A 57,138-nucleotide genomic window follows, 5' to 3' on the forward strand; every position below is an offset into this window, starting at 1 on the left:
GTTCGACCCGAACGGGCTGCCGCTCACCCTGCTGCGGGACGCCGCCGGGGTCCCGGTGCGTGTCACCATCGGCCTTCCGCAGGGGCGCGATCTGCACGCCCAGGTGTGGCTGGCGCAGGTCGGGCGGGTCCCGCAGCTCCTGCTCGACTCCGATGTCGAGGACAACGACCAGGCCGCCCGGGACGTCACCGACCGGCTGTACGGCGGCGGCGGCGATCACCGGCTCCTCCAGGAGATGCTGCTGGGCATCGGCGGGGTCCGCGCCATCCGCGCGTACTGCCGCATCAGCGGGCATCCGGCGCCCGAGGTGTTCCACACGAACGAGGGCCACGCGGGCTTCCTCGGGCTGGAACGCATCCGGGAGCTGGTGTCGGAGTCCGGGCTGACCTTCGACGAGGCCCTCGAAGCGGCGCGCGCGGGCACCGTGTTCACCACGCACACGCCGGTGCCGGCGGGCATCGACCGGTTCCCGCGAGAACTGATCCACAAGTACTTCGGCGGGGTGAACGAGGAACCCGACGTGCCCGTCGACCGCGTGCTCGCGCTGGGGGCGGAGGACTACGCCGACGGTGACCGCACCGTGTTCAACATGGCCGTGATGGGGATGCGGCTGGCCCAGCGCGTCAACGGGGTCAGCCGGCTGCACGGCGAGGTCAGCCGCGAGATGTTCGGCGGCCTGTGGGGCGGTTTCGACACCGCGGAGGTGCCGGTCGGGTCGATCACCAACGGCGTGCACGCCGGCACGTGGGTGGCCCGTGAGGTCCTCGACCTGGCCGCGCGCGAGGTGCCGGACGTGGTGGAGTCCTCGCGCGGCTGGGAGCGCGTCCGGAACGTCCCGGAGAACGAGATGTGGCGGGTGCGCCGGACGCTGCGCGAACGCCTCGTCCGGGACGCGCGGCGGCGGCTGCGCGAGTCGTGGCGGCAGCGCGGGGCGAGCGGCGCCGAGCTGTCGTGGGTCGCCGAGGCCCTCGATCCCGACGTGCTGACGATCGGGTTCGCGCGCCGCGTCCCCTCATACAAGCGGCTCACCCTGATGATGCGCGACCCCGAGCGGCTCCGCGCGCTGCTGCTGCACCCCGAACGGCCCGTCCAGATCGTGATCGCGGGCAAGGCGCACCCCGCCGACGAGGGCGGCAAGCGCCTGATCCAGGACATCGTGCGCTTCGCCGACCAGGAGGACGTGCGGCACAGGATCGTCTTCCTGCCCGACTACGACATGGACCTCGGACGGTCCCTCACCCAGGGCTGCGACGTGTGGATGAACAACCCGCTCCGGCCGCTGGAGGCGTGCGGCACGTCCGGCATGAAGGCGGCGCTGAACGGCGGGCTGAACCTGTCGATCCGCGACGGCTGGTGGGACGAGTGGTTCGACGGCCAGAACGGCTGGGCCATCCCGTCCGCCGACGGGCTGGCCGCCCCCGACCGCCGCGACGAGATCGAGGCCGGGGCGCTGTACGAGCTGATCGAGGACCATGTCTCGGTGATGTTCTACGACCGCGACCCGGCCGGGCTGCCGCGCCGCTGGCTGGAGATGGTCAAGCACACCATCGTCACGCTGGGGCCGAAGGTGCTGGCGTCGCGGATGGTCCGCGACTACGTGCTCGACCTCTACGCCCCTGCCGCCACGTCCGGGCGGGCGATGGCCGCCGACGGGTACGCGGGCGCCCGGGCGCTGTCGGCGTGGAAGCAGAAGATCATCAAGGCCTGGCCGGGTGTCGCGGTCGAGCACGTCGAGACGAGCGGGGAGGAGAGCCCGCACGTCGGCTCGAACCTGCCGGTGCGGGTCGTGGCCGACCTGGGCGGGCTCGACCAGGGCGACGTCGCCGTCGAGATCGCCTACGGCCGTGTGGACGACTCCGACGCCCTGATCGATCCGGCCTACCTGGAGCTCACCGGCGGCGAGCCAGTGGAGAACGGCCTGCTCCGCTATGTCGGCGAGGTCCCGCTGGCCAGGAGCGGCGCGTTCGGCTACAGCGTGCGCGTCGTGCCCAGCCACCCGATGTTGTCCGGCCGCGCGGAGATGGGCCTGGTCGCCCTGCCACCGGCGCCGCACGGCATGACCAACGGAGACCTGCGCTAGGAGCACCGGAGTGCCGCCGCTAGGCGGTGTGGCCGGCGTTCGCGTTCGCCAGGTCCTCGTCGTCCTCGGCGGGCGGGTCCGGCATCTGCCAGGTCGCCACGACCTGCGGCAACAGCGCGTGGGTGACGAGGAGGGCAAAGAGGATCAGGAAGAGGGCGGCGGACGGGACGTGCAGGTCGTCGTCGCCGTCTGCGAACATCGTCGCGGCGGTGGCCAGGATGATCAACGTCGTCGTGCCCTTGTGCGCGGTGGAGAACGCGCGGAGCCGTGCGAGCTGCTGGCGCTCGTCGAGCTCGTGCTCGCGCTTGAAGATCATGCCCCGGGTGATCGCGATGAGCTGGCCCGCCACCGGGAACCCGAGCACCACGAGGACGCCGAGGATCACGAAGTTGGCGATCATCGCGGTGTCGGAGGGGGCCAGCGCCCATGAGATGGCGGCGTCCACCCAGAGCAGGCCCAGCAGGCCCGCGCCCATGCTCGCCACGATGCGGCGGTTGCGCTGCCGGGCATAGCGGGCGGGCAGGCGCCGCTCCAACTCGGCGTCCATCTTCTGAAGGCGCTCGGCTCGCCTGGCCTGCGACTTCCTGCGCTGCTCGCCCCACCTGCCGGAGCCTTCGTGCGTCTTGGCGTTCATCATGATGTGCTTCCAATCCGGGGGAACGGGGCGAGGGAGAAGACGACCTCGACGGGCACCTCGAAGTAGTCGGCGATGCGCAGCGCCAGGTGAAGGCTGGGGCTGTACTCGCCGCGTTCGAGATAGCCGATGGTCTGGTAGTGGACGCCGAGCGCGGCGGCCAGATCGCGGCGCGAGACGCCACGCTCGGCGCGGAGCATCGGGATCCGGTTGAAGACGTGCTCTTTGTCGTCCTTGCTCGGGGACATCGGCCGGGCAGCCCTCCTCTCTCCGTATGGTCATCACGACATAACTCTGTATGTCTGCGTCAAGTGATAGTAGTTATACTACATTCGTTCGCAGAACTGCAACAGACTGTTGATCGCGTATCCCTGGCAGGATTGACCCGTGAGCAGGAGAAGGCCCGCGAGCAGGGAAAGGCCACGAAACTGGCCGCTGCGCGGCCGGACCGCCGACCTCGTGCTGGCACTGGTCCTGTTCGCCGCCATCGCCACCGCGATGGCGGCCCGGATGGCGGACGACCACGAGCGCGGCCTGATGCCGGGTCTGGGCTGGCCGCTCGTGATCGTCGGTTGCGGCGCGCTGGTCTGGCGGCGCAGCCACCCCGTCGTGGTGGTGATCGTCACGGCGGCGGCGAGCGCGGTCTACTACCCGGTGACCGAGCCCGACGGGCCGATGATGATCGTGTTCGTCGTCGCGCTCTACACGGCCGCCGCCCAGGGCCATCTGATCGTCGCGTCGGTCATCGGCTCGGCCGCCATGGCGGCGGTCGCCTACGGCGAGATCCGCAGCGATGTCAACCACCTCGCCGACGCCGGGCTCTACCTCCTCGCGGGCTGGTTCGTCGCGGTCATCGCGATCGGCGCCGTGGTGCACAACCGCCACGCCTACCTGCGCGAGGCCGAGCTGCGCGCCGTGGCGGCCGAGCGGGGCCGCGAGCAGGAGGCGCTCCGGCGGACCACCGAGGAACGGCTGCGGATCGCCCGCGAGCTGCACGACGTGCTCGGCCACAACATCTCGCTGATCAACGTGCAGGCCAACGCCGCGTTGTACGGCAAGGATCCCGCCCGCGCCGCCGAGGCCCTCACCGCGATCAAGGAGACCAGCAAGGAGACGCTCCGCGAGCTGCGCACCACCCTGGGCGTGCTGCGCCAGGTGGACGAGGCGGCCCCCGTCGTCCCGCCGCCCGGGCTGGACCGGCTTGAGGAGCTGACCTCCCGTCCGGTCGGCCCGGCCGTCCGCACCGAGATCGAAGGCGACCCGCGCCCGCTCCCGCCCGAAGCCGACCTGGCCGCGTTCCGCATCGTCCAGGAGGCCCTCACCAACGTGACCAAGCACTCCGGCGCCACGACGGTGACCGTGCGGATCCGGTACACGGCCGCCGCCGTGCACGTCCAGATCGACGATGACGGCCGTGCCGAGCCGGACTCCCAGCCGGGCAACGGCATCCGCGGCATGACCGAACGCGCCGAGGCGCTCGGCGGGACCCTGACCGCGCATCCGCGGCCCGAGGGCGGTTTCCGGGTGGAGGCGAGGATTCCCCTCCCTGGCTGACCTACATCTCGCGATGTAGGAAAGCGGAGGCCCTGCACCAGACGCGGTAGGAAGATTGTCTTCTCACGCATGATCCGCGGCCCGCCACCGTCCGTACACAATCGGTTCGTCCCTTCCGCAAGCCAACGGAGAACGAACGATGAGAACGGTCGCAGCGGTCCTCCTGGGCCTGATCGCAGGCCTCTTCGCCGGATTCGCCCTGGAAGTCCTCATCGGCGCCGCCGGTCACTTCCTGCTGGACGGCCCCGGCTGGCTCAAGGTGGTCGCGATCTTCCCGCCCCTCCTGGCCGTCGCCGGAGCCGTCGCGGGCCCCTTCATCGACCGCCGGGTCCAGCGCGAACAGTGATCCAGCGCGAACAGCGATGCCCGTGCGGCCGTGGCACCATCGCACCATGAAGGTCTTCGTTTCGGTCGACATGGAGGGGATCTCGGGACTGACCGATCCCGAGGAGATGCGCGCCGGGGGCCCTGGCTACGAGCGTGGCTGCGAGCTGATGACGGGCGACGCGAACGCCGCGATCCGCGGCGCGTTCGACAGCGGCGCCACCACGGTCGTCGTCACCGATGCGCACAGTTCGGGCAAGAACCTTCGCGCCGACCTGATCGATGAGCGCTGCGCGCTGATCCGCGGCCCGTACAAGCCGATGCGCATGGGCGAGGGCCTCGACTCGACATTCGACGCCGCGCTCTACGTCGGCTACCACGCGCGCGCCGGGACGCCGGACGGCGTGCTCAACCACACGTGGATGGGATCGGAGATCCGCGACCTCTACCTCAACGGCGAGGTCGCCGGAGAGATCCGCCTGATGGCCGCGTACGCGGGCTCGCTGGGCGTCCCGGTGGTCATGGTCGCGGGCGACGCCGCCGCCTGCGCCGAGGCGCGCGAGGTCCTCGGCGACGTCACGACCGTCGCGGTGAAGAAGGGCTGCGGCCGGTACGCGGCGGAGCTGATCCCGCCGGCCCGCGCCCAGCAGATGATCTATGACGCGACGTGCCGGGCGCTGGCCGGGCTGGACCGTGCCAGCCCCTACACGGTGCCCGCGCCGTACACCCTCGGCGTCGACTGGATCTCGACCTCGATCGCCCACTCGTGCTCGATCGTCCCCGGCGTCAAGCTGGCCGGGCCGCGGATGACCGAGTTCACGACGGGCGACTACGGGGAGGTCGTCGGCCTTCTCGGCGTCTGGGCCACCATCGCCGGTGAGGTCGGCTGCGCCGGCCTCCACTACGGCTGATCGTCGGGCGCCAGCGCGTCGTAGGCGGGGGCGAGGACGTCGACCAGGTCACGGCGGCGGATCCGTACCGGCGGAGGCGTCGCCACCTGGAGGATGAAGCCGGGCGGCACCGGGGGAGCGGGCCGGCGATCACGCAGGCGGGCCAGGCCGGACGGCGGCGTCCAGAAGCCGGCGGCGGTCAGCGGCTCGTCCTCCTCGGCCTCGAACGGGTCGGGCTCGGTCGCGTTGCTCCGGCGCAGGGCGGCGAGCAGCTGGTCCTTGGTGCGCCCGTTCCACGCCAGGATGAGGAACGGATCGTCGTCGAACGCCTCGGCCAGGAGGTAGAGCACGGCGGCGGCGTGCTTGCACGGGTCGCCCCAGTCCGGGCAGCTGCACATCAGGTGCAGGTCGTCCGCCGACTCCGGGAAGAGGCAGAGTCCGAACTCGGCGAACACCCACTCGATCTCCGGCGGCATCTCACCTGCCAGCAACCGGGCCCGGAAGACCGCGCGCGAACCCAGCTCGGCCTCGATGGCCCGCCAGTCCGGGTCGTCGATGGCGTCGATGCCCAGCGCCACCTCGTACGGCTCCTCGCGCGAGCCCTGCACCCGCGCGGTCACCTCGTACGGCAGCACCTTCAGATCGATGACCTGGCCCTTCCGGGCATACGCGCGCCCCCGCTGCAACCGGCCGGTGTCGGCGAACGACTCGACCAGGTCGATGAACCGCCGCGACCACCATTCGGCACCGATCGAACCGCGCCGCGACCTGGCCTTGATGCCGTCCTCGACCGGGATCGGCGGGCCGTACTCGGAGAAGTCCATCAGAACCTTCTTGTGAGGGCACCCGCGCCTTGGGGTGTGGAAGGAATCGCTTCCCTGCTTCCGGCGCGGAGCACGGCTGGGCTGGTGTGCAGTTTGAGTGCGCACCGGGTGTCGGACGCGTTACTGTTCGTGTGTCTGTTCGAGTACGGGTCGTCACCTTCGGCCCTGCGGTCGTGAGGGGAGCAGGGCGAACTGTGCGCAGGTCGTTCAAGTTCCTGCTGCGTCCCACGGGCCGTCAGGCCGGGTCGTTGGCGGCGATGCTGGCAGACCACGGCACGCTGTACAACGCGGCGTTGCAGGAACGTCGGGGCGCCTACGCCCACTGCTCGCAGACACGTGTCCGGTACGGCGACCAGTCCGCGCAGCTCAAGGAGATCCGGGCGTTCGACCCCGACGGTCAGGGCCGGTGGTCGTTCTCCTCGCAGCAGGCCACCTTGCGGCGGCTGAACCGGGCGTTCGAGGCGTTCTTCCGCCGGGTCAAGGCCGGTGACAAGCCCGGCTATCCGCGTTTCCGGTCCCGGTCCCGGTTCGACACGGTCGAGTTCCCCAAGGACGGCGACGGCTGCCGTTGGGACTCGGTCCCGCATGACCGTGTCACCCGTGTGCGGTTGCAGGGTGTCGGGCATGTGCGGGTGCACCAGCACCGGCCGATCCAGGGCCGGGTGAAGACGATCAGTATCAAGCGGGAGGGATGCCGTTGGTACGTGATCGTGTCCTGCGACGACGTCCCCGCCCGGTCGCTGCCCGTCACCGGCCGTGACATCGGTATCGACCTGGGGGTCACCCGCTTCCTCACCGCCAGCGACGGCGAGCACGTCCCCAACCCGCGCCACCTGCGCACCGCCGAGGACGACCTGGCAGCCGCCCAGCGCGCCCTGGACGTCTTCCCCAGGCGGTGCCGGGCCCGCGACCGCTCCAAAACCCACCGGGCCGCCGTACGCCGGGTCGTGCGGCTGCACGCCAAGATCCGGCGGCAGCGCCTCGACCACGCCCACAAGACCGCCCTGCACCTGGTCCGGTCCGCCGACCGTATCGCCCACGAACAATTGGCGATCACCAACATGACCCGCAGACCCGCCCCCCGGCCCGACGGCCACGGCGGATACGAACCTAACGGCGCCGCCGCCAAGGCCGGGTTGAACCGAAGCATCCTGGACGCGGGTTGGGGGGTGTTCCTGGGAATCCTCACGCACAAGGCAGAATGCGCCGGTCGAGAGCTGATCCCCGTGATCCCCGCCAACACCTCCCGCACCTGCCCTTCCTGCGGGCATGTCGCCAAGGAGAACCGCGACCGCGAACGCTTCGCCTGCACAGCGTGCGGGCACACCGGCCACGCCGACCACGTGGCCGCGCTCAACATCGCCACCAGGGCCGGGCTGGCCCTCCGCGCCGCCGCCTAGCCGACGACACGGGAAACCCGCGCGTTCACGCGTGGGTGGAGTCACCAGTCGCTCACCGCCTCCGGGGACAGCCGCAGCACGTCGCGCAGCTCGGCGACCGACAGCTCGGTCAGCCAGTCTTCGCCGGTGCCCACGATCGACTCGGCGAGAGCCTTCTTGCGCTCGATCATCTCGTCGATGCGCTCCTCCATCGTGCCGACGCAGATGAACTTGCGGACCTGCACGTTCCTGGTCTGCCCGATCCGGAACGCGCGGTCGGTCGCCTGATCCTCGACGGCGGGATTCCACCAGCGGTCGACGTGCACGACATGGTTGGCCGCGGTCAGCGTCAGCCCCGTTCCGGCGGCCTTGAGCGACAGCAGGAAGATCGCGGGCTCCGGGTCATCCTGGAAATGCTGGACGAGCTCGTCGCGCTGCTGCTTGGACGTCCCGCCGTGCAGCCACAACACCGGCCGGTCGAGCCGCGACGCCAGATAGGGCTGCAACATCGACCCGAACTCCGCGTACTGCGTGAAGACCAGCGCCTTCTCGCCCTGCTCCAGCACCTCTTCGCAGATCTCTTCGAGCCGTTCCAGCTTGCCCGACCGCCCCTGCAGCCGCGAGCCGTCCTTGAGCAGGTGCGCCGGATGGTTGCAGACCTGCTTGAGCTTGGCCATCGTCGCCAGCACCAGCCCGCGCCGCTGCTTGTCGTCCGCCTCGGCGATCTGCGCGAGCATGTCGTCGACCGTCGCCTGGTAGAGCGAGGCCTGCTCGGTCGTCAGGTTGCAGTAGAGCTTGATCTCCTGCTTGTCCGGCAGATCCGAGATGATCGACTTGTCGGTCTTGAGCCTGCGCAGGATGAACGGCTGGGTCGCGCGCTTGAGGGCCAGCGCCGCCTGCTCGTCCCCGTCCCGTTCGACCGGCACCGCGAACCGCTCCCGGAAGGCCGCCCGCGGCCCGAGCAGACCGGGGTTGGCGAACTCCATGATCGACCACAGCTCGGTGAGGTGGTTCTCCACCGGCGTCCCGGTCAGCGCGATCCTGCTCCGCGCCGGAATGCTCCGCACCGCCCGGGCCTGCCGGGTGCCGCTGTTCTTGAGCGCCTGCGCCTCGTCGCAGACGACCCGCCCCCACTCGATCCCGGCGAGCATCTCCGCGTCGCGCGCCGCCGTGCCGTACGTGGTCAGCACGAGATCGGCCCGCCGCACCGCCTCGACGAGCTCCTCGTCGCGATGCCGCCCGGTGCCGTGATGCACGTAGACCCTCAGCTTGGGCGTGAACTTGGCCGCCTCGCGCTGCCAGTTGCCCACCAGCGACATCGGCAGGATCGCCAGCGTCGGCCCCGGTGCCGCGCCGTTCTCCCGCTCGTGCACGAGCAGCGACAGGATGGAGATCGTTTTGCCCAGCCCCATGTCGTCCGCGAGCAGCGCGCCCAGGCCCAGCTCGTCCATGAACGCCAGCCATGCCAGGCCGCGTTCCTGGTAGGGGCGCAGGCGCGCGTCCAGGTCTTCGGGGGTGGCGAGGGGGGTCAGGCGGCGGTCGGCCTCGCCTGAGAGGAGGTCGCCGAAGGTGCCGTCGGCGTCCACCTCGACCAGGGGGAGGTGCTCCTCACCCGCGTGGATGACGGCCTGCATCGCTTGGGCGGCCGTCATACGGCCCTGGCGGGGGTGGCGGAGGAAGTCGAGAGCGGCCTCAAGCTGCTCCTCGTCCAGCTCGACCCATTGGCCGCGCAGGCGGACGAGGGGGGTCTTGAGACGGGCGAGCTCGGCCAGCTCGTCCTCGTCAATGCTCTCGTCGCCGATGGCCAGGTCCCAGCGGAAGCTGACCATGCCGCGGAGGTCGAAGCCGGAGGAGGCGGCGGCGCCCGAGCCCTCGCCCTCCTCGGTGCGGGTGGTCAGCTTCATCCCGAGTTTGGCCTTGCCCGCCCACTGGGGGAGGAGGACGCCGAAGTCGGCGGCGGCGAGCAACGGGGCGGCGGTGCGCAGGAAGCGGAAAGCGCCCGCGGTGTCGAGGATCAGCTCGGCGGGCACCGGGGAGTCGAGTGCCGGGGCCAGGTCGGGGAAGAGGCGGAGGGCCCGGCCGAGACCGGCGAGCAAGGTCTCGTCGGCGTTCTCGACCAGGGTGGCCTCTCCTGCCCAGATGAGCGAGGCGGGAACGTAGAGGCTGGGGTCGTCCGTGCCCTGGAGGGCGAACTCCACTCGCCAGGCGTCTGGCTCTTCGGTTCGTTCGGGCTCTCCGGTGGTTTCGGGTGGCTCGAATTCCTTGGTGAACTCCTCGGCGCCGGGCTCGGCCAGGCGGAAGCAGACGCGGAGGGGACCGGACGGGCGGCGTGCGGCGGCCGCCCAGGCCTCCAGCTCGGCGATCAGCTCGTCGGCGTTGTCGCGGGGCTCGCGGGCAACGGTGGCGTCGGGGCCGGTGAGGGCCTGGAACCAGCGTTCGGCGAGGGGGATGCGGTCGGGGACCTTGCCTTTGCGCGGCGGCAGGAGGGGATGGGGGACCAGTCCGCGGACCGTGGTGTCGATGAGGCCGGACAGCGCCTCGCGCAGCACCTGGGCCGCGGGCCGCCCGCCGTCGGCGGCGCGGCAGGCGGCGGGCATCGCGCGGACCAGATCGCGGAAGCGCGCGGGGTCGTCGATGACCGGGCGCCAGCGCGCCACCAGGTCGCCGTCCTCGCGAAGCAGGGCGGGCAGGACGAGGCCGCGCCCGGTCAGGTGCACCGCCTCGTCGGCGAGCAGGCACAGGAAGCGCAGGTCGGTGCCGGGGACGACGTCTCCGGCGTGCTCGGCCGCCTGGAGCAGCGCCATCGCGGGGAACGGCTCCAGGACGAGGGCGGGCACGCGCCACTCGCGCAGCTCCGGCTCACCCTCGAACGGCTCGGGACCGAGCTCGGCGGAGGGCAGCGGGTGATCTCCGTGGGTGGGGAGCGCCATCCGCAGCTCGACCCGGGACGCGCCCTTGACGAGCGGCTCGTACGAGGTGCCGGTGAAATCGCGGGTGGCGAACGGATGCACCTCATGGTCGAGCTCGTGCGGACCGGTGCGTTCAGCCCACAGGCACAGGGCCCCACCGTGCCAGGTGGCGTGCGCGACGAGCATGGACGTTGTCCCCGGTAGAGATGTGACTGCCGGTCCCCGAAGGTACCAGCGTGGTCCGACAGCGCGACCGCGTTAGGCTCGGGGCCGTCTGGCTGGTGCGATGGCAGGAGGTCGTGGTGGGCGAGTTCGTACGGGTCGAGATCGAGGACGGGATCGGGACGATCCGGCTGGACCGGCCGAAGATGAACGCCCTCAACGCGCAGGTGCAGCGGGAGCTGATCGAGGCGGCCCGGCAGGTGACGGCGGACGAGACCGTGGCCGCAGTGATCCTTTACGGCGGCGAACGGGTGTTCGCGGCAGGGGCGGACATCAAGGAGATGGCCGAGCTCTCGTACGCCGGGATGTCGGGTGCCCCGTCGCGGCTGCTGCAGGAGTTCACCAAGGAGCTCGCGGCCATCCCGAAGCCGGTCATCGCCGCGATCACGGGATACGCGCTGGGCGGCGGCCTGGAGGTCGCGCTGACCGCCGACTTCCGGGTGGCGGGTGAGGGCGCCAAGCTCGGCCAGCCCGAGATCCAGCTCGGCATCATCCCCGGCGCGGGCGGAACGCAGCGGCTCACCCGGCTGGTCGGCCCCGCCAAGGCGAAGGACCTGATCTTCTCCGGCCGGCATGTGAAGGCGGACGAGGCGCTGGCGATCGGCCTGGTCGACCGGGTCGTGCCGGATGAGGACGTCCATGCCGCCGCCAGGAAGTGGGCGGCCACGTTCGTCGGCGGCCCCGCGCTGGCCCTGCGCGCCGCCAAGCAGGCCATCGACGCCGGGCTGGAGGTCGACTTGCAGACGGGCCTGGAGATCGAGCGTGTGCAGTTCTCGGCGCTGTGGGCCACCGACGATCAGCGCGACGGCATGACGAGCTTCATCGAGGAGGGGCCCGGCAAGGCCAAGTTCACCGGCCGCTGAGCTCCTGTGCGGCCAGGACCTCGTCGGCGTAGCGGGCGGACCAGCGTCCGAGGGCGCTGATCGGCTCCAGCAGGCCCCGGCCCGGGGCGGTCAGCTCGTACTCGACCCGGGGCGGGGCCTCGGCATAGCGGTGCCGGACGACCAGGCCGTTGGCCTCCAGCCTGCGAAGGGTCTCGGTGAGGACCTTCTGGCTGATCCCGCCGATCTCGTCGCGCAGCTCACCGGGGCGGCGCGGGCCCTCGCTCAGCGCGTACAGCACCACGCTCGTCCACGCCCCGGAGAGCAGGTCGAACCCGAGCCGCGCCTGGCAGTCGGCGAGATAGTGATCTTCTGTGCTCCGCATGGCCTCGGCCATCAGGATGCCCCTTCCGATGCGCACCTGGCGGTGCCTAACGGAACGCCTAACGTCCAGATCGAACGGTACGCCGGATCGAAGGCAATGGACCTTCGAAAGGTGATGGACTTCGAAGGTAATGGACTCGGAGGCGATGATGCGGATAGGCATTCTGGGCGCGGGCAACATGGCCGAGGCTCTCGGCGGCCAGTGGGTGCGCGCCGGGCACGAGGTCATGGTCGGGGCGCGTTCACCCGAGAAGGCCACCGCGCTGGCGGAACGGATCGGCGCGCGGAGCGGAACCCTTGAGGAAGCAGCCGGCTTCGGTGAAGTCGTGCTCCTGGCCGTCTGGTACGCGGGAGCGCTCGACGTGGTCCGGCAGGTCGATCTCGCTGGACGGGTCCTCATCGACTGCACCAACGTCTGGGGAGACTCGACGTTCGCGTTGATGACCGGCGACGGGCCATCGGGGGCGCAGCTCATCGCCGAGGCGTCGGGCGCGCGCGTGGTCAAGGCGTTCAACCTGTGCCACGAGAGCGTGTGGCGCATGACGCCGCCTGCCTTCGACGGCCACCCGCTCGGCGTGCCGATCTGTGGCGACGACGGCGAGGCCGTTGACTCCGTCGAACGGCTCGTCCGCGATCTGGGCTGCGAGCCGCTGCCGGGCGGTGGCCTTAGCCGTGCGGGACAGCTGGAGGCCACCGCGGCGTTCGTCGTCGGCCTGTACGCGTCGGGCGCGGATCCCGCCACGATGATCCCGCCGCTCGCCCACGCCGGCGGTGAGCCCGAACCCCTGAACGGTCAAGGTCTGAACGGTCAGGTCTGAACGGTTAGGCGAGATGTGGCTTGGTCAGGCGGGGCGTGGCTTGTGCGGGGTGGCCGGGCGCGCGGTGGACGGCGCCAGGTCGCGTTCGATCTCTTCGAGCGTGCGGTTGCGGGTCTCGGGGACCTTGGCGATGAAGAACACGATCCCGAGGACGGAGAGGCCCGCGTACAACCAGAAGGTCGAGGCGCGCCCGATGGCGTCGATGAGCTGGAGGAAGTAGTACGACACCAGGAAGTTGGCAGCCCAGTTGAAGAGGCTGCAGACGGCGATCGCGCGTCCGCGGACGGCCAGCGGGAAGATCTCGGAGATCATCAGCCAGAACACCGGGCCCAGCCCGATGGCGAACGCGGCGATGTAGACCAGCAGGGCCACCAGCGCCACCCAGGGTGCGCTGTCCTGCCAGCCGAGGCCGAAGAAGGCGGCGAGCAGGGCGAGCGCGACGGTGAGCCCGGCCGTACCGATGATCAGCAGGGTGCGGCGGCCCACCCGGTCGAGCAGGAGCACCGCCACCACCGTGAAGACGACGTTCGTGATCCCGACGGTCAGGGCCTGTGCGATCGCGTCGGACGCCTCCAGGCCGGTGTAGGTCAGGATCGTCGGTGAGAAGTAGACGACCGTGTTGACGCCGACGACCTGCTGGATGACCGCGAGGCCGATGCCGACCACCAGCATCGGCCTCAGGCCCGGCCGGAGCAGGTCGCGGAAGCCCGTGCGGTGCTCCTGCGCGACGACGCTCTCGATCTCGTCGAGCTCGGCGTCGACGTCCTCGCCGCGGCGGGTGCGGGCCAGGACGCGGCGCGCTTCGGCACGCCGCCCTCGTTGCATGAGCCAGCGCGGGCTGTAGGGCACGAACAGCATGCTGAACACCAGCACCACGCCGGGCGTCGCGCCGAGGCCGAGCATCCAGCGCCAGCCGCCGTCCACGTTCCGCAGCGCGAAGTTGACCAGGTACGCGACGAGGATGCCGATGGTGATCATCAGCTGGTTGTACGAGACCGTCCCGCCGCGGATGCGGGGCGGTGTGTGCTCGGCGATGTAGAGCGGCACCACGGCGGAGGCGGCGCCGACCGCCAGGCCCAGCACGACGCGCGCGGTGACCAGCTGGCCCGAGGTCTGGGCGAGCGCCGCGGCGAGCGCGCCGGCGACGTAGATGATCCCCGCGATCAGCAGCGTCCAGCGGCGGCTGATCAGGTCTGCCAGCCGGCCGCCCGCGAGCGCGCCGACGACGGCCCCGGCGAGGAGCCCGGCGACGATCCAGGACTGGGCGAGCGAGCCCGCGTCCAGGTCGTCCTTGATGTAGAGGAGCGCCCCGGAGATGACGCCGGTGTCGTATCCGAACAGCAGCCCGCCCAGTGCCGCGAGCATCGAGATCTTGAGTACGAACGGGTTACGAGACGCCTCTCGTACGTAGCCTGGCACGTCTCCTCCCTGAGATGAGTGCCGGGTCATTGAGATAAGTGCCGGGCTACCCGTGGCTTATCCGGTCAAACGGCGGCGCGGGTCGATACGATCTCGCGCCATGCGGCACGCATACCGAACGGCGCTGGTCACCGGCGCGTCCAGCGGCATCGGCGAGAGTTTCGCGCGCCTTCTCGCCGGTCGCGGCACCGACCTGGTGATCGTGGCGCGCCGGGCGGAGCTGCTGGACGGGCTGGCCCGGGATCTGGTCGAGCGGTACCGGGTGGGCGTGGAGGTGCTGGCCGCCGACCTGACCGACCCCGCCCAGCGCGGCGAGGTCGAGGAACGCCTGCGCGCCGATCCGGTCGAGCTGCTGATCAACAACGCCGGGTACGGTGCGTTCGGGCCGTTCGCCGAGCTGCCCATGGACGACCAGATCGCCGAGGTCGAGCTGAACGTGACGGCGCTGATGCGGCTCACGCACGCGGTGCTGCCCGGCATGATCGGGCGGCGCCGGGGCGGGGTGCTGAACGTGGCGTCGATGGCGGGGTTCGCGCCGTCCCCGGGGAGCGCGGTGTACGGCGCGACCAAGGCGTACGTCGCCTCGTTCTCCGAAAGCCTGCACGCCGAAGTGGCTGCCAAGGGCGTGCACGTGACGGCGCTCTGCCCGGGGTTCACGCGTACGACCGAAGAGGCCGAGGCGAACCTGCTTTGGCTGCGCCGGGAAGACGTGGCGCGAGCGGGGCTCGACGCGGTTTCGGCGGGCCGGGCCCTGTGCGTTCCAGGGCTCCAGTACAAGGCCGTGCTGCCCGCGTTGAAGCTCGTGCCGAGACCGTTGCTGAGGGCCGCCGCCAACCGCATGTGGCGACAGGCGGCTGACACGCAGTGACGAAGTTTGTTTTTGCGCGCTGATTCGCACGCTTTCTGTCGCTGGATGACAAGCGGTATGTCCGTATACCTACAACAATTCACCTGCGTTGGTTGTGACAGGGGTGACTTGACGGCGGTCATCCCTGAAGGCGAACATCGAACCTACGGTTTCGTAAGTTGTGCGCCCCTGCTGGGCTCCACCGTGCCTCTGACACGGCGCGTCGCACGGCATATCCACCACGTCGTCCAGCGAAGGAAGCAGGCATGCCCGCATCACCCGAGGAGAAGTTCCAGACCGGCCTGATGCTCGAACTCGAGGGTCTGGTCGAGAAGGAGGTCGACCGTCACCTGTCCATGGCCAAGGAGTGGTTCCCGCACCAGTACGTGCCGTGGGGCCAGGGCACGGACTTCGACGGGCCTCTCGGCGGTACGGGATGGACGCCCGAGGACTCCAAGCTGAGCACCGAGGCGCGCGAGTCGCTGATCGTCAACCTGCTCACCGAGGACAACCTGCCCGGTTACCACCGCGCGATCGCCGACGTGTTCGGCCGCGAGGGGGCGTGGGGCTACTGGGTCAACCGCTGGACCGCCGAGGAGAACCGGCACGGCATCGTCATCCGCGACTACCTCACGGTGACGCGCGCGGTCGACCCGATCGCGCTGGAGCGGGCCCGGATGAAGCACATGGAGGAGGGATACGAGGCCACGCACGGCAACGCGTTCCTTCACGGTGTGGCGTACGTCTCGTTCCAGGAGCTGGCCACCCGCGTCGCGCACCGCAACACCGGCAAGGCCTCCGGCGACCCCGTCTGCGAGCAGATGCTCACCCGGGTGGCGGCCGACGAGAACCTCCACATGATCTTCTACCGGAACCTGCTCGGCGGTGCCCTGGAGATCGCGCCGAACGAGACCATGCAGGCGATCACCGAGGTCGTCAAGGCGTTCCAGATGCCCGGGGCCGGCATTGAGGGCTTCCTGCGCAAGTCCGTGATCATCGCCAACGCGGGCATCTACGACCTGCGGCTCCACCACGACGACGTGCTGCGGCCGGTGCTGCGCAAGCTCGGCGTCTTCGAGCTGGAGGGGCTGTCCGACGAGGGCGAGAAGGCCCGCGAGGAGCTCGGCGAGTTCCTGGACGACCTCGACGCCGCGGCGACCAAGTTCGAGACCCGCCGTGAGGAGCGCCGCGCCCGCCAGGCGGCCAAGGCGGAAGCCGGGCGCTGACCGGCCGGGCCTGACCGGGGCCGCGGCCCGTTCGGCAAAGATCCATAACGGGCTGGTCTCGTTCGGAACGAGTACCCCGTTCTTGGCGTCATAGGGTGTATGGGGACACATCGGCGGCGGCTGGGCGGGTATCGGTTGCTGGACGAGATCGGCCGGGGGAGCACGGCCGTCGTCCATCTGGGCATCGACCCGGCCGGCCGCGAGGTGGCGATCAAGGAGCTGACCGACGACTTCGCGGGGGAGCCGGAGGCACGTGCCCGGCTGGCCCGCGAGATCGCGGCGCAGGGCAGGGTCGACAGCCCGTACGTGGCGCGCCTGCTGGACGCGGGCATCGCGGATGAGCGGCCGTACGTCGTGGTCCAGTACGTGCCGGGACTGCCGCTGGGCGATCTCATCGAGGCGTACGGGCCGCTGCGCGGCGCACGGCTGCTGCGGTTCGCGCGGACGCTGGCGCTCGGCGTGGCGGCGGTGCACGACGCGGGGGTCCTGCACCGGGACGTCTCGCCCGGGAACGTCATCGTGATGGGCGACCGGCCCACCCTGATCGACTTCGGGATCGCGCACGAGACGGGGGCGAGCCGGATCACCCAGCCCGGGATGGTCATCGGCACGCCCGCCTACCTCGCGCCCGAACTGATCGAGGGGCAGCGCGCCTCGACGGCCTCCGACGTCTTCTCGTGGGCGGCGACGGTGGCGTACGCGGCGACCGGGCGTCACCCGTTCGGCCGCGGCACGCTGCACGGCGTCTGCTTCCGCATCCTGCGCGGCAAGGCCGACCTCGACGGCGCGCCCGAGCCCATCGCGTCGCTGCTGCGCCTCGCGCTGCGGCGCGATCCGGCCGCGCGCCCGACGGCCCGCTGGTTCGCCGGAAGCCTCGCCCAGTGGAGCACGGGCACCTCCGCACGCGGCCCGGCGCGGGTCTTCGACAGGGTCGCGGCATGACGCCCCGCCAGATCCACTCGGCGGTAGGGTTTCGTAAACGATGAAGGGGGTTGTCACGTCCGGGGACAGGATCGGCCACTATCGCGTGCTCCAGACCTTGGGGGAAGGCGGCATGGGCGTCGTGTACCTCGGCGCCGACCCCGAGGGGCGCAACGTGGCCATCAAGGTGCTGCGACCGCAGGTCGCCGGTGACGCCACGGCCCGCCGGCGGCTGGCCCGCGAGGTCGACTCGATGCGGCGGGTGCACAGCCCGCACGTCGCGGAGATCCTCGACGCCGACGTCACGGCCGACCAGCCCTACATCGTGACCCAGTACGTCCCGGGCCGCACCCTGGAAGAGATCGTCGAGGAGAACGGCCCGATCTTCGGCCAGGCGCTCCAGCGCCTGGCGACGGGCCTGGCCGCGGCCCTGTCGGCCATCCACGGCGCCGGCATCGTGCACCGCGACCTCAAGCCCGGCAACGTCATGCTGGTCGACAGCGAGCCGGTCGTGATCGACTTCGGCATCGCGCAGGGCGCGGACGCCACCCGGCTGACCGCCACCGGCATGGTCATCGGCACCCCCGGCTACCTCGCGCCGGAGATCATCGAGGGTGAGGACGCCGGGCCCGCCTCCGACGTGCACGCCTGGGCGGGCACGCTGGCCTACGCCGCGACCGGCCGCCCCCCGTTCGGCTCCGGCACGTTCGAGTCGATCTTCTACAAGATCATGCAGGGCACACCGGACCTGGACGGCATGCCCGAGGCGCTCTACCCGGTCGTCCGGTCCGCGATGGCCCGCCACCCGGCCGAACGCCCCACCGCGGTCACCCTGGTCCAGCTGACCCGACGCATCCATCTCGAGGCGACGATCACCGACCAGACCCGGGTGGACGAGCATTACACGCGCCCGGACACCTCGCAGCCGGTGGAGCAGCCGACCGACCACGCGCGGCAGTTCGCCATGCCCGCGACGGGCCCCACCCCGGAGCCTGCGACGCCGCCCCCGGCACCTGCGCCGCCCCCCGCGCCGGTCCCGGCGCAGCAGCCCAAGGACTTCGTAGGCCAGCTGCCACCGGCCGCCCCACCACCCGTACCGCCCCCGGCCCCTGGCCCGTTCGAGCAGCCCAACGCCTACGCGCAACGCCCACGCCGCGGTGGCCTGCAGCCACGCCCCGAACAGCCACCCGCCCCTTACAACGGCGGTACACACCCACGCCCCGAACAGCCGCCCGCCCTCTACGACCGCGGCACACAACCGCGCGCCACTGAGCGGCCGCCCGAACGCCCGGCCGAACGCCCGCCCGCCGCAGAAAAGCGCAAGCCGTACGGCTGGTACCGCCTGCTCAGCCTCATCGTCCTGGTAGCCCTGCTGGGCTTCGCCCACATCGCGCCGCTCCTGGCCATGGCCGTCACCACCGTCGGCGTCCTCGTCCTACGCGCGGGCGACAAGGCCGCCAAGGGCATGGAAGGCAAGCGCACCCGGCGCGGTCCGCGTTCCGGCGACGTGCTCGCAGCAACACTCAAGTCGCCGCTGCACCTGCCAGGAGCCCTGATGGTCACCGCCCTCCTCGGGGGACTGGCGGCCCTCGCGGGGCTGATCGTTCTGGGCGTCCTGATGTTCGCGAACGACACCATGACGGCCTCACGGGCCATCGCCTACACGGCCATGCTCGTCATCGTTCTGCTCTGCCTCGCGCCCGGCAGCGGCGCGCCGCGGCGCCAGATGGCCCGCCTCTGGGGCGCCATCCTGCCCCGCACGGAAGCCGCCGTCGCCGGCGCCCTCATACTCGGGCTCTTCGCCGCGGTGCTGGTGATCCTGTCGCAGCAGGAGCAGCCCGACACCACGCCGCTGAACGGGATGAGCCAGAGCCTCGAAGACCTCCGCGCCGACGTCCGCGACCTTCTCAGCGGGCTGCCGTTCGTCTGACGCCGATAGGGTGGCGAGCCGATGAGTGAGCAAACCATCGGCCCCTACCGCCTCCTGTCCCGCCTGGGCGCCGACACCCACCGTGCCGCAGGGCCCACCGGCAAGGACGTGGCGATCCGCCTGCTCCCCGACGAGTCCCGCGACCGCCTCCGCTCCGACCTGGACCGCATGCGCGCCGTCCGCAGTCCCTACGTGGTCGACGTCCTGGACGGCGACCCCGAAGCCGCCCGCCCCTACATAGTCTCCCGCTTCGTCCCGGGCCGCCCCCTGGACAGATTCACAGCCGAGGAAGGCCCCCTGACCGGCCAAGCCCTCAACCGCCTGGCCCTGGACCTGGCCAAAGCCCTGGCCGCCATCCACGAGTCAGGCCTGACCCACCGAGCCCTCCGCCCCCAGGACGTCCTGGTGGTAGACGGCTCCCCAGTCATCATCGACTTCGCCCTGGCAGCCACTCCGACCAGCGACATTCAAGCCTGGGCCGCCCTGGTAAGCCACGCCGCAGCCGGCAACATCCCACCCCCATTCCAACCCCTGCTGGAAGCCGCCAAAGCCGAATCAATCCACCTAACCGCCCTAATAGAAGCCCTAACCTCCACGAGTCACGCAGCCACATCCACACCCAGCGCGCCCACCCCACCCAGCGCGTCCGCGCCAGGTGTGTCCACGCCGGGCGGTGCTGCCACTGCCACGCAAGGCAGTGCGGTCATGCCGAGTGGTACTGCCACGGCGGAGGGTGTGCTTTCGACGGATGTTGCAGCTCCGCACGGCGGTGCTGCGATGGCAACTCGTGAGGCTACGCCGGGCAGTGCACTCAAAGCCGGTCGTGTCGCTACGGTGGGTAGTGCTGCAGTGCCTGCTGGTGTATTTACACCGGATGTGACGGTTGGGGCCTGGGTCGTTCAGGCTTGGGCTCGGTTGTTGGCGGCGTTGGTGGTCGTTGCTGCGGCGGGGATTGCTGTGATGCTGCCGGTGGTGGGGGCTGTGGCGTCGGTGGCTGCGGTCGTGCTGCTGCGCGGGGTTGCCGGGCGGGGGTGGGCCATGGCGGTGGGCAGGACCGCTGCCACGCTGCCCTATGCCGGTGCGTTCGCGCTGGTGGTGACGTTGGGGCTGGCGTCGGTCTCGGCTGTGGGGATTGAGATCGACCCGCTCGGGGCGTGTGCCTTGGGAGTCGGGGCCGGGGTGGCGGGTCTGTGGGCGGCGCCCGGGGTCTCCGGGCCGCGGCGGGGGCTGGAGCGGCTGGTGGCCGGGATCGCCGGGACGCCGCGGGCCATCGCGGCGGGTGGTGTCTCCCTGGGGATCGTGGCGTTCCTCGCGGTGGTGGGCGCCATCTCGCTGACGCCGAGCTTCGCGCCGATGTACGGGTTGCAGAGCTCGCTGGAGAGTGCGGTCAGCCAGTTGCAGACCAGGATGTAGGTCAGTGCGGAATGTCTCAGGGCCGGGATTTGCCAGCAGGTTACTGCCCGGTAATATAAGGGGTGCACGGCTGAATCAGGGACCCGGAGCCGAAGCACGTTCGGGTGTTTGGCAGGCTGTGAGCATCAGCCCGCGTCGACCCGCCCTGGGCGGCGCCCCTCTGTCCGCTGCCCCAGCGGCCAACTGATAGCAGGGAGGTCGGCCACCGGCCATGAACATCGTCGTCCTGGTGAAGCAGGTTCCCGATACGGAGAGCCCGCGCAAGCTGAAGTCCGATGACAGCACGCTCGACCGTGCCGCCGCGGACGGTGTGATCAACGAACTTGACGAGTACGCCATCGAAGAGGCGCTGCGTATCAAGGAGGCCCAGGGTGGCGAGGTGACCGTCCTCACCATGGGCCCCGACAAGGCGACCGACTCGATCCGCAAGGCGCTGGCCATGGGTGCCGACAAGGCCGTGCACCTGGTCGACGAGGCGCTGGCGGGCTCCGACGCCCTGCAGACCTCGTACGCCATCCAGCAGGCGCTGGGACGCACCGGCTTCGACCTGGTCGTGCTGGGCTCCGAGTCGACCGACGCGCGGACCGGCGTGCTCGCCGCGATGCTCGCCGAGCGGCTGGGCGTGCCGCAGCTGTCGCTGGCCAACAAGGTCGAGATCGACGGCTCCGCCATCAAGATCCAGCGGCAGACCGACTACGGCTTCGACAAGGTCGAGGCGAGCCTGCCCGCGGTCGTCAGCGTGGTGGAGAAGATCAACGAGCCGCGCTACCCCTCGTTCAAGGGGATCATGGCGGCCAAGAAGAAGCCGGTCGACACGATCGGCATCGCCGACGCGGGTATCGACGCCGCGCAGGTCGGCCTGGCGAACGCCGCCACCGAGGTCGTCGACTTCGCCGAGGCCCCGCCCCGGGCCCAGGGGCAGATCGTCACCGACGAGGGCGACGGCGGCGCGAAGATCGCCGAGTTCCTCGCGTCGAAGAAGTTCGTCTGAGCGAGGAAGGGGATTACGAACAATGGCTGAGATTCTCGTCCTCGTCGACCACGTCGACGGCGAAGTCAAGAAGGTCACGCTCGAGCTGCTCACGGCCGCGCGACGGCTGGGCGAGCCCGCTGCGGTATGGATCGGTCCGGGTGCCGACGGCGCCAAGGACAAGCTGGCCGAGTACGGCGCGGCCAAGATCTACGTGGCCGCCGACGAGGAGCTGACCTCGTACGTGGTGGCTCCGAAGGCCGCCCTGCTGGCCCAGCTGGTCGCCGACAAGTCCCCGGCCGCGGTGCTCGTCTCCGCGACGGCCGAGGGCAAGGAGGTGGCCGGCCGCCTCGCGGTGAAGACCGGTTCCGGCGTGCTGACCGACGTGGTGGACGTCGCCGAGGGCGCCGTCGCCGAGCACTCGATCTTCGGTGGCGGCATCATCGCGCACGCCAAGGTCAAGACCGGTACGCCGATCGTGGCCGTCCGCCCCAACTCCATCGCTCCCGAGGCCGCCCCGGCCGCCGGCGCGGAGGAGGCGGTGTCGGTGACCCTGTCGGACGCCGACAAGGCCGCCAAGATCACTGAGAAGGTCGTCCAGGAGAAGGGCGAGCGCCCCGACCTCACCGAGGCGGCGATCGTCGTCTCCGGTGGGCGCGGTGTCGGCGGTGCGGAGAACTTCAAGATCATTGAGGATCTGGCCGACTCGCTCGGCGCGGCGGTGGGCGCGTCCCGCGCCGCGACCGACGCCGGCTGGTACCCGCACTCCTTCCAGGTCGGCCAGACCGGCAAGACGGTGTCGCCGCAGCTCTACATTGCGGTCGGCATCTCCGGGGCCATCCAGCACCGGGCCGGCATGCAGACCTCGAAGACGATCATCGCGATCAACAAGGACTCCGAGGCCCCGATCTTCGAGCTCGTGGACTACGGCGTCGTGGGCGACCTCTTCCAGGTCGCCCCGCAGCTCACCGAGGAGATCAACAAGCGCAGGTAGGCGCCGCGATCGACTCCGGACGCCCCGCCACCCGCACCCGCGGGCGGCGGGGCGTCCTGCTTCGGCCTCGGCGGGTCAGGAGCGGGTGGGGGCGGGGGCCGGTTTGTACGGGATGGCGGCCAGCACCTCGGGTTTGAGGAACGTGGTGAGCCTGTCGTACGGGATCTTGACCGAGTTCTGGCCGCAGGCCATTTCGCGGGCTGCGGTGGTGGCGGGGGCATCCACGATGACCTCGAGTTCCTTCGGCCACAGCGCGAAGATCACAGCCTCGTTCCGGAAGTCGGCGGGGCCGTAGCGCATGGACGACAGGCAGGTCCGGCTCGCGTCGGCCTTCATGACCAGATCCGAGAAGCCGGCGACGCCGGTGCCGGTGAGGCCCGCCGGCGTGACCATCTCCGCCGCGTTCTTGAACGTGGTCCCGGTCTTGAGGTCCACCGTGACGGTGCGGGCCCGGTTCCAGCTCGCGTGCGTGATCTCCTTGGAACGCAGCTCGAAGTCGTAGCGGACCGAGACGTAGCGGGGGCCGCTCAGCCGGATGGCCGCCTTGACGGACGCGGCCGACGCGGTGGCGTTGAACGTGGTCATGGCCCTGCGGTACTCGGCCTCGCGGCTGTTCACCGGCGCCAGCAGCGCGTCGTTGATCCGCTTGACGAGCGCCGCGTTCGAGCCGCCCTTGACCTGGACGATCTGGCCGGTGCCCTGGAGGGGTGGGTTGCCGAGGGACGTCCGGTGGGCCGCGAGCGCGAAGCTCAGCGACGGGGTCGGAGCCGGACGCGGCTTGTCGTCCCCGGTGGCCGCGTAGTACCCGGCGCCGCCTGCCACACCGGTGACGACGAGCGCTCCGGCGATGGCGGTCGCGCCCTTGGCCCCGACGACGCCAAGGACACCCTTGCCGCCCGCGGCGCCTGCGGCACCGACCGTGCCGCTGCCGGCTCCGGCGGTCCCGGCGGCTCCGCTCGCCCCTGCGGCTCCAGCGGTCCCGGCGGCTCCGGCCGCACCGGATCCGGCGGGGGCCATCCCGAGGGCGGCGAGCGGGAAGATCATGGCGAGCGCGGCGGCGGCTCCGGCGAGGGCGCGTACGCCGCGTCCCTCCCAGTCCAGCCCGTACGCGGCGGCCGCGGCGCTCTCCAGTTCGGACACGAACGCGGCGGCTCCCGCGGGCCGTCCCCACGGGTCCTTGGCCAGGCCGCTGGAGACCAGCGGGCGCAGCGGCTCGGGCACAGCCTCGACCGGGATCTCCCCGGTCAGGTGCAGGTTCATGAGCGCCCGCTGGTCCTCGGCGGTGAACGGCCGCCGCCCGGTCACGCACTCGAAGAAGACGCACGTCGCCGCGTAGACGTCGGTGGCGGGGGAGGCGGGCTCGGCACGCCACTGTTCCGGCGCCATGTAGACCGGGGTGCCCGAACGGCCGGCCTCGCCCGCGTCCACCGCGATGCCGAAGTCGATGAGCTTGCTCAGCCCGTCCCCGCGTACGATCACGTTCGCCGGCTTGTAGTCGCGGTGCACGACGCCCACCTCGTGCGCGGCCGCCAAGCCCAGCAGCGACCCCTTGAGGACCGTCAAGGACGCCTCGGGCGTCAGGGCTCCCTGCCGCGCGAGGACCTCCTTGAGCGACGCGCCGTCCACGGCCTCCATGACGATGGCCGCGCCTTCGGGTGCCTCCACCAGCCCCCACATCTGGGCGATGTACGGGTTGCGTACGCGGCGCAGCAGGTCGGCCTCACCCCGGAACCGCTCCCGGAACCGCGCGTCCTCACACAGCCGTTCCGACAGGTATTTGATCGCGGCGGGCGCGCCGGACGCGTCATGCCGTGCGAGCACGACGCGCCCCTGCGCGCCCTCCCCGAGGACCCGCACCTCGCTGTAGCCCGGAACCTGCCACGTGCCCATCCCGCACACCCCTCGCCGCCATAGCCCCACGTGGGGTTATACCGGAAGAAACGGTGGTCCGGTCAGGCCGCGACGGGTTCGCGGTCACCACCGGCAGGGGCGGCGGCGGTCTCGCCTACGGCGTCGAGCGCGTCGGCGGCGTGCACGGTGGTGCCACCGGCGACCGCGACGTCGCCCGGTCCGAGCGGAACGAAGCGGGCGCCGAACGCGATCAACAGGGCGAGCACGACCACGACGCCGACGCCGAGCCGGAGCGAGGTGGCGTCCGCGAGGAAGCCGACCACGACCGGGCCGAGCAGCAGGCCGCCGTACCCCATCGCCCCGACCTGGGCGACCGCGGCGGCGGACTGCCCGGGCGCGGCGGTGCCGGCCAGCGAGATCGTGGTCGGGACGACCGTGCAGACCACCAGCCCGGTGAGGAAGAACCCGGCGAGGGCGAACGGCGCGGACGGGGCCAGCACGACGACGGTCATGCCGAGCGCGGTGCCGACACCGGAGGCGATCAGCAGGCGCCGGGTGCCGAGGCGGGTCCGCAGCCGGTCGCCGGTCAGCCGGCCGATCAGCATGGCGAACTCGAACATCGGGTAGCCGAGCGCCGCCACCGCCTGCGTGGTGCCGAGCTCGTCGTGCAGCAGCAGGCCGCTCCAGTCGGCGATCGAGCCCTCGGCCATGAAGGCGATGAACGCGAGCACGCCGATCAGGTAGACCGCGACGGGCATCCGGGCGCGCCGGCGGCCGTTGGAGGGCACGGCCGCGGGCGGGTCGGCCAGGTACGTGCGGCCCAGCGCGAACGCGACCGGCAGCGCGACGATCGCGGCGACAAGGACGGTCGCCGTGAAGCCGAGCCCGGCGGCGGCGGTCGCGACACCGAAGAGCCCGCCGCTCATGGCGCCGACGCACCAGCCGGCGTGCATGCCGCTCATGATCGGGCGGCGGTGGGCCTGCTCGACGACGGTGCCCTGCGCGTTCATCGCGATGTCGGTGATGCCGAACGTCATGCCGAACAGCGCGACCGCCATCAGCAGCGCCCAGTAGGTGGGCGCGAGCGCGACGAAGACGTACGAGGCGGCGGTCAGCGGGAGGGCGATCCGCAGTACGGAGCGGCTGCCGGCCCGCGCGATGACGGTGCGCAGTCCCTGCATCGCCACGATGGCGCCGAGCCCCCAGATGAGGACCACTATGCCGATCTCGCTCTCGCTGGTGCCGAACTTGGCTGCCAGAGCGGGCATTCGCGCCACCCACACGCCGGTGAGCAGCCCCGCCAGTGCGAACGTCAGGAACGTTCCAAGGCGAGCGCGGAACAGCATGGTTCACCTCTTTCATTTCTCGGTGGGGCACGTGCGCGCACAGCGCGGCCCCGAACGCAGTGCAGGAAGCCGTGCGCAGGGGCCGCGAAGGCGGCCGTGCGTGCACGGCACGGTCGATCAGAAGGGTCGATCAGGATGTGGCGTCATGAAGGGGACGGGCGTGGAGCCCGTCCCGGTCAGCGTTCGAGCAGGGCCAGCAGCCGCTCTCTCAGCGCTGCGAGCTCGGCCTCGCCGTAGAGCTCGGGACTGTGGCTCATCACTTCCCAGAGGCCCTCGGCCGCCAGCCGGACGATCATGCCCGCGACCGGGTCGCGATCCTCTGCCGGATCGCGGCGGTGCCAGCGCGCCATCGCCTCGTTGAGCGGGGCGGCCAGCTCCGGGTCGGTGGCGGCGGCCGTGATGGCCGACCATCGTCGGTAGGTCCGGGCGCCGTCGGTGAACACCTTGAACGTCGCCTCGACGTAGGCCCGGCTGTACGAGCCCGGCGTGCCGTCGTCCAGCTCGGCGATCAGATCGTCGAACTCCTCGATGACCCGTGTCACCAACGCTTTGACCAGGGCTTCCTTGGTGGAGAAGTGGTAGAGCAGCCCACCCTTGCTCACGCCCGCGCGGTCCGCGACCGCGGTGAGCGTGAGGGCCTGCGTGCCGTGCTCGCTGAGCACGGCCTCGGCGGCGTCGAGGAGGGCGTCTTTTTTCATGACCTCTATACTGTACCGACCGGACGGTACAGTTTCAATCGACCGTCATGTGACCCGCAGCACCGGGCCGGAGGAACCGGCCCAGCGCGAAGGGAACGAGCCCGGCGCGGATAGTGTTGACCGTGTGGTGACCTACCTCGACCATGCGGCGACGACCCCCATGCGTCCCGAGGCCATAGCCGCGATGACGGTGGAGCTGGGTGAGCTGGGCAACCCGTCCTCACTGCACGCGGTGGGCCGCCGGGCCCGGCGGGTCGTGGAGGAGTCCCGCGAGATCATCGGCGAGGCCTTCGACGCCCGGCCAAGCGAGGTGATCTTCACCTCCGGGGGCACCGAGGCCGACAACCTCGCGGTCAAGGGCATCTTCTGGGCCCGCCGCGCCGCCGATCCGTCCCGTACCCGCGTCCTGGCCGCCGCGATCGAGCACCACGCGGTGCTGGACGCCGTCCAGTGGCTGGCCGACCACGAGGGCGCCAAGGTCGAGTGGCTGCCGTGCGACGAGCTCGGCAGGGTCCGCCCGGAGACGCTGCGCGAGGCGGTGCACACCGACCCCGACGACGTGGCGCTCGTGACGGTCATGTGGGCCAACAACGAGGTCGGCACCATCCAGCCCGTCACCGAACTGGCGGCGATCGCCCGCGAGCACGACATCCCCTTCCACACCGACGCGGTGCAGGCCGCCGCCCAGCTACCGGTCGGCTTCGCGGGCAGCGGCGCGCAGGCCCTCACCCTCAGCGGCCACAAGCTCGGCGGCCCGCTCGGCGTCGGCGCCCTGCTGCTGGCCAAGGGCGTGGATCCGGTCCCCGTCCTGCACGGCGGCGGCCAGGAGCGCGACGTGCGCTCCGGAACGCTCGACACCCCCGCCATCGCAGGGCTCGCGGCCGCGGTCCAGGTCACGGCCGCCCAGCGGGACGAGCAGGCCCGGCGCATGGCCACCCTCCGCGACCGCCTGATCCAAGAGGTCCGTACGGCGGTGCCGGACGCGATCCTGAACGGCGATCCCGACGACCGGCTGCCCGGCAACGCGCATTTCTCGTTCCCCGGCTGCGAGGGCGACGCGCTCCTCATGCTGCTGGACGCGCGCGGCATCGAGTGCTCCACCGGCTCGGCCTGCTCGGCCGGAGTCGCCCAGCCGAGCCACGTGCTCCTCGCCATGGGCGCCGATCCCGCCCGCGCCCGCGGCTCCCTCCGCTTCACCCTCGGCCACACCTCGACCGACGCCGACGTCACCGCCCTCGCCGAGGCCATCGGCCCCGCCGTGGAACGCGCCCGCCGCGCCGGCCTCACCTGACGCCGCCCCACGCCACGCGTTCTGCTGCGCCGTCTTCTGCTGCGCCATCTTCTGCCGCGACGTCTTCTGCTGCGCCGTCTCTGCCGCGCGGGCTTCTGCTGAGCCGCGCGGGCCCCGGGTGGGCGGAGGGGGCCCGCGCGGCGGTCCACGGCCGGTGACCGGCGGGATCTTTCGTTGGGCTGCGGCGGGTCGTTCACCCGAGCGGGGTTGGGTGAACGACCCGCCGCAGAGCGGGCGTCAGCGCAGGAACTGGCGGCTCCGGTCGAGGAGCCCGCGGGACTTGAGCTCGGCGCGCAGCGGGATCTCCTCGTCCCAGGCGCCGCCCAGTTCCCGCGAGATCCCGAAGTAGGTGGCCGTCCCGTCCCCGTCGCCCAGGAGTTGGCGGCGCACCGCGCTCAGCCCGCGCCACCAGTCGCTGTGCCGGTCGATGGCCACGTCGTCGTACCAGCGGATCCAGCGGTAGGTGTAGCAGAGGAAGATCATCTTCCGGGTGACGGTGGAGTGGTTGAGCGACCGGGAGTGCCACAGCCGGCGGTCGAAGATGAACGCGTCGCCCGGGTTCGCCGTGATCTCGACCGCTCCGGGAGGCGGCGGGTAGACCCCGCCGGGGCCGGGCTCGGTGCGGTCCAGGGTGTTGCTCAGGTGGCCGCGCGGCAGGACAAGGGTGCCCCCGCGCCCCTTCTCTGACAGATCGCTCAGCACGTACGCGATCTTGATGGACAACATCGGCCGCAGGTCCATGTCCAGGTCCGCGTTCTGCCGCTTGCCGTCCTGGTGCCACAGCCAGCCGGGCGCGGGCGGGTCCAGGACGGGCGGGTTGACGTCGACGTGGCTGTGGTTGACGTAGATGTTCCAGCCGAGATGGCCCCAGAGGTGCGGGAACGTGGTCGGCAGGTCCAGGAGTTCGAGGAACGTCTCGTCGCGGAGGACCCCGCCCAGCGCGTGGATCTCCCCGTTCGGCCCCAGCCTGCCCGCCCGGCGTTCGCCGTCGTACACCCGGTCGACCGCCTCCTCCATCCGGGCGCGCGTGGGCTCGTCCAGCGCGCGGGGTATCAGGAGATAGCCCTGTTCCTCGAACGTGCGCCGGTCCTCCTCGCTGATGGGCGAGAAGGGCCCGGCGACCAACGTGTCCGTCGGCTGGATCATGAGTGGTCCCCCTTGATGATCTTCCGTTTCGTGGTGCGTCACTCAAGCCGACGGCGTTGAAGAACCTGTGAAGAAACGATCCGGATTTGATCTTTTTGGTGGGTGGGGGCTGAGACGCCCGCTGTGACCGGAGTGTCCCTTGGTACCTTCCGGATCATGTGGACGGCCCCTCGTATCCTCGTCGCGGAGGACGACCCCAAGCAGGCCCGGCTCATCCGGATCTATCTGGAGCGGGAAGGGCACCGGGTCACCGTGGTCGGCGACGGCCGCCAGGCGCTGGAACGTGCCCGCGCACTCCGGCCGGACCTGCTGGTGCTCGACGTGATGATGCCTGGCCTCGACGGGCTCGACGTCTGCCGCGTCATCCGGGCCGAGGCGTCGGTCCCGATCCTGTTGCTGACGGCGCGTTCGACCGAGGACGACATGCTGCTCGGCCTCGACCTGGGCGCCGACGACTACCTGACCAAGCCCTACAGCCCCCGCGTGCTGACGGCACGCGTCCGCGCGCTCCTGCGAAGGGCGGGCGTCGGGGTGGTGCCGGCCGCCGGCTCCGCGGAGCCGGTGTTGCGGGTGGGGGATCTGGAGGTGGATCCCAACCGTTTCGAGGTGCGTACGGGCGGGCGCCGGGTCGAGGTGACCGCGAAGGAGTTCGGCATCCTGCAGACGCTGGCGGCCGAGCCGACCCGGGTCTTCACCCGCGCGCAGATCCTCGAACTGGCCTTCGGCTTCGACCATCACGTGCTCGAACGCACCGTGGACGCGCACGTGATGAACCTGCGGCGCAAGATGGAGCAGGATCCGGCCAAGCCCGTCTACGTTCAGACGGTCTATGGCCGCGGCTACCGGCTCGGCCCCGCGGTCGAAGGCTGAGCGATGCCGTTCTTCGGATTCCGGGCGCGGGTGTTCGCCATCGTCACGCTGGTCACGCTGGTCGCCATCGCCACGACCGCATGGCTGACCGTGCGCACCACGACGGCCGAGTTCACCGACTCGGCGGCCGCGGCCGACCGGGACGTGGACACCATCGAGGACGGGCTCGTCAAGTACGGGAGCACGCACGGCACCTGGGAGGGCGTGCCGCGCCTGGCCCAGGAACTGGAGGAGCGGACCCACCAGCGCATCCGGCTTGCCGGCCTGTCCGGCGACGTCATCGTCGACACCGACACACTGGCGGGCCGCACCGCCCGGCCCACGACGAGCCGTCCCGCCTCGGTCCTGGACCCGCGGCGCGAGCTGGTGGCCGGAGCGTTCGCCGGTCAACCGATCAGCCGGGAGTCGGCCACACCGGGCGATCCGTCGAGTGCGCCGGATCATCCGCCGACCGTGCCGGACGGCGGGGAGGCCGATCCGCCGCAGGACTCTGGGAAGCCGGACAGCACAGGGCTGTCCGCGAACCGCCCGGGGGGCAGCGTGCGGATCAGCCCCGGGCAATTGAGGATGAGGCTTCACTTCTACCGGGTCGCCATCCGCCTCCGGGCTTGCTACACCCGTGAAGGGATCGCGATGCGGAGGCAGGAGCCGATCGTGTTCCCCCGGAACCCGGTCGCCGCGTACACGCCCGCCGCAGGCGACGACGGGCCCAAGAGGTGCGCCACCCGGGCCAAGAGCACGAAAGCCGAGTCGGCAGCCGACACGCAGGCGGTCAGGGCGTGCGCCGCCGCTTCCGGCGCCGTCGGCGTGGAAGATCTGTTCCTCGTTCCCGAGGAGACGTGCGAGGGGCGGGTCTTTCTGCAGCGGCTGGAGAGCGTCGCGCCGGAGCCGCTGCTGATCTGGCTCGGCTACAGCGAACCCCAGCGCGGGGCGGTCCGGATACCGCTCTTCAGGGTGGCCGCGGCGGCGAGCGTCGTGGCAGTGCTGCTGGCCGCCGGGACGCTGCTGCTCAGCCGCCGGGTGCTGGCCCCGATCGCCACGCTCCGGGTGGCCTCCAGCCGGCTGGGCGCGGGCAATCTGTCGGAACGGGTCCGCGTCCGGGGCCAGGACGAGATCGCGGCGCTGGGCCGCACGTTCAACCGCATGGCCGACTCGCTCCAGCGCAGCGAGGAGGCGCAGCGGCGCATGATCAGCGACATCGCGCACGAGCTGCGCACGCCGCTGTCCACCATGCGGGGCTACCTGGAGGCGCTCCAGGACGGTGTCCTGAAACCCGACCAGGAGTTGCTGGCCTCCCTGCACGAGGAGGCGGTGCTCCAGCAGCGGCTGATCGACGACCTGCAGGACCTGGCGCTCGCCGAGTCGGGGGCGCTGCGCATGCGCCTTGAGCCGCTGGACGTGGTGGAGTTGCTGGAGACGTACGGCTTCACCCACCGGGTGGCCGCCGAGTCCCAGGGCGTCCGCCTGCTGGTCGACACGGTGCCCGTGCCTTCGGTGAACGGTGACGCCGACCGGCTGCGCCAGGTGGTCGGCAACCTGGTGACCAACGCGCTGGCGGCCACGCCGCCCGGCGGGACGATCACGCTGCGGGCCTGGCCGGCGGACGACGGCGGCGTGCTGATCTCTGTCGCCGACACGGGGCACGGAATCGAGGCCGATGACCTGCGCAACGTGTTCGACCGGTTCTGGCGTGCGGACGCCGCGCGCGGCCGGGGGACCGGCGGGCGCGGGCGAGGGCTCGGCCTCTCGATCGCCAAGGGCATCGTCGCGGCGCACGGCGGCACCCTCAGCGCCGAGAGCGCCACGGGCGCGGGTTCGACGTTCACCGTCCAACTGCCGCCGATGCCGCCGCCGGAGAGCCGCTGAGGCCGCCAGGACCGGTTTGGAGCCCCTTCCTGCGGGGACGGCTTGTCCGTTCGAGAAAGGGGACGTCATGACGGCGAACGTGGCCGGGACCGGTTCCGGCGGACTGGGCAGGCAGACAGCGGGGCATCCTTGGTTTCACCGGCTCTCCAGGGTCGGCCTGGCCGCACGGGGCCTGCTCTACCTGCTGGTCGGCTGGCTGGCGGTCCGGGTCGGCATGGGGGAGGGCGGCGGCAGGGAGGCCGACAGGGGCGGCGCCCTGCAAGAGATCGCCGGCAGGCCCGGCGGCGCCGTCGTGTTGTGGCTCCTGGTGATCGGGCTGGCGGGACTGGCGCTGTGGGGGTTCTCCGAGGCGCGGTACGGGCAGCCGGTGCCGGACGGGCGCAAGGCGCGCAAGCGGCTGGCGGCGTTCGGGCGGGGGGTGGTCTACACGGTGGCCTGCGCCGGGACGCTGGCGTTCGTGCTCAGCAGCAAGTCCAGCTCCAGCGACCAGGAGTCGAAGTCGTTCACCGCGCGGGCGATGAGCGAGCCGGGCGGGCGATGGCTCGTGCTCGCGGTGGGCATCGGTGTCATCGCCTGGGGAGCGCACCAGGTCTGGCACGGCGCGAGCCGCGACTTCCGCCAGGAGCTCAAGACGTTCGGCATGGACCAGCGGGTGCAGCGGACCGTCGAGGCGCTCGGCGTCGTCGGTCACATCGCCCGGGGCGTCGTGGCGATGAGCGCCGGGGTGTTCCTGGCGTACGCGGCGATCACGTTCGATCCCGGCAAGGCCAAGGGCCTGGACGGCACGCTGCGCGAGCTGGCCGCCACCCCCGCCGGCCCCTGGCTCCTCATCGCGGTGGCCCTGGGCTTGGTGATCTTCGGGGTCTACTCGCTGTGCGAGTCGCGCTGGCGCAAGGTCGAAGCCGTACGCTCCTGACCCGCACACGCGGGGGTCATGGCTGGAACGGGGCCAGGCTGCGCCAGCCGGGGTCGGGGGTGGAGGCGACCTTGGCCTTGCCCTCGGCCCAGCTCGCGGCGAGCTGGTCGAGCTCGGCGATCACGCCCGAGTCCGGGTCGGCGTACAGGTGGAACACCCGCAGCCCGTCACCGGTCTCCCGGACGGCCAGCACCGCGCGGTCGCCGAGGCCCGCCAGCTTCTTCTCGAACTTGCGCAGAGCCCCCGCCGAAGGGTCGACCGGCAGCCGGTCCGGGTTGCTGTTGGCGTACGGCACCGAGATCGCCACGTGCTGATCGCAGAGCGGGTAGTCCTGGCGGTGCAGCGGGAAACGGGCCCGCAGCTGTGAGGGGTGCCCGCGCGGGGTGCGGCCCTCGCCGGTGAGCCAGGTCGGCTCGCGGAAGTCCTCGGTGACCTGCTCGACGACGACGGGCAACATCGCGGGCGGCAGCGCGTCCATCGGCGCCTCGGTGGCGATGCGGACCTCGCCGATCCAGCGGGCCACGTCGTCCTCGCCGAGCGCCCAGTCCAGGACGTGCAGCGCGACCTGGACCTGCTGCTCCTCGGAGACGAACAGGAAGTCGGGGTGGTAGGCGACGATGTCGACCCGGCCGCGGAGCTGGTCGGCGCGCATCCCGAACCGCACGTACTCGAGATCGAACTCGTGGTCGCCGAGCAGGAGCTGCTGGCTCAGCATCTCGTGATCGGCCTGGCGCGCCGCGTGGAACCGCCAGTTCGTGCCCACGGGCGCGGCGCGGTACCAGCGTTCGGACAGCCCGCGCAGCTCCGGGTCACCACCGCTCGTCACCGTGAGGGACGGGCCGTCCTCCTCGGACCCCCCGATCTCCCACTGCAACTCGGGATGGATCTTGTTCACCCGGCGGGAGAGCTCCTCGACCAGCTCGGTCGAGAGCCCGTCACCGAGGGCGTCCTCGATCGAGGGACGGGCCTGCGCCCACCACTCCCAGAAGTCGATGATCGCGGGAAGCGGTGTCGCGGCTGACGTGTCGCGGGGACGGCGAAAGATTCCCATGGCGGGCATCATCGTACGCGGAATTCCCGTCCTCCTGCCCACGCCGCTTACCCTTGAGAAGTTATGACTCTCCGCGTACTGGCCGCCATGTCGGGCGGCGTCGACTCAGCAGTGGCCGCCGCCCGGGCCGCCGAGGCCGGCCACGACGTCACCGGCGTGCACATGGCCCTGTCCAGCAACCCGCAGTCGTACCGCACCGGCGCCCGCGGGTGCTGCACCCTGGAGGACTCCAGGGACGCCCGCCGCGCGGCCGATGTGATCGGCATTCCGTTCTATGTCTGGGATCTGGCCGAACGGTTCCACCATGACGTGGTGGAGGACTTCGTGTCCGAGTACGCGGCGGGCCGGACGCCCAATCCCTGCCTGCGCTGCAACGAGAAGATCAAGTTCGAGGCGCTGCTGGACAGGGCGCTGGCGCTCGGCTTCGACGCGGTCTGCACCGGGCATTACGCGCGCTTGGCGGACGGCGTTCTGCGGCGCGGAGTGGACGGCGGCAAGGACCAGTCGTACGTGCTGGCCGTCTGCACCCCCGAGCAACTCGCCCACGCGATGTTCCCGCTCGGCGACACCACCAAGGCCGACATCCGGGCCGAGGCGGAACGGCGCGGACTGCAGGTCGCCGACAAGCCCGACAGCCATGACATCTGCTTCATCGCCGACGGCGACACCAAGGGCTTCCTGGCCGAACGCCTCGGCGCCGCCCCCGGCCCCATCGTGGACATCGAGGGCAACCAGGTGGGCGAGCACGAGGGCTCCTACGGCTACACCGTCGGCCAGCGCAAGGGCCTGCGGCTGGGCACTCCGGCCCCCGACGGCAAGCCGCGGTACGTCCTGGACATCTCGCCGGTCACCAACACCGTCACGGTCGGCCCGCGCGAGGCCCTCGATGTGACTGAGATCACCGCCGAACGTCCGGTGTGGCTCGCGGAGGTCCCGGCGGGCCCGTTCGGCTGCCAGGTCCAGCTGCGGGCGCACGGCGAGGTCTACGACTGCGTCGCGGAGCCGGACGGCGACCGGCTGACCATCCGCCTCGCCCGGCCCGCCCGCGGTGTGGCATCCGGCCAGGCAGCGGTCCTGTACGAGGACGACCGCGTCCTCGGCTCGGCCACCATCGCCGACACCGCCCGCGTCCCCGCCTAGCTCGGGCTCGGGTCGGCTGCGTCAGGCGTCAGGCGTCAGGGTCCTGCGTCTGGCGTCTGGCGTCTGGCGTCAGGCGTCTGGCGCCTCGTGCAGCGTGCGGGCGGTCTCCTGGCAACGCCTGAGGGCGGCGCGTACGTACGAGGGCGACGCGCCTGCCAGGCCGCAGGAGGGCGTGATGACCACCTGTTCGCCCAGCTGCGCGATCGGGAAGCCCAGCCGCCGCCACAGATCCCGCACGGGAGCGGCGGTCGCCTGGAGCCGCGGCAGCGCGGCGTCCGTGCCCGGCAGCACTCCCAGCAGCAGGCCGATCCCCGCGTCGATCGTCTCTCCCACCGCGTCGTCGTCCCGCTTGGGCACCAGACCGAGGTCGGCCGAGATCGCCTTGGCTCCGGCGCCGCGCAGCAGCCCGTACGGCACGTTCGGCGCGCAGCAGTGCACGATCGGGAACGCTCCCGAGGCCTCGATGACCTGCCGGAGCCCGTCCTCGGCGATCGGCGCCTCGATCGCCCGCAGCCGCGAGAACCCGCTCGCGGTCGGCACGGTCCCGGCCAGCGCCGCCGGCAGCCCCGGCTCGTCGAGCTGCAGCAGGATCTGTGCGTTCGGCAGCCGTCGTCGCACGTCCGCGACATGCCCGGCCACGCCCTCGGCCAGGGACGCGGTCAGGTCGCGCACCGCGCCCGGATCCTTGAGCGCCCGGTCGCCGCTCCTGAGCTCGATCCCGGCGGCGAGCGTCCACGGCCCGCACACCTGGATCTTGAACGGCCCGTCGTGATCGCCCGCCAGCTCCTCCAGCACGTCCAGGTCCCGGACGAGATGGTCGTGGGAACGCCGCGTGTCCCGCCCGGGCCGGTCGGAGAACCGCCAGCCTGAGGGCTCCACGCGCACGGCGAGATCGACCAGCAGCCCCGCCGTACGGCCGATCATGTCGGCGCCCGGCCCGCGCTCGGGAAGCTCAGGCAGATGCGGCAGCCCGGGCAACTCGCCCAGCACGACCCGCAATGCCTCGGCCGGGTCGGTGCCGGGGTACGACCCGACACCCGTAGCGGTGCCCGCCTCCCAGGGAAAGTCCACGTGACAACCCTATGGGGGCGTCAGAGCAGGGCGGCCATGGAGTCCAGCCGCCGGAGCGTGTCGGCCTCGGTCTCGGTCGGCAGGTTGAAGAGCACCTCGTCGACGCCGGCCGCTTCGAGCTCGGCGATGATCTCCGGCTTGGGCACGACGGCGAACAGCGTGACCGGCACGGGCCGCCCCGCGCGTTCGCGCAGCCCGGTGATCTGACCGGCCAGGTCGGCGGTGCCGCGGCCGTGGATCGGCATCCATCCGTCGCCGAACTCGATCACCCGGTCGAACGTGGTCGGCCCGGAGCCGCCGATCATCACCGGCGGGTGCGGCTCCTGGACGGGCTTGGGATAGGAGAAGACGGGGTCGAAGTCGACGAACTCGCCGTGGAACTCCGCCTGGTCCTTGGTCCACAGCTCCTTGACCGCCAGCACGCGTTCGCGCAGCAGCCGCATCCGCGTCTTGGGATCGGTGCCGTGGTTGCGCATCTCCTCGCGGTTCCAGCCCGCGCCGACGCCCAGGACGGCCCGGCCGCCGGACACCCGGTCGAGCGAGGCCACCTCCTTGGCGAGGATGATCGGGTCGCGCTGGACGACGAGCGCGATGCCCGTGCCAAGCCGGAGGCGTTCGGTCACCGCGGCTGCTGCGCTCAAGGCGACGAACGGGTCGTACGTCCGGTAGTAGTGCCGCGGGAGCTCGGCGCCGCCTGGCCAAGGCGACTCGCGCTTGGCCGGGATGTGAGTGTGCTCGGCGAGGAAGAGGGACGAGAAACCCCGTTCCTCCAGCGCCCGTCCGAGCGCCACCGGGCCGATCCCGTCATCGGTCACGAACGTCGAGACACCGAACTCCATCGCCGCTCCCTCGGTCATCCACAGGAGGCGACTCCGCTTCCGTCGCCCAGCCGGTCATCGACAATAGAAGAGTCAGGCCGGTGACGCTCTTCTCGCTGGTCAGAATGGGCGTGCCGTGCCGGTTGGAATGTCGGTCCCGCACGACAGAATGAGGTCATGAGCATCGAGGGTGTTCCGACCGAGGCGGCGCAGCGGCACGCGCGGCTGAGCCAGGAGATCGACGAGGCCAACTACCGCTACTACGTGCTCGACAACCCCACGTGGACCGACGCCGAGTACGACCAGCGGTTGCGCGAGCTGCAGGAGCTCGAGGCCGCCCATCCGGAGCTGGTGACGCCCGACTCCCCGACGCAGCGGGTCGGGGCGCCCATCGTCACCGACTTCGCGACCGTCGCGCACCTGGAGCGCATGCAGAGCCTCGACAACGCGATGACCGCGGACGAGCTCCTCGCCTGGGACGAACGGGTGGTCAAGGAGGTCGGCGAGGTCGCCGGTTACCTGTGCGAGCTCAAGATCGACGGTCTGGCCATCGCGCTCGTCTACGAGAACGGCCGGCTGGTGCGCGGCATCACCCGCGGTGACGGACGTACAGGCGAGGACGTCACCAACAACGTGCGCACCATCGACGACATACCCACTCAGCTGCAGGGCTCAGGCTGGCCCGAGACCCTGGAGGTCCGCGGCGAGGTCTATCTGCCAGAGGAGGGATTCGAGCAGGTCAACGCCGCGCAGGCCGACGCCGGCAAAGAACCGTTCGCCAACCCGCGCAACGCGGCGGCGGGCTCCCTCCGCCAGAAGGACCCCCGCGTCACCGCCCAGCGCCCGCTCCGCATGCTCGTGCACGGTTTCGGCGCCTGGGAGGCCGGCGACGGCAAACGACCCGAGAGCCAGTCCGAGGCGTACGAGATGATGCGCGCCTGGGGGCTGCCGGTCAGCGACCTCTACAAGGTCCTCGGAGGGCTCGACGCCGTCCGCGAATACATCGGCCACTACGGCGAGCACCGGCGCGAACCCGGCTACGAGATCGACGGCGTGGTGGTCAAGGTCGACCAGTTCGCGTTGCAGCGGCGGCTGGGTTCGACCTCGCGGGCCCCGCGCTGGGCGATCGCGTGGAAGTTCCCTCCCGAGGAGGTCAACACCAAGCTCCTCGACATCAAGGTCGGAGTGGGCCGCACCGGCCGCGTCACGCCGTACGGAGTGATGGAGCCGGTCACGGTCGCGCGCTCCACGGTGGCCTATGCCACCCTCCACAACGCGAGCGAGGTCAAGCGCAAGGGCGTGCTGATCGGTGACACGGTCGTGCTGCGCAAGGCGGGCGACGTGATCCCCGAGATCGTCGCGCCGGTCAGCGGGCTGCGCGACGGGTCCGAGCGCGAGTTCCAGATGCCCACGCGCTGCCCTGAGTGCGACACCGAGCTGGCGTACGAGAAGGAGGGCGACGCCGACATCCGCTGCCCCAACGCGCAGTTCTGCCCGGCGCAGCTGCGCGAGCGGCTCTACTTCCTGGCCAGCCGCAACGCGCTCGACATCGAGGCGCTCGGCTATGTCGGCGCGACGGCGCTCACCCAGCCGCTGGAGCCCAGCGACCCGCCGGTCAAGAACGAGGGCGACCTGTTCCATCTGACCGTCGAGCAGCTGCTGCCGATCCGGACGGTGGTGCGCGAGATGCGCACCGGCCTGCCCAAGATCGATCCGAAGACGGGCGAGGAGAAGGTCGTCACGTTCTTCGCCAACAAGGACGGCGAGCCCAAGAAGACCGTCGAGAAGCTCTTCGAGGAGCTCGAAAAGGCCAAGCAGCAGCCGCTCTGGCGGGTGCTGGTGTCTCTGTCGATCCGGCACGTGGGCCCGACCGCCGCCCAGGACATCGCCCGCGAGATGCGTTCGCTCGACCGCATCGCGAACGCCTCCGAGGAGGAGCTGGTGGCGGTCGACGGCGTCGGCCCGGCCGTCGCCGCGTCGATCAAGGCGTGGTTCGAGGTCGACTGGCACCGCGAGATCGTCGACAAGTGGCGGGCGGCCGGCGTCCGGATGGAGGACGAGGGCGCCGACGCGGGGCCGCGGCCGCTGGAGGGCGTCACGGTGGTGGTCACCGGGTCATTGGACGGATTCAGCCGCGACTCGGCGACGGAGGCGATCCAGGATCTCGGTGGCAAGGTCACCGGCTCGGTCTCCAAGAAGACGGGCTTCGTGGTCGTCGGCGACAGTCCCGGGTCCAAATACGACAAAGCGATCAAGCTGGGCGTTCCGGTCCTGGATGAGGACGGATTCCGCGTTCTTCTGACGGAAGGGCCAGATGCGGCCAAAGCCGTAACCCAGCGCGGGGATGAATGACGGCGCGTGTTCGTTGCACAGATAACCAGCTGAAAGTTACTTAAGGGTACTGTCCCACTACCCACTGGTGGCGTTAGGGTGCGGATTGGGCATAACGGAACGTACGCAATCGGTTTCGCGAAGTTGAGCAAACGTCGTACTCTCCCTCTGGTCACACACTCCGATCCTCCGGCGGTGTGAACGGGCGGAAAAGCGGCGGCGACACCCCGGTGACATCGGCCGGGGGACGCCCGGGCCACGCGGCCCGGGGCCCGACCCGGACTCCGGGCCACAGCGGCCAGGAGGACGGACAATCCTGCCCCCCGGCCGTGCCGGCCGAGGGGACGCCCGGTTCTCGAAGGCGCCCCCGGCGCCCGTCGCGGACCGACCTCCGAACCCACCGGCCGTGTCAGCCGGGAGTACGACCCCGAGGCCACACCGGCCGCCGGGGCCTACTCCGTACCCGGCGCCCGGCCAGGGTGACCTCCCCGTACCCCCCGAGGATGTGATGAAGGACCCGAACAACACGCGGAACACGATGCCGCGCAGGGGCTCACCGCTGTGGATCTTCTTCGTCGTGGTCATCTCGCTGGGCGTGGGCGCGTTCGTCGCCACGCTCACCCGGCTGACCGCGACCGAGCTGGACGCCCTCGTCCACATGCCGGTCATCCTGATCCTCGGCGCCTTCATCGTGTTCGGCGAGCTTCGGCCGATCATCACCCCCGGCTCCACCGAGAACAACGGGGCGACCACGTCCACCACGTTCTCGTTCGCCGCGCTGCTCTACGCCGGGCTGCCGATCGCGGCCGTGTTGCAGGCGGTCGCGGTCATCACCTGCGGGGTCTTCCGCGGACGCACGCCCCACCGCATCGCGTTCAACGTGGCGCAGTACACGCTCAGCCTGGCCGCCGCCCAGCTCGCCCTCCTCGCCTGCGGCATCCACGGCGTCCCCTCCGACCCATGGGTGCCCGAAGGCAGGGACCTGCCCGCCATCGCCCTGGCCGGCGCGGTCTACTTCATCTGCAACGACGCCCTCGTCGGCGCGGCCGTCGCCCTGCACGAACGGGTGTCGCTGATCAAGGCGCTGCGCTGGGACCTGGGCTATCAGGTCCTGGTGCACCTGGCGCTGCTCGGCCTCGCGCCGCTGATGGTCGTGGCGATGGACCGGTCGGCCTGGTTCCTGCAGCTCATCGTGCTGCCGTTCATCGCGGTCTACCTGAACGCGTCGGTATCGGTCCGCCGGGAGCACCAGGCCCTGCACGACGGGCTGACCGGGCTGCCCAACCGCAAGATGCTGATCGTCCGGACGGAGGAGGCGCTCGCCGAAGTACGCGGCGCCACGGCCCGCAGGCTCGGCGGGATGGTCGGCGCGGGCCGCCGCCAGCAGGCCGATCCCGTCGGCGGCCGGGCCGGCCTGTTCCTTCTCGACCTCGACAGGTTCAAGGAGGTCAACGACACGCTGGGGCACCCGACCGGCGACCGGCTGCTCCAGCTCGTCGCGCACCGCCTCACCCACAGCGTGCGCCCGGGCGACCTCGTGGCCCGGCTCGGCGGCGACGAGTTCGCCGTGCTGCTGCCCACCGTCCGCGACGCGGCCGCCGCACGCGAGGTGGCCGCCCGCCTCCGCGCCGCCCTCAGCGAGCCCGTCCGGCTCGACGGGCTCTCGTTCGACCTGGAGGCCAGCGTCGGGATCGCGCTCTTCCCCGACCACGCGCCCGACTTCGAGCTGCTCCTCCAGCGCGCCGACGTCGCGATGTACAACGCCAAGGAAAACCGCACCGGTGTCGAGGTCTACTCGCCCGACAAGGACCGCAACTCGCCCGCCCGCCTCGGCATGCTCGGCGACCTGCGCGGGGCCATCGACCGCGGTGAGCTGGAGCTCTACTACCAGCCCAAGATCTCCCTGCATGACGGCCAGCTGGTCGGCATGGAGGCGCTGATCCGCTGGCGCCACCCCGAGCAGGGCCTGCTCGAACCTGACGACTTCCTGCCGATCGCCGAGCAGACGTACCTCATGCGGGCCATCACCCACTACGTGGTGAACGCCGCCCTCGCCCAGGCGGCCTCCTGGTGGAAGGAAGACCTGGCCGTCCAGGTCTCGGTCAACGCCTCCGGCCGCGACCTGCTCGACACCGGCCTCGCCGAGGCGATCGAGGACGGCCTGCTCGAACACGGCCTCCCCGCCGCCGCCCTCCAGCTGGAGATCACCGAGCGGATCCTGATGAACGAGACCGCCTACGCCTCCGAGACCGTCGGCTCTCTCGCCGAACTGGGCATCCCGCTCAGCCTGGACGACTTCGGCACCGGCTACTCGTCCCTGGTCCGCCTCAAGCGCCTCCCGGTCGAGGAGCTCAAGATCGACTCCTCGTTCGTGCAGCGCCTGACGGCCACCGCCGAGGACGCAGTGATCGTCCGCTCCATCGTGGACCTCGTCCGCACCCTCGGCCTCCGTTCGGTCGCCGAGGGCGTCGAGGACGCCCAGACCGCCCGCCTCCTGCGCGAGATGGGCTGCGACGCCGCCCAGGGCTGGCATTTCGGCCGCCCCATGGACGCCGCCACCGCCACCGACTGGTTGCGCTCCGTTAATGGCTTTCACGGCCTCGGCCCCTCGCCTGGCGGCTCGGAACCGAACCGTGAAAGCGGCGAACGCGACATCGCTTCGCGATCTTCGCTCTGAAACTTCGCCTGCGGCTCGTTTCAGGCTCAGGTAGCGCGTTCGCGGTGCGCATGCGGGCAGCTTGATTCTGGGCACACGCACGCATTGCGCATGCGCGCACGCTCGGCTCAAAGTACGGGCCTACGGCCCCATGCGGGTGGCCCCGTGTCGGTGAGACGCGTGCGCATGCTCAGCTCAGGGCGCTCGCGATCCATGTGCGGGCGGCGCGGGTCAGCGAGAGCGGTCGTGGGTGGGCGTGCGGGTCGTGCGCACTCGGTGAGGTGATACCGGTGAGTTGGCCGTGGGGATGCGTTAGGTCAGTAGCGGCGACGGCGGGCGGGCGGCTCCTCGTAGGCGGGGTCTTCGTAGTAGCGCTCTTCGCGGACCGCAGGCGGGGGTGGGGCTACGCGGCGGCGGGCGGTGGCGATGCGGGCTATGCCGATGATCAGACCGATCAGGCCGCCGAGCATCAGGATGATGCCGACCACGCGGATGTCGACGCCGCTGAACTCGTAGTTCACGGCATAAGCCAAGATCGCACCAATGATGATCAGGGCGATGCTGCCACCGATGGTCATGGCGCTCTCCTCTCGTTCGTCCTCGGACGTACGGGAGTTCCGTTCCCCATGTGCCGATATGAAACAGATCGTCCACCTCGTAATGCGGTCGGCCGTAGGTCGGTGCGGCCATAGGATGGTCGTCAATCCAATCGATCGCCAGGAACGGTGTTTGCACATGTCGGCCATCACCCGTGACGAGGTGGCTCACCTCGCCCGGCTGTCCCGGCTGGCGCTCGGCGAGGACGAGCTCGATCACCTCGCGGCCCAGCTCGATCAGATCATTTCCGCGGTCGCGCGGGTGCAGGAGGTCACCGCGGAGGAGATCCCGCCGACCTCGCACGCCCTGCCGCTGACCAACGTCTACCGGGCGGACGAGGTCCGGCCGTCCCTCACCCCGGAGCAGGCCCTGGCGGGCGCTCCGGCCGCCGAGGAGCAGCGCTTCCGGGTTCCGCGGATCCTGGACGAGGAGGCGTGATGACTCTGATCAAGAAGTCGGCTGCGGAGCTGGGTGCGCTGATCGCGTCCGGTGAGGCCTCTGCGGTGGAGGTCGCCCAGGCGCACCTTGAACGGGTGCGGGCTGTGGACGGTCAGGTGCATGCCTTTCTGCACGTCGATGACGAGGCCGTGCTGGCGCAGGCGCGCCGGGTCGATGAGCGGCGGGCGGGCGGCGAGGAGCTCGGGCCGCTGGCAGGGGTGCCGATCGCGCACAAGGACGTCTTCACGACGACGGACATGCCCACTACCGCGGGGTCCAAGATCCTTGAAGGCTGGCGGCCCCCGTACGACGCGACGGTCACTGCGCGGCTGCGCAAGGCGGGGCTGGTGATCCTCGGCAAGACCAACATGGACGAGTTCGCGATGGGCTCCTCCACCGAGAACAGCGCGTACGGCGTGACCCGCAACCCGTGGGACCTGTCGCGGGTGCCGGGTGGTTCGTCCGGCGGCTCGTCGGCCGCGGTCGCCGCGTACCAGGCGCCGCTGTCCACCGGCACCGACACCGGCGGCTCGATCCGGCAGCCCGCGGCCGTCACCGGCATCGTGGGAACCAAGCCGACCTACGGCGGCTCGTCCCGGTACGGGATCATCGCGTTCGCCTCCTCGCTCGACACGCCTGGCCCGTTCGCCCGGAACGTGCTCGACGCGGCACTGCTGCACGAGGCGTTCAGCGGGCACGACGTGATGGACTCCACGTCGATTGACCGTGCTGTGCCGCCGGTCGTCGAGGCCGCGCGGCGCGCCGACGTCAACGGCCTGCGCGTCGGCGTGGTCAAGGAGTTCGCCGGCGAGGGCTATCAGGCGGGCGTGCTCAACCGCTTCAACGAGACCGTTGAGCTGCTGGAGTCGCTGGGCGCCAAGGTCGTCGAGGTGGGCTGCCCGTCGTTCGCCTACGCGCTGCCCGCCTATTACCTGATCGCGCCGTCCGAGGCGTCGTCCAACCTGGCGCGCTTCGACGCGATGCGGTACGGCCTGCGCGTCGCCGACGACGGCACCCGCAGCGCCGAGGAGATCATGGCGCTGACCCGGGCGCAGGGCTTCGGCCCCGAGGTCAAGCGGCGCATCATGCTCGGCACCTACGCGCTCTCGTCGGGCTACTACGACGCGTACTACGGCAAGGCGCAGCAGGTCCGCACGCTCATCGCGCGCGACTTCGACAACGCCTTCGAGCAGGTCGACGTGCTGGTCTCGCCGACCACGCCGACGACCGCGTTCCCGATCGGTGAACGCGCCGACGACCCGATGGCGATGTACCTCGCCGACCTGTGCACGATCCCGTCAAACCTCACCGGCAACGCGGCCATCTCGGTGCCGTGCGGCCTCGCCGACGAGGACGGGCTGCCGGTCGGCCTGCAGATCATGGCCCCCGTCCTCGGCGACGACCGCGTCTACCGCGTGGGCGCCGCCGTCGAGAAGGCCCTGGAAGACCGCTGGGGTGGCCCGCTGCTGGCCAAGGCCCCCGAGCTCGCGGAGGCTGCCAAGTGACCACGCCGACCATCGTCAAGTACGAAGAGGCGCTGACCCGGTACGAGCCGGTGCTGGGCATCGAGACCCACATCGAGCTCGGCACGAACTCGAAGATGTTCTGCGGCTGCCCGACCACGTTCGGCGCCGAGCCCAACACCCAGGTCTGCCCGGTCTGCCTCGGCCTGCCCGGCTCGCTGCCGGTGACCAACCACGCCGCCATCGAGGGCATCATCAAGATCGGCCTGGCGTTCAACTGCGAGATCGTCGAGTGGTGCCGGTTCGCCCGGAAGAACTACTTCTATCCGGACATGCCGAAGAACTATCAGATCTCGCAGTACGACGAGCCTCTCTGCGTCGACGGCCACCTGGACATCGAGGTCGAGGGCGAGACGTACCGGGTCGAGATCGAGCGCGTCCACATGGAGGAGGACACCGGCAAGTCGCTGCACGTCGGCGGCGCCACCGGCCGCATCCATGGCGCCGACTTCTCGCTGGTCGACTACAACCGCGCGGGCATCCCCCTCGTGGAGATCGTCACCAAGCCCATCACGGCCACCGGCGACAAGGCCCCCCTCGTGGCCCGCGCCTACGCCACCGAGCTGCGCGAGCTGGTCCGCTCCATCGGCGTCTCCGACGTCCGCATGGAGGAGGGCTCCATGCGCTGCGACGTCAACGTCTCGCTGATGCCGCGCGGCGCCTCCGAATGGGGCACCCGCACCGAGACCAAGAACGTCAACTCGCTCCGTTCCGTCGAACGCGCCGTCCGCTCCGAGATCGAACGCCAGGCCGCCGTGCTCGACGCCGGCCGGCGCGTCATCCAGGAGACCCGGCACTTCCACGAGGACACCGGCGTCACCACCAGCGGCCGCAGCAAGGAAGAGGCGCAGGACTACCGCTACTTCCCCGAGCCCGACCTCGTCCCCATGGCCCCGTCCCGCGAGTGGGTCGAGGAGCTCCGGGCGACCCTGCCCGAACTCCCCGCCGCCCGCCGCAAGCGGGTCCAGCGGGAGTGGAGCCTGTCCGACCTGGAGCTGCGCGACGTCGTCAACGCCGGCGCCCTCGATCTGATCGAGGCCACCATCGCGGCGGGCGCCGACGCGGCCTCCGCCCGCAAGTGGTGGATGAACGAGCTGTCCCGCCGCGCCACCGAGCAGGGCGTCGAGCTGACCGCCCTGCCGATCACACCCGACCAGGTCGCCCGCATCCAGGCCATGGTCGTCGCGGGCGAGCTCAACGACAAGCTGGCCCGCAAGGTCTTCGAGGGCGTCCTGGCGGGCGAGGGCACCCCGGACGAGGTCGTCGCCGCCCGCGGCCTCAAGGTCGTCTCCGACGACGGCGCCCTGGCCGCGATCATCGACCAGGTCATCGCCGACAACGCCGCCGTGGCCGACAAGGTCCGCGGCGGCAAGGTCGCCGCCGCCGGCGCCCTCGTCGGCGCCGTCATGAAGGCGAGCCGAGGCCAGGCCGACGCGGGCCGCGCCCGCGAGCTCATCCTCGAAAAGCTCGGCGCCTCCTGACTCTGACCGGGACTCGGCCCTACACGGCCGAGTCCCGGTAGAACCACCCGTGCACCTTGGCGAGGGACTGTCAGTGGCCCGCGCTAGTTTCGCCGCCATGGCCTCCCCGTCCGCCTTCCCGCCCTTGCCGGACGGCCTGCCGCCTGGCCGTCTGATCGTGCCCGAGGATTTCCGCGTCCCTCCTCAATGGGTGGGCAAGGAGATCCTCTGGGTATCCGATGAGCCCCTGCCCGATGCGGATCACCTGTGGGCCCGGCTCTACGGCGCGCACACGGAGACAGGGCTCTATCCGCTGCTGCTCTGCGGTCACTTCCGCGACGCTGACCGGCCGTGGCATGCCGGGGAGCTGGGGTACTGGCCGGTGGGCACCATCGATGTGCTCGGGGCCGAAGGTGTCCTCCGCCGCATGTGGGAGTCGGTCACGCCTGACGAGTTCGGTGAGTGGCGCGGGCTGGCGCCTCCAGCAGGATCGTCGGGCCATGGCGCCGATCTCATGGATCCTGGCCTCGCCGCGCAGGAACTGGCCGCGTCATACGCCGCAAAAGAGCACCCGCTGATCGGCTTGGTGCCCGCCGGGCGAGGCGCGGACGCGTTGACTCTTTGCGGCTGGAATGGACCGCTCAACCACACGAATCACACGCAGGAGATCTCGGCGGTGGTCCGGACCTGGGAGGACCGGTTCGGGGCGCGCGTCGTGGCGGTGGGATTCGACACCCTGCACGTGTCGGTGGCCGCTCCACCGCTCACGTTGGAACACGCCAGGCATCTGGCGGACGAGCACCTCGCATTCTGCCCGGACAACATCGGCGACGATTTCGAGCGCTACGCGGCCGGGTTGGTCGGCGCCAGGCAGTGGAGCTTCTGGTGGGACTGACCCTCAAGGGAGGGGGATGGTGAGGATGCGGTCGTCGCCTTGCTGGGGATCGCCTCGGCCGTCCTTGTTGCTGGTGGTGATCCAGAGGGCGCCGTCGGGGGCTTGGACGGCGGCGCGGATACGGCCGTAGCGGTCCTCGAAGTGGGGGACGGGGCGGGCCGCCTTGCCGTCGGCGGTGAGGGGGACCTGCCACAGGCGGGCGCCGCGGAGGGCGGCGGCCCAGAGGGAGCCCTTCGCGTAGGCCAGGCCGGAGGGGGAGGACTCGTCGGTCGACCAGGTCAGGAGGGGGTCGGTGTACTCGGGCTTGCCGCCGACGCCTTCGACTTCGGGCCAGCCGTAGTTCTTGCCCTTCTCGATGCGGTTGATCTCGTCGTAGGTGTTCTGGCCGAACTCGGTGGCGTACATCCGGCCCTTGTCGTCCCAGGCCAGGCCCTGCACGTTGCGGTGGCCGTAGGTCCAGACGCGGGAGTTGAACGGGTTGCCGGGGGCGGGCTTGCCCTCGGCGGTGACGCGGAGGATCTTGCCGCCCAGGGAGTCCTTGTCCTGGGCGAGCTGTGTTTCGTTGACCTCGCCGGTGGCGATGTAGAGGAACTTGTCCGGGCCGAACGCGATGCGGCCGCCGTTGTGGTTGCCGCCCTTGGGGATGCCGGTGACGATGGGCTGGATCGGCCCCATCCTGCCGTCGTAGCGGAAGCGGACCACGCGATTGTCGTCCGACGCGGTGAAGTGCAGGTAGACGAGGCGGTCCTGGTTGAACGTGGGCGACACGGCCACGCCCATGAGGCCGCCCTCGCCCTCCGCCTCGACACCGGGCACCGTGCCGATGGGGGTCGCCTGGCCTTGGGGGGTGACCCGGAGGACGCGGGCGCTGTTGCGTTCGGTCACCAGGGCGTCGCCGGACGGGAGGAACGCGACGGCCCACGGCACGGCGAGGCCGGTCGTCAGGTCACGGGGCTGGCCAAGGGAGCCGGGCGAGCTCGGCATGGGTGCCGGGGTGCTCGCCGTACCCTCACCGCCCTCGCTGCCGGACGAGCAGGCTGCCAGGGGTAGAAGCAGGATCAGTGCAAGTCTTCGCATGGGACCGCCCTCCGTTTGCCTGTAATACGGACGCGGGCGCGTTCCCGTTCCGTCATGTCAGGGGTACGACGATCACACCATCCTTGTCGCCGTTGTCGGTGGTCAGCCAGAGCGACTTGCCGTCCGGGGCTGGAACGACTTCGCGGACGCGTCCGAATCGTTCCTTGAAGTGTGCGATGGGACGTCCGGCGGTGCCGTTGCGGGAGAGCGGGATCTGCCAGAGGCGTTTGCCGCGCAGGGCGGCGGCCCAGAGGGAGCCCTGCGCATAGGTCAGGCCGGACGGGGAGGCCTCGGACGGCGTCCAGGTCAGCACCGGCCGTTTGAAACGCACCTCGTCACCGCCCATGCCCTCGACGTCGGGCCAGCCGTAGTTGCGTCCTTTCACGATCTGGTTGATCTCGTCGAACCGGTCCTGGCCGAACTCCGTGGCGAACATGCGGCCCTGCGGGTCCCATGCCAGGCCCTGCACGTTGCGGTGTCCATAGGTCCAGACGAGGGTGCCGAACGGGTTGCCGGGGGCCGGGTCGCCGGCGGGGGTCATGCGGAGGATCTTGCCGCCGAGGGACTTCTTGTCCTGGGAGAGGTTCTCGCGGCCGGCCTCGCCGGTCGACGCGTACAACATCCGGTCCGGGCCGAAGGCGAGGCGGCCGCCGTTGTGGTAGTCGCCCTTGGGGATGCCGGTGACGAGCATCTGCAGCCTGCCGATGCCGTCCTCGTACGGGAAACGCGCGATCCGGTTGTCGGACCGCGCCGTGAAGTAGACGTACACGAACTTGTCGGTCTCGTAGCCGGGGGAGACCGCGACCCCCAGCAAGCCGCCCTCGCCGGCCGCCGACACGCCCGGGATCTTCCCGATCTCGGTGACCCGGCCCTTCGGGGTGACGCGGAGCAGCTTCGCCGACTCGCGTTCGGTCACCAGCGCGTCCCCGCCGGGCAGGAAGGCCAGCCCCCAGGTGACCTTGCGGTTCTTGACGATGGCCTGCGGCTCGCCGGGGCGTGCCGTGCCGGTGGGCGAGGACGACGGCTGCGCCGAGTCCGCAGCGGTCGGTGAATCATCACCGGACGTGTCTGAGCCATCGTCGTCCCCACTGCAGGCGCCCAGAACGAGCAGCACGGTCACAACGGTCGCGAGAGCGGAAGTACGGCGCATAGGGCAATCAAGACACAGTGGCGCCCGCGGCACAACGACCTTCCCTTGACGTGACGGCACCGTGCCCTAGGGAAGGTGACGTGGGACAAGTCGCCGCTAAGGCGGCGATCCATGGCGAGACTTCGCGGTAAGCAGGGCCGCCGACGATGTTTGTCGCCGGGTGGACGCTGAGCCTCAATCGCTCCGTGACCTACAGAACGTACATTGAGCATCACGGTGATCCCGCACTGCAGCAACGTCGCTGACCGAATGACCGGCGCAGCGGATGTGCCCGCCAGCTCCCCCCGGCGCACAACCTGCGTGGGGCACGATCCACTACGTACGGAACGTTGTCCGAGCGGCCGGGCGAGCTATCCGGGGGTCTGGGGGGTCGTCCCCGGGCAACTCCTCGGGACGAACATTCCATAGGCGCAGCGGAGTGGCTGCGGGGGCAGAACGCTCCCACAAGGCAGAAAGGGACACGGCGCGATGAGCGGCGAGAACGCTCGGAGGGCGGTGGGGCGGGGTCGTGACCGTGAAGCACGGCGGACGTCCCGGCGCGTGCCGTCCTCGGCGGTGCCCATCGGCATCGTCGCGATCATCGGCGTGCTCTACGCCATCGGCTCCCTGCTGGGGTGGGGCGGCTCGGCCTTCACGGCCTGGGCCGAGGTGGCGGCCGCCGCCGCGGCGACAGGCTCGCTGCTGGTCGCGGCCCGCCGGCTGAACGCGGCCCAGCCTGACGGCGACCCGCCGGATGACTCCACCCTGGAGGACTCCCGGCTGGACTTCCAGCCCGGCGCCCTGCCGCCGGACCCCACCGCCGCGGAGTCGATGGTGGACGACGCCGGATCCCCGGCGCGCGGCCAGGGGGAGACCCAGTGGCGCGCGTCCTGGCGGTGGTACGGGATCGCCGCGGCCTGCTGGCTCGTAGGCTCGATCGGCTCGGCCATCTCCCCCTCGTCCGGCCGCAGCGCGATGTCGGCGTCGGTCTTCGACCTCTTCTACCTGGCCGCCGTGATCGCCCTGGTGATCGGCATGGTCGTGCCGACCAGGCTGCCCCGCGACGCCCGGACCTGGCTGCGGTACGCGGGCGACACGTACGTGTGCGTCTGCGCCCTCTTCGTGCTGGGCTGGGTGACGCTGTTCAGCGACCTCTACCGGCGGTCCGGCGAGACACCTGCCGAGTTCCTGCTCGAACTGCTCTACCCGCTCGTCGACACCGTCCTGGTGTGCGGCGCGCTGTCGTTCGTCCTCGGTGCCGCGCGCGGGCACCGGCGTTCGGCCTGGCTGGGGTACGTGGCGCTTGTCGCGTTCGCCGCCGCGGACGTGGTGAGCCTGACCGTCCGGCTGCGGGGCGGCGCCGTGGCCGACGATCCCGCCGACATCCTGCGTCTGGGCGGCCTGCTGATGCTCGCGCTCGTGCCCTGGAACGGGCCCAGCGGCAGCAGGATCCGCGAGTCGGCCGACGAACCCGGCCGGATGATCGGCCCCGGGCTCGCGCCGGCCGCCGTGGCGGCCGCGGCCACCCTCTTCGTGGCGGGCCGCGGGCTCGCCGGGACCGACGGGCTGGAGCCCGTCGTCTCGCTGGTGGCGGGGTCGGCGACCATCGTGCTGCTCGTCCGGCTGGCCGGGCTCCTGCGCGAGAACGACGGCCTGCGGCGCGCCGTCGACACCGGCGAGGAACACTTCCGGGCTCTCTCGGAGAGCATCAACGACGCGGTGCTGATCTGCGACCTCGACGCGGTCGTGCAGTACGCCAGTGCCGGAGCGCTCCGCACCTACCGCTACGCCCCGGACGAGCTGCTCGGCCGCCCGCTGCACGAGATCATCCATCCGGAGGACGTGCCGCATGTCCAGGACGTCTTCTCCGAGTTCCTGAAGGCCGAGGAGGGCACGACCACGGCCGACGACGACCCGGTGCCCGACACGCTCCGGGTGTCCTGCCGGGTACGGGCGGCCGACGGGACCTGGCTGCCGACCGAATCGACGATCTCCCGCTACAGCGGTACGGGGGAGGCGCCGGGCCGGCTGCTGGTCACCACGCGCGACCTGAGCGAGCAGGCCGCCCTGCAACGCCAGGTCACCCACCTGACGTTCCACGACGGCCTGACGGGCCTGCCCAACCGTGCCTACTTCGAGGAGCGCACCCGCGAGGTGCTGTCCCGCAAGGAGTGCGGCGGCAAGGTCGCCGTGGTCTTCGCCGACCTGGACGGCTTCACCGCGGTCAACGACTCCGCGGGGCACGCGGCGGGCGACCAGGTGCTGGCGCAGGCGGCCCGCAGGCTGCGGGCCACGGTCCAGGCCGACGACACCGTGGCCCGCTGGGGCGGCGACGAGTTCGCCGTCCTCGTGGAGAATCCCGCCGAGACGCAGACGGCGGTCGAGCTCGCCGAACGGCTGCTGCGCGTGCTCTCGGTCGAGCCGTACCGCGTCGGCAGCAAGGGCATCGTGCTCACCGCCAGCGTCGGGATCGCCTTCGTGGTCGACCAGGAGCCGGGCACCGTGTCCGGCAACGCGCTCGGCGGCACCCCTGGCACCGTCTCCGGCATCGAGCTGGACGGCCAGCGTGGCGCCGGTCATGGCGCGGAGACCCCGGGGGAGGCGGACGGGTCCCTGAACGCTGGGCGGCGGCTGCGGCGGAACGCGGCGGAGCTGATCCGGAACGGCGACCTCGCGATGGCACGCGCCAAGGAGCTGGGCGGCGGGCGGGTCGAGGTCTTCGCCCCGCACATGCACGCCGACGTCGTACGGCGCCTGGAGCTCGGCAGCGACCTGCAGCGCGCGCTGGCCGAGGAGGAGTTCACCGTCGAGTTCCAGCCGGTGGTCGAGCTCGCCACGTCCAGGGTCACCGGCGTGGAGGCCCTGGTGCGCTGGTGGCGGGGGAACGACGCCGTGCCGCCGGAGGAGTTCATCGGCCCCGCCGAGGTGTCCGGCCTGATGATCCCGCTGGGGGACTGGGTGCTGCGCGAGGCCTGCCGCGAGGTGGCGCGCTGGCGGCGCGAGTCCTGGGAGGTGGGGTTGTCGGTCAACTTCACCGCCCGCCAGATCGCCGCGCCGCGGTTCGTGGAGTCGGTCGCGGCCGCGCTGGAGGAGACCGGGCTGCCGCCGCAGGCCCTCACCCTCGAGGTGAAGGAGGAGGTGCTGGTCGAGGACGCCGGGCAGAGCGTGGAACGCCTGTCGGCGTTGCGCGATCTGGGCGTCCGGCTCGCGATCGACGACTTCGGCACGGGCTATGCCTCGCTGGCCTACCTCGGCCAGCTCCCGGTGGACATCATCAAGATCGACCCGTCGTTCGTGGCCGGGCTGGGATCCGACGAGACGCTCACGCTGCTCACCAGGACGATCGTGCGGCTCGGGCGCGACCTCGGGCTGACCGTGGTCGCCGAGGGCATCGAACGGCCCGAGCAGCTGGAGCTGCTGCGCGAGATGGACTGCCCGCGCGGGCAAGGCTTCCTGGTGGCCCGGCCCATGGCCGCCGGACGTGTCGAATCCCTGGTCCGCACCAATCTCGGCGCGCCGGACGTCGCAGGAGGGACCACCCTGCCGCTGGAAGGAACGGCGCTTTCACCGGGCTGATCTGGCTACGGGAGGCCTCGCTCGGGCGGGGCCCGACCTCCCCAGTCTCATATGTCGAGACAATATGTCCAAGGATTTGACCCACGCCGGGAAGTCGGCGAAAGTGGCTTCCGTGCAGAGCGGTTCCATCATTCTCGTAGTACTTGGTCGGCGCGCAGGCTGATCAAGCACTTCCACCTGCGCGCGCCCCTCGACCGCCAACCGGCGGCGGGGGTTTTTTGTTGGCCGTGTTAGCCGCAAAGCCCTTCAGCCCGACTCTCCCCAAGGAAACAGGAACATGACGACCGAACAGATGACGGGAGCCCAGGCGCTGGTCCGCGCCCTGGAGAACGTCGGCGTCGATACGGTGTTCGGCATCCCCGGAGGGGCGATCCTCCCGGCGTACGACCCGCTCTTCGACTCGAAGAAGCTGCGCCACATCCTCGTCCGCCACGAGCAGGGCGCCGGGCACGCCGCGCAGGGCTACGCGATGGTGACCGGCAAGGTCGGCGTGTGCATGGCCACCAGCGGCCCGGGCGCCACCAACCTGGTCACGCCGATCTCCGACGCGTACATGGACTCGGTCCCCATGGTGGCGATCACCGGTCAGGTCCCGAGCGCCTCGATCGGCACGGACGCCTTCCAGGAGGCGGACATCGCGGGCATCACGATGCCGATCACCAAGCACAACTTCCTGGTGACGAGGGCGGAGGACATCGGCCGCACGATCGTCGAGGCGTTCCACATCGCCTCCACCGGCCGCCCCGGCCCGGTCCTGGTCGACATCTCCAAGGACGCGCTGCAGGCCACGTTCGGCTTCGAGTGGCCGGTGCAGATGCAGCTTCCGGGCTACCGGCCCGTCACCCGGCCGCACTCCAAGCAGGTGCGCGAGGCGGCACGGCTGATCGTCGAGGCGGAGCGCCCGGTGCTGTACGTGGGCGGCGGCGTCATCAAGGCCGGCGCCTCGGCCGAGCTCAAGGTCCTCGCCGAGCTGACCGGCGCGCCCGTCGTCACGACCCTGATGGCCAAGGGCGCGCTGCCCGACAGCCACCCGCTGCACATGGGCATGCCCGGCATGCACGGGAGCGTCGGCGCGGTCGGCGCCCTGCAGAAGGCCGACCTGCTGGTCACCCTGGGCGCCCGCTTCGACGACCGGGTCACCGGCAAGCTCGACGGCTTCGCCCCCTTCGCCAAGGTCGTGCACGCCGACATCGACCCGGCCGAGATCTCCAAGAACCGGCACGCCGACGTCCCGATCGTCGGCGACGCCCGCGAGGTCATCGCGGACCTGATCGTCGCGGTGCAGAACGAGCACGAGAACGGCCACAAGGGCGACTACGCGGACTGGTGGCGCCAGCTCAACGCCTGGCGCGACACCTACCCGCTGGGCTACGACAAGCCCGACGACGGCTCCCTGTCACCGCAGCACGTCATCGAGCGCATCGGCCAGCTGGTCGGCCCGGAGGCCTACTACGTGGCGGGCGTCGGCCAGCACCAGATGTGGGCCGCGCAGTTCATCAAGTACGAGCGGCCCGGCGCGTTCCTCAACTCCGGCGGCGCGGGCACCATGGGCTACGCGGTCCCCGCCGCGATGGGCGCCAAGGTCGGCGCGCCGGACACCCAGGTCTGGGCGATCGACGGCGACGGCTGCTTCCAGATGACCAACCAGGAGCTGGCCACCTGCGCGATCGAGGGCATCCCGGTCAAGATCGCCGTCATCAACAACGGCAATCTCGGCATGGTCCGGCAGTGGCAGACGCTCTTCTACAACGAGCGCTACTCCAACACCAATCTCCATTCGAAGCGGATCCCCGACTTCGTGAAGCTGGCCGAGGCGTACGGTTGCGTGGGGTTGCGCTGTGACCGCGCGGAGGACGTCGACGCCACCATCGCCAAGGCGATGGAGATCAACGACGCCCCCGTCGTGATCGACTTCGTCGTCCACCAGGACGCCATGGTCTGGCCGATGGTCGCCGCCGGCACCACCAACGACGACATCAAGATCGCCCGGGACCTGGCCCCCGACTTCGAGAACGGAGACTGACCGAGATGAGCATGCACACTCTCTCCGTCCTGGTGGAGAACAAGCCCGGCATCCTGGCGCGGGTGGCGGCCCTGTTCTCCCGCCGGGGGTTCAACATCGAGTCGCTGGCCGTCGGCACCACCGAGCACCCCGAGATCTCCCGCATGACGATCGTGGTGAACGTCGAGGAGCTGCCGCTGGAGCAGGTCACCAAGCAGCTCAACAAGCTGGTGAACGTGCTCAAGATCGTCGAGCTGGACCCGTCCCAGTCGGTGCAGCGCGAGCTGATCCTGGTCAAGGTGCGCGCCGACGCCGAGACCCGCTCGCAGGTCCTGGAGACCGTCCAGCTGTTCCGCGCCAAGGTCGTCGACGTGGCCCCCGACGCCGTCACCATCGAGGCCACCGGCAACCGCGACAAGCTGGAGGCCTTCATCCGGGTGCTGGAGCCGTTCGGCATCAAGGAGCTGGTCCAGTCGGGCATGGTGGCCATCGGCCGCGGCGCCCGTTCCATCACCGACCGCTCGCTGCGCGCCATCGAGCGCAGCGCGTGAGCACGACCCCTGAAGTACGACCCATCACCGAAAGTGAAAGGCAGCACCACAGTGGCTGAGATGTTCTACGACAACGATGCCGACCTGAGCATCATCCAGGGCCGGCACGTCGCCGTGATCGGGTACGGCAGCCAGGGGCACGCGCACGCGCTCTCCCTGCGCGACTCCGGCGTGGACGTCCGGGTCGGCCTGGCCGAGGGCTCCAAGAGCCGGGAGAAGGCCGAGGCCGAGGGCCTGCGGGTGCTCACGGTCGCCGAGGCGGTCGAGGAGGCCGACCTCGTCATGATCCTCACCCCGGACCACCTGCAGCGCGGGATCTACGAGGAGCACATCAAGCCGAACCTCGTCGAGGGCGACGCGCTCTTCTTCGGCCACGGCCTCAACATCCGCTACGGCCTCATCGAGCCCCCGGCGGGCGTGGACGTCTGCATGGTCGCCCCGAAGGGCCCGGGTCACCTGGTGCGCCGCCAGTACACCGCGGGCCGCGGCGTACCGGTCATCGTGGCCGTGGAGCAGGACCCGTCCGGCAACGGCTGGCCGCTAGTGCTGTCGTACGCCAAGGCCATCGGCGGCCTGCGCGCGGGCGGCATCAAGACCACCTTCACCGAGGAGACCGAGACCGACCTCTTCGGCGAGCAGGCCGTGCTGTGCGGCGGGCTCTCCGAGCTGATCAAGGCCGGGTTCGAGACCCTCATCGAGGCCGGCTACCAGCCCGAGGTGGCCTACTTCGAGTGCCTGCACGAGGTGAAGCTGATCGTCGACCTCATGTACGAGGGCGGCATCTCCAAGATGTACTGGTCGGTGTCCGACACCGCCGAGTACGGCGGCTACACCCGCGGCCCGCGCGTGGTCACCCGTGACACCAAGGCCGAGATGAAGAAGATCCTCGGTGAGATCCAGTCCGGCCAGTTCGCCAAGGAGCTCGTCGCCGAGTTCGAGGGCGGCCAGGTGCAGTTCGGCAAGTACCGCGAGGAGCTCGCCGAGCACCCCATCGAGAAGACCGGCGCAGCCCTCCGTCCGATGATGAGCTGGCTGAACGACTGAGCCTGCGCCTCACCCGAAGCGGGGACGCCCACCCCGGGCGCCCCCGCCTTCGCGTGCCCCGCTGAGCGCGCAGGCCGGTCGCGTTCAGCGGAGCGAGGGGCGGTGTTTGTCGATCACCCGCGCCAGGACGCGGGGGGTGATGCGGCGGAGCGCGGCGCGGAGCCGGGGGTGCTTCTTGCCCGTGCGGATCAGCACGGCGAGGTGGCCGCCCTTGGTGAAGTAGATCTTCGCTGTGGTGGTCGAGTCGAGCCCTCGCCGTTGCGGCTCGGTCTTGATCTTGTCGCCGCGGATCGTTCCGAAGCGGGCCGTACGGGTGACACCGAGGGCGGACGCGGACACGTGCACGTCCCAGCGTCCGGGGCCGACGGCGGACGCGCCCGGGTCGGCCTGGACCTCGAAGCCGCCGTCCTCGCACGGGTCGGCGGGAAAACGGTGCTCGACCCCGGTGCGGCGTTCGCGGAGGAGCACCTCGACCTTGGTCTCGCGTGCCTCGATGCGCTCGATGCACGCATGGCCGCGCACGCGGAGCTTCTTGCCGTGCCACGAGACGGCGTCGAGCCGGTGCTCCACACCCACCTCGCCGGTGATGTCAGCGTCCTGCCGGGGAACGCCGCGCAGGTACGGATGGAGGGCGTACACGCGGCCGCCCACCACGACGGCGCCCGCCTTGACGCCCTCGACCTCGTCACGGATCAGGCGCTCCAGCTCGTCGTCCAGGCCGTGCACGATGCAGAACGCGCGCAGCCGGTACGCGAGGGGAAGCGAGGCGCGGGCGGCGTCGCTCAGCCCCTCGCCCAGGACCTGCCGGGTGCCCTGGAGCAAGCGGCCGCGTTGCTCGTCGTCCATGTCGAGGAAGCGGTGGTCGTACACGCGGAGGACATCGTGGAGCACACTGATCGCGCAGTCTGAGGACACAAGGCTCTCCTGAAGGCGGGGACACCCGTTACGGTAAGGCTCCGGCAGATCGCCTACAGTGAAATCCGCACAGCGTGTCGTCCCGGTCACAGTGAATGCATACTCGGTATTGCGGTCTGGATACCTCGTATGCATACTTGGTACGCATGTCGATCCGTCACGGTCTCCTGGCACTTCTGGCCCAGGGACCCCGCTATGGCTACCAGCTGCGCGCCGAGTTCGAGTCGTCCACCGGGGCGACCTGGCCGCTGAACATCGGTCAGGTCTACTCCACCCTCTCCCGGCTCGAACGGGACGAGCTCGTCACCCGGGTGGGCGCCG

At 70.9% G+C, this 57,138-nt stretch carries 46 protein-coding genes and 2 pseudogenes (2 of these 48 running past the window's edge); 31 read left to right on the forward strand and 17 right to left on the reverse strand.

The genetic code is table 11. From position 1 onward, the window contains the following. Positions 1-2,080, forward strand: partial view of an alpha-glucan family phosphorylase gene (gene glgP, locus F8566_RS38095; RefSeq protein WP_151567076.1) — the 3' portion only. Its footprint begins 515 nt before the window's first position; the window shows 2,080 of its 2,595 coding nt (coding positions 516-2,595); its start codon lies beyond the left edge, outside the window; the stop codon is at positions 2,078-2,080. Positions 2,081-2,099: 19 nt separating this feature from the next. On the opposite strand, the gene F8566_RS38100 is transcribed toward glgP, so the two are convergent. Both F8566_RS38100 and F8566_RS38105 read right to left on the reverse strand, forming a co-directional pair. Then, a complete protein-coding gene (locus F8566_RS38100; protein ID WP_151567078.1) occupies positions 2,100-2,717 on the reverse strand; it encodes a hypothetical protein in 618 nt (205 codons plus the stop codon). Further along, the gene (locus tag F8566_RS38105; protein ID WP_151567080.1) at positions 2,714-2,962 is read right to left on the reverse strand and encodes a helix-turn-helix transcriptional regulator; all 249 of its coding nucleotides are present in this window, start codon (positions 2,960-2,962) and stop codon (positions 2,714-2,716) included. Before F8566_RS38105 ends, F8566_RS38100 begins: the two co-directional genes overlap by 4 nt. Positions 2,963-3,101: 139 nt before the next feature. Between F8566_RS38105 and F8566_RS38110 the strand changes: the two genes are divergently transcribed. The 3 genes from F8566_RS38110 (at position 3,102) to F8566_RS38120 (ending at position 5,503) form a co-directional block, all read left to right on the forward strand. Continuing rightward, a complete protein-coding gene (locus tag F8566_RS38110) occupies positions 3,102-4,268 on the forward strand; it encodes a sensor histidine kinase (RefSeq protein WP_225993880.1) in 1,167 nt (388 codons plus the stop codon). A gap of 139 nt (positions 4,269-4,407) precedes the next feature. Beyond that, the gene (locus F8566_RS38115; protein ID WP_151567082.1) at positions 4,408-4,614 is read left to right on the forward strand and encodes a DUF5957 family protein; all 207 of its coding nucleotides are present in this window, start codon (positions 4,408-4,410) and stop codon (positions 4,612-4,614) included. A gap of 46 nt (positions 4,615-4,660) precedes the next feature. Beyond that, positions 4,661-5,503 carry a M55 family metallopeptidase gene (locus tag F8566_RS38120; RefSeq protein WP_151567084.1) on the forward strand — a complete coding sequence of 281 codons (843 nt, stop codon included), beginning with the start codon at positions 4,661-4,663 and terminating at the stop codon, positions 5,501-5,503. Here F8566_RS38120 and F8566_RS38125 read toward each other — a convergent pair. Continuing rightward, positions 5,494-6,306: an SWIM zinc finger family protein gene (locus tag F8566_RS38125; protein WP_151567086.1), complete on the reverse strand. Its 813-nt coding sequence runs from the start codon at positions 6,304-6,306 to the stop codon at positions 5,494-5,496. The genes F8566_RS38120 and F8566_RS38125 overlap by 10 nt on opposite strands. A gap of 194 nt (positions 6,307-6,500) precedes the next feature. Between F8566_RS38125 and F8566_RS38130 the strand changes: the two genes are divergently transcribed. Next, positions 6,501-7,706 (forward strand): RNA-guided endonuclease InsQ/TnpB family protein, encoded by a 1,206-nt coding sequence (locus F8566_RS38130; RefSeq protein ID WP_151567088.1) that lies wholly within the window; start codon positions 6,501-6,503, stop codon positions 7,704-7,706. A gap of 41 nt (positions 7,707-7,747) precedes the next feature. Here F8566_RS38130 and F8566_RS38135 read toward each other — a convergent pair whose 3' ends face one another. Continuing rightward, positions 7,748-10,780: a DEAD/DEAH box helicase gene (locus F8566_RS38135; RefSeq protein ID WP_151567090.1), complete on the reverse strand. Its 3,033-nt coding sequence runs from the start codon at positions 10,778-10,780 to the stop codon at positions 7,748-7,750. A 116-nt stretch (positions 10,781-10,896) separates the two neighbouring features. Here F8566_RS38135 and F8566_RS38140 point away from each other — a divergent pair, with 116 nt between their 5' ends. Beyond that, positions 10,897-11,679, forward strand: coding sequence for an enoyl-CoA hydratase/isomerase family protein (locus F8566_RS38140; RefSeq protein WP_151567350.1), 783 nt, complete (start codon positions 10,897-10,899; stop codon positions 11,677-11,679). On the opposite strand, the gene F8566_RS38145 is transcribed toward F8566_RS38140, so the two are convergent. Beyond that, on the reverse strand, positions 11,666-12,058 hold the full coding sequence (locus F8566_RS38145) for a winged helix-turn-helix transcriptional regulator (RefSeq protein WP_225993881.1): 393 nt from the start codon (positions 12,056-12,058) through the stop codon (positions 11,666-11,668). The two genes, F8566_RS38140 and F8566_RS38145, sit on opposite strands and share 14 nt — an antisense overlap. Before the next feature lie 94 nt (positions 12,059-12,152). Between F8566_RS38145 and F8566_RS38150 the strand changes: the two genes are divergently transcribed. After that, complete coding sequence (locus tag F8566_RS38150; protein WP_225993882.1) at positions 12,153-12,839, forward strand: NADPH-dependent F420 reductase; 687 nt, start codon at positions 12,153-12,155, stop codon at positions 12,837-12,839. A gap of 24 nt (positions 12,840-12,863) precedes the next feature. Here F8566_RS38150 and F8566_RS38155 read toward each other — a convergent pair whose 3' ends face one another. Continuing rightward, a complete protein-coding gene (locus F8566_RS38155) occupies positions 12,864-14,258 on the reverse strand; it encodes a sugar porter family MFS transporter (protein ID WP_225993883.1) in 1,395 nt (464 codons plus the stop codon). 100 nt (positions 14,259-14,358) lie between these two features. On the opposite strand from F8566_RS38155, the gene F8566_RS38160 reads away from it, so the two are divergent. The 8 genes and pseudogenes from F8566_RS38160 (at position 14,359) to F8566_RS38190 (ending at position 22,559) form a co-directional block, all read left to right on the forward strand. Next, positions 14,359-15,126, forward strand: coding sequence for an SDR family NAD(P)-dependent oxidoreductase (locus F8566_RS38160; protein ID WP_151567094.1), 768 nt, complete (start codon positions 14,359-14,361; stop codon positions 15,124-15,126). A 245-nt stretch (positions 15,127-15,371) separates the two neighbouring features. After that, a complete protein-coding gene (locus tag F8566_RS38165) occupies positions 15,372-16,331 on the forward strand; it encodes an acyl-ACP desaturase (protein WP_151567096.1) in 960 nt (319 codons plus the stop codon). A gap of 99 nt (positions 16,332-16,430) precedes the next feature. Continuing rightward, a complete protein-coding gene (locus F8566_RS38170) occupies positions 16,431-17,273 on the forward strand; it encodes a serine/threonine-protein kinase (protein WP_151567098.1) in 843 nt (280 codons plus the stop codon). A gap of 40 nt (positions 17,274-17,313) precedes the next feature. Continuing rightward, positions 17,314-19,182, forward strand: coding sequence for a serine/threonine-protein kinase (locus tag F8566_RS38175; protein ID WP_151567100.1), 1,869 nt, complete (start codon positions 17,314-17,316; stop codon positions 19,180-19,182). Between the two features lie 21 nt (positions 19,183-19,203). Then, a pseudogene (locus tag F8566_RS53150) lies at positions 19,204-19,638 on the forward strand (protein kinase domain-containing protein); the annotation flags it as partial. Positions 19,639-20,142: 504 nt separating this feature from the next. Continuing rightward, entirely contained in the window at positions 20,143-20,595 is a 453-nt protein-coding gene (locus F8566_RS51840) for a hypothetical protein (protein ID WP_225993903.1), read from the forward strand. Between the two features lie 211 nt (positions 20,596-20,806). Next, on the forward strand, positions 20,807-21,586 hold the full coding sequence (locus F8566_RS38185; protein WP_151567104.1) for an electron transfer flavoprotein subunit beta/FixA family protein: 780 nt from the start codon (positions 20,807-20,809) through the stop codon (positions 21,584-21,586). Between the two features lie 22 nt (positions 21,587-21,608). Further along, positions 21,609-22,559, forward strand: coding sequence for an electron transfer flavoprotein subunit alpha/FixB family protein (locus F8566_RS38190; RefSeq protein WP_151567106.1), 951 nt, complete (start codon positions 21,609-21,611; stop codon positions 22,557-22,559). A gap of 75 nt (positions 22,560-22,634) precedes the next feature. On the opposite strand, the gene F8566_RS38195 is transcribed toward F8566_RS38190, so the two are convergent. The 3 genes from F8566_RS38195 to F8566_RS38205 form a co-directional block, all read right to left on the reverse strand. Further along, on the reverse strand, positions 22,635-24,449 hold the full coding sequence (locus tag F8566_RS38195; protein ID WP_151567108.1) for a serine/threonine-protein kinase: 1,815 nt from the start codon (positions 24,447-24,449) through the stop codon (positions 22,635-22,637). A 62-nt stretch (positions 24,450-24,511) separates the two neighbouring features. Then, on the reverse strand, positions 24,512-25,756 hold the full coding sequence (locus F8566_RS38200) for an MFS transporter (RefSeq protein ID WP_151567110.1): 1,245 nt from the start codon (positions 25,754-25,756) through the stop codon (positions 24,512-24,514). Positions 25,757-25,932: 176 nt separating this feature from the next. Next, complete coding sequence (locus F8566_RS38205) at positions 25,933-26,454, reverse strand: TetR/AcrR family transcriptional regulator (protein WP_151567112.1); 522 nt, start codon at positions 26,452-26,454, stop codon at positions 25,933-25,935. A gap of 127 nt (positions 26,455-26,581) precedes the next feature. On the opposite strand from F8566_RS38205, the gene F8566_RS38210 reads away from it, so the two are divergent. Further along, positions 26,582-27,745: a cysteine desulfurase family protein gene (locus F8566_RS38210; RefSeq protein ID WP_151567356.1), complete on the forward strand. Its 1,164-nt coding sequence runs from the start codon at positions 26,582-26,584 to the stop codon at positions 27,743-27,745. A gap of 237 nt (positions 27,746-27,982) precedes the next feature. Here F8566_RS38210 and F8566_RS38215 read toward each other — a convergent pair whose 3' ends face one another. Then, positions 27,983-28,891 (reverse strand): phytanoyl-CoA dioxygenase family protein, encoded by a 909-nt coding sequence (locus F8566_RS38215; protein WP_151567114.1) that lies wholly within the window; start codon positions 28,889-28,891, stop codon positions 27,983-27,985. A 156-nt stretch (positions 28,892-29,047) separates the two neighbouring features. On the opposite strand from F8566_RS38215, the gene F8566_RS38220 reads away from it, so the two are divergent. The 3 genes from F8566_RS38220 to F8566_RS38230 all read left to right on the forward strand — a co-directional run bounded on the left by F8566_RS38220 (position 29,048) and on the right by F8566_RS38230 (position 32,543). Beyond that, positions 29,048-29,761, forward strand: a complete 714-nt coding sequence (locus F8566_RS38220) for a response regulator transcription factor (RefSeq protein ID WP_151567116.1) — start codon at positions 29,048-29,050, stop codon at positions 29,759-29,761. A gap of 3 nt (positions 29,762-29,764) precedes the next feature. Continuing rightward, positions 29,765-31,627 carry a sensor histidine kinase gene (locus tag F8566_RS38225; RefSeq protein ID WP_225993884.1) on the forward strand — a complete coding sequence of 621 codons (1,863 nt, stop codon included), beginning with the start codon at positions 29,765-29,767 and terminating at the stop codon, positions 31,625-31,627. A 67-nt stretch (positions 31,628-31,694) separates the two neighbouring features. Next, positions 31,695-32,543 (forward strand): DUF1206 domain-containing protein, encoded by an 849-nt coding sequence (locus F8566_RS38230; protein WP_151567118.1) that lies wholly within the window; start codon positions 31,695-31,697, stop codon positions 32,541-32,543. A gap of 16 nt (positions 32,544-32,559) precedes the next feature. Here the strand turns inward: F8566_RS38230 and F8566_RS38235 are convergent, their stop codons facing one another. Continuing rightward, on the reverse strand, positions 32,560-33,594 hold the full coding sequence (locus F8566_RS38235) for a DUF695 domain-containing protein (protein ID WP_151567120.1): 1,035 nt from the start codon (positions 33,592-33,594) through the stop codon (positions 32,560-32,562). A gap of 63 nt (positions 33,595-33,657) precedes the next feature. Between F8566_RS38235 and mnmA the strand changes: the two genes are divergently transcribed. After that, positions 33,658-34,734, forward strand: coding sequence for a tRNA 2-thiouridine(34) synthase MnmA (gene mnmA / locus F8566_RS38240; RefSeq protein WP_151567122.1), 1,077 nt, complete (start codon positions 33,658-33,660; stop codon positions 34,732-34,734). 69 nt (positions 34,735-34,803) lie between these two features. On the opposite strand, the gene F8566_RS38245 is transcribed toward mnmA, so the two are convergent. Together F8566_RS38245 and F8566_RS38250 are read right to left on the reverse strand one after the other, a co-directional pair. Then, positions 34,804-35,805: a methionine synthase gene (locus F8566_RS38245; RefSeq protein WP_151567124.1), complete on the reverse strand. Its 1,002-nt coding sequence runs from the start codon at positions 35,803-35,805 to the stop codon at positions 34,804-34,806. Positions 35,806-35,825: 20 nt separating this feature from the next. Beyond that, entirely contained in the window at positions 35,826-36,662 is an 837-nt protein-coding gene (locus tag F8566_RS38250) for an LLM class F420-dependent oxidoreductase (RefSeq protein WP_225993885.1), read from the reverse strand. Between the two features lie 138 nt (positions 36,663-36,800). Between F8566_RS38250 and ligA the strand changes: the two genes are divergently transcribed. After that, the gene (gene ligA, locus F8566_RS38255) at positions 36,801-38,975 is read left to right on the forward strand and encodes an NAD-dependent DNA ligase LigA (RefSeq protein ID WP_151567126.1); all 2,175 of its coding nucleotides are present in this window, start codon (positions 36,801-36,803) and stop codon (positions 38,973-38,975) included. A gap of 487 nt (positions 38,976-39,462) precedes the next feature. Continuing rightward, the gene (locus tag F8566_RS38260) at positions 39,463-41,631 is read left to right on the forward strand and encodes a putative bifunctional diguanylate cyclase/phosphodiesterase (protein WP_151567128.1); all 2,169 of its coding nucleotides are present in this window, start codon (positions 39,463-39,465) and stop codon (positions 41,629-41,631) included. Positions 41,632-41,927: 296 nt separating this feature from the next. Here F8566_RS38260 and F8566_RS38265 read toward each other — a convergent pair whose 3' ends face one another. Beyond that, on the reverse strand, positions 41,928-42,188 hold the full coding sequence (locus F8566_RS38265; protein ID WP_151567130.1) for a DUF6458 family protein: 261 nt from the start codon (positions 42,186-42,188) through the stop codon (positions 41,928-41,930). 157 nt (positions 42,189-42,345) lie between these two features. Here F8566_RS38265 and gatC point away from each other — a divergent pair, with 157 nt between their 5' ends. From gatC to F8566_RS38285, 4 genes are all read left to right on the forward strand, one after another. Beyond that, positions 42,346-42,645: an Asp-tRNA(Asn)/Glu-tRNA(Gln) amidotransferase subunit GatC gene (gene gatC, locus F8566_RS38270; protein ID WP_151567132.1), complete on the forward strand. Its 300-nt coding sequence runs from the start codon at positions 42,346-42,348 to the stop codon at positions 42,643-42,645. Further along, positions 42,645-44,150, forward strand: coding sequence for an Asp-tRNA(Asn)/Glu-tRNA(Gln) amidotransferase subunit GatA (gene gatA / locus F8566_RS38275; RefSeq protein WP_192810072.1), 1,506 nt, complete (start codon positions 42,645-42,647; stop codon positions 44,148-44,150). The genes gatC and gatA overlap by 1 nt, the downstream gene beginning before the upstream one ends. Next, on the forward strand, positions 44,147-45,649 hold the full coding sequence (gene gatB / locus F8566_RS38280; RefSeq protein ID WP_151567136.1) for an Asp-tRNA(Asn)/Glu-tRNA(Gln) amidotransferase subunit GatB: 1,503 nt from the start codon (positions 44,147-44,149) through the stop codon (positions 45,647-45,649). Before gatA ends, gatB begins: the two co-directional genes overlap by 4 nt. Before the next feature lie 97 nt (positions 45,650-45,746). After that, complete coding sequence (locus F8566_RS38285; RefSeq protein ID WP_151567138.1) at positions 45,747-46,523, forward strand: DUF4253 domain-containing protein; 777 nt, start codon at positions 45,747-45,749, stop codon at positions 46,521-46,523. 3 nt (positions 46,524-46,526) lie between these two features. On the opposite strand, the gene F8566_RS38290 is transcribed toward F8566_RS38285, so the two are convergent. Further along, the gene (locus tag F8566_RS38290; protein WP_151567140.1) at positions 46,527-47,600 is read right to left on the reverse strand and encodes a PQQ-dependent sugar dehydrogenase; all 1,074 of its coding nucleotides are present in this window, start codon (positions 47,598-47,600) and stop codon (positions 46,527-46,529) included. 52 nt (positions 47,601-47,652) lie between these two features. Next, positions 47,653-48,750, reverse strand: coding sequence for a PQQ-dependent sugar dehydrogenase (locus F8566_RS38295; RefSeq protein WP_151567142.1), 1,098 nt, complete (start codon positions 48,748-48,750; stop codon positions 47,653-47,655). Positions 48,751-49,218: 468 nt separating this feature from the next. On the opposite strand from F8566_RS38295, the gene F8566_RS38300 reads away from it, so the two are divergent. From F8566_RS38300 to ilvC, 4 genes and pseudogenes are all read left to right on the forward strand, one after another. Next, the gene (locus F8566_RS38300) at positions 49,219-52,305 is read left to right on the forward strand and encodes a putative bifunctional diguanylate cyclase/phosphodiesterase (protein WP_151567144.1); all 3,087 of its coding nucleotides are present in this window, start codon (positions 49,219-49,221) and stop codon (positions 52,303-52,305) included. Between the two features lie 265 nt (positions 52,306-52,570). Then, a pseudogene (locus F8566_RS38305) lies at positions 52,571-54,328 on the forward strand (acetolactate synthase large subunit); the annotation flags it as partial. A gap of 5 nt (positions 54,329-54,333) precedes the next feature. After that, positions 54,334-54,858 carry an acetolactate synthase small subunit gene (gene ilvN, locus F8566_RS38310; RefSeq protein WP_151567149.1) on the forward strand — a complete coding sequence of 175 codons (525 nt, stop codon included), beginning with the start codon at positions 54,334-54,336 and terminating at the stop codon, positions 54,856-54,858. Between the two features lie 60 nt (positions 54,859-54,918). Beyond that, on the forward strand, positions 54,919-55,902 hold the full coding sequence (ilvC, locus tag F8566_RS38315; RefSeq protein ID WP_151567151.1) for a ketol-acid reductoisomerase: 984 nt from the start codon (positions 54,919-54,921) through the stop codon (positions 55,900-55,902). Between the two features lie 84 nt (positions 55,903-55,986). Here the strand turns inward: ilvC and F8566_RS38320 are convergent, their stop codons facing one another. Continuing rightward, positions 55,987-56,817: a hypothetical protein gene (locus F8566_RS38320; RefSeq protein ID WP_192810073.1), complete on the reverse strand. Its 831-nt coding sequence runs from the start codon at positions 56,815-56,817 to the stop codon at positions 55,987-55,989. A gap of 146 nt (positions 56,818-56,963) precedes the next feature. Between F8566_RS38320 and F8566_RS38325 the strand changes: the two genes are divergently transcribed. Then, positions 56,964-57,138 carry the start of a PadR family transcriptional regulator gene (locus F8566_RS38325; protein ID WP_151567153.1) on the forward strand. 434 nt of this gene lie beyond the right edge of the window, so only the first 175 of its 609 coding nucleotides appear in the window; the start codon lies at positions 56,964-56,966; the stop codon falls past the right edge of the window.

This window comes from Actinomadura rudentiformis (genome assembly GCF_008923185.1).
Taxonomy (GTDB): Bacteria; Actinomycetota; Actinomycetes; order Streptosporangiales; family Streptosporangiaceae; genus Spirillospora; species Spirillospora rudentiformis.

Excerpts from the sequence above, each read along its gene's own strand:
- F8566_RS38265 (WP_151567130.1), bottom strand. The coding sequence starts at position 42,188 with ATGACCATCGGTGGCAGCATCGCCCTGATCATCATTGGTGCGATCTTG.
- F8566_RS38225 (WP_225993884.1), top strand. The coding sequence starts at position 29,765 with ATGCCGTTCTTCGGATTCCGGGCGCGGGTGTTCGCCATCGTCACGCTG.
- F8566_RS38235 (WP_151567120.1), bottom strand. The coding sequence starts at position 33,594 with ATGGGAATCTTTCGCCGTCCCCGCGACACGTCAGCCGCGACACCGCTT.
- gatC (WP_151567132.1), top strand. The coding sequence starts at position 42,346 with ATGTCGGCCATCACCCGTGACGAGGTGGCTCACCTCGCCCGGCTGTCC.
- ilvC (WP_151567151.1), top strand. The coding sequence starts at position 54,919 with ATGTTCTACGACAACGATGCCGACCTGAGCATCATCCAGGGCCGGCAC.
- F8566_RS38185 (WP_151567104.1), top strand. The coding sequence starts at position 20,807 with ATGAACATCGTCGTCCTGGTGAAGCAGGTTCCCGATACGGAGAGCCCG.
- F8566_RS38230 (WP_151567118.1), top strand. The coding sequence starts at position 31,695 with ATGACGGCGAACGTGGCCGGGACCGGTTCCGGCGGACTGGGCAGGCAG.
- F8566_RS38260 (WP_151567128.1), top strand. The coding sequence starts at position 39,463 with ATGAAGGACCCGAACAACACGCGGAACACGATGCCGCGCAGGGGCTCA.
- F8566_RS38220 (WP_151567116.1), top strand. The coding sequence starts at position 29,048 with ATGTGGACGGCCCCTCGTATCCTCGTCGCGGAGGACGACCCCAAGCAG.
- F8566_RS38100 (WP_151567078.1), bottom strand. The coding sequence starts at position 2,717 with ATGATGAACGCCAAGACGCACGAAGGCTCCGGCAGGTGGGGCGAGCAG.
- ligA (WP_151567126.1), top strand. The coding sequence starts at position 36,801 with ATGAGCATCGAGGGTGTTCCGACCGAGGCGGCGCAGCGGCACGCGCGG.
- F8566_RS38190 (WP_151567106.1), top strand. The coding sequence starts at position 21,609 with ATGGCTGAGATTCTCGTCCTCGTCGACCACGTCGACGGCGAAGTCAAG.
- F8566_RS38285 (WP_151567138.1), top strand. The coding sequence starts at position 45,747 with ATGGCCTCCCCGTCCGCCTTCCCGCCCTTGCCGGACGGCCTGCCGCCT.
- F8566_RS38120 (WP_151567084.1), top strand. The coding sequence starts at position 4,661 with ATGAAGGTCTTCGTTTCGGTCGACATGGAGGGGATCTCGGGACTGACC.
- F8566_RS38200 (WP_151567110.1), bottom strand. The coding sequence starts at position 25,756 with ATGCTGTTCCGCGCTCGCCTTGGAACGTTCCTGACGTTCGCACTGGCG.
- F8566_RS38160 (WP_151567094.1), top strand. The coding sequence starts at position 14,359 with ATGCGGCACGCATACCGAACGGCGCTGGTCACCGGCGCGTCCAGCGGC.
- gatA (WP_192810072.1), top strand. The coding sequence starts at position 42,645 with ATGACTCTGATCAAGAAGTCGGCTGCGGAGCTGGGTGCGCTGATCGCG.
- F8566_RS38135 (WP_151567090.1), bottom strand. The coding sequence starts at position 10,780 with ATGCTCGTCGCGCACGCCACCTGGCACGGTGGGGCCCTGTGCCTGTGG.
- F8566_RS38195 (WP_151567108.1), bottom strand. The coding sequence starts at position 24,449 with ATGGGCACGTGGCAGGTTCCGGGCTACAGCGAGGTGCGGGTCCTCGGG.
- F8566_RS38250 (WP_225993885.1), bottom strand. The coding sequence starts at position 36,662 with ATGACCGAGGGAGCGGCGATGGAGTTCGGTGTCTCGACGTTCGTGACC.
- F8566_RS38105 (WP_151567080.1), bottom strand. The coding sequence starts at position 2,962 with ATGTCCCCGAGCAAGGACGACAAAGAGCACGTCTTCAACCGGATCCCG.
- F8566_RS38290 (WP_151567140.1), bottom strand. The coding sequence starts at position 47,600 with ATGCGAAGACTTGCACTGATCCTGCTTCTACCCCTGGCAGCCTGCTCG.
- F8566_RS38150 (WP_225993882.1), top strand. The coding sequence starts at position 12,153 with ATGGACTCGGAGGCGATGATGCGGATAGGCATTCTGGGCGCGGGCAAC.
- F8566_RS51840 (WP_225993903.1), top strand. The coding sequence starts at position 20,143 with ATGCTGCCGGTGGTGGGGGCTGTGGCGTCGGTGGCTGCGGTCGTGCTG.
- F8566_RS38215 (WP_151567114.1), bottom strand. The coding sequence starts at position 28,891 with ATGATCCAGCCGACGGACACGTTGGTCGCCGGGCCCTTCTCGCCCATC.
- F8566_RS38115 (WP_151567082.1), top strand. The coding sequence starts at position 4,408 with ATGAGAACGGTCGCAGCGGTCCTCCTGGGCCTGATCGCAGGCCTCTTC.
- F8566_RS38170 (WP_151567098.1), top strand. The coding sequence starts at position 16,431 with ATGGGGACACATCGGCGGCGGCTGGGCGGGTATCGGTTGCTGGACGAG.
- F8566_RS38205 (WP_151567112.1), bottom strand. The coding sequence starts at position 26,454 with ATGAAAAAAGACGCCCTCCTCGACGCCGCCGAGGCCGTGCTCAGCGAG.
- F8566_RS38300 (WP_151567144.1), top strand. The coding sequence starts at position 49,219 with ATGAGCGGCGAGAACGCTCGGAGGGCGGTGGGGCGGGGTCGTGACCGT.
- ilvN (WP_151567149.1), top strand. The coding sequence starts at position 54,334 with ATGAGCATGCACACTCTCTCCGTCCTGGTGGAGAACAAGCCCGGCATC.
- F8566_RS38165 (WP_151567096.1), top strand. The coding sequence starts at position 15,372 with ATGCCCGCATCACCCGAGGAGAAGTTCCAGACCGGCCTGATGCTCGAA.
- mnmA (WP_151567122.1), top strand. The coding sequence starts at position 33,658 with ATGACTCTCCGCGTACTGGCCGCCATGTCGGGCGGCGTCGACTCAGCA.
- F8566_RS38295 (WP_151567142.1), bottom strand. The coding sequence starts at position 48,750 with ATGCGCCGTACTTCCGCTCTCGCGACCGTTGTGACCGTGCTGCTCGTT.
- F8566_RS38125 (WP_151567086.1), bottom strand. The coding sequence starts at position 6,306 with ATGGACTTCTCCGAGTACGGCCCGCCGATCCCGGTCGAGGACGGCATC.
- F8566_RS38175 (WP_151567100.1), top strand. The coding sequence starts at position 17,314 with ATGAAGGGGGTTGTCACGTCCGGGGACAGGATCGGCCACTATCGCGTG.